We start from the raw sequence: 44,843 nt of genomic DNA, 5'->3' as shown, positions 1-44,843 counted from the left end.
AAGAAGCTCCTGTTAATCAGCCTTATCGAAAGCTTCAAATTGATGATTTACCTATCATTGAAAAGGTAGAAAAGCTCGATTATCAGCTTTTATTAGCGGAACACCTTCAATCAAAAGGAAAACCGTTAAAACCAGTACGCCGTCGAGCCAATTCTACGCCCGTACCTTCTGCATTGTGTTGTCCTAAGTGTGGTGCTCCTTCTGCGTATTTGTACGCAAACAACGGAGGAAAAGGACAATATCAATGTAAGGAGTGTGCGTGTGTTTTCAATAAAAAGAGTCGTTATCAGAAAGAGGCCATCCTTAAGTGTCCTCACTGTCTTAAAACGCTATAAAAATTTAAAGAACGTAAATATTTTCAAGTTTTTAATTGTAATAATGATCGTTGTTCTTATTATCAATAGAACTTGAATGCCATGACCAAAAAACAGAAAAAAAAGTTTAAAGAAGATCCTCAATCGATGAAAGTTCGCTTCATTTACCTGAATTTACACTTCTACTATCAAACGTTATCTAATCATTCAAAAAAGAAGCCAAAAGTCGATTTATCAAGATTGTATGTTTCACCGCATACACTTGGGCTCATCTTGACGTACCATGTCAATTACGGATTATCGGCCCGTAAAACGGCCGCGATCATGAAGGATATTCACGGCGTGTCTGTCTCCCATCAAAGTATCCTAAACTACGAAAACAGCGTCGCGTTATGGCTTAAGCCTTATATTGACTACTTTCCGTATGAGCTCTCGGATCAATTCTGTGGGGATGAAACGTACATCCGGGTCAACGGTCGTTGGCATTACCTGTTCTTCTTTTTTGATGCGGTCAAGAAAGTCATTCTTTCGTATCCAGTATCACCAAATCGCGACACCGCAACAGCGATACGAGCGATTGATGAAGTACTAGTGAAACTGAAAGAAATACCAGAAAACCTACAATTTGTAGTAGATGGTAACCCTATTTACTTGTTGGCACAGCATTTCTTCGCAGAGAACCACATATCGTTTGACGTAAAACAGGTCATCGGGCTAACAAAAGAAGACGATGTCTCTAGAGAGTATCGACCTCTCAAGCAAATCATCGAGAGACTAAATCGCACGTTTAAAGGGAATTATCGATCGACGCACGGCTTTGGTTCTGAACAAGGATCTGTTTCTTTTGTGACATTGTTTGTGGCTTACTTTAACTTCTTACGTCCACATTCTTCACTCGAAGGGAAAGTGCCAGTAACAATTCCAGAATTAGAAAAGCTACCAACCATGCCAGCGAGGTGGACAGCCCTTATTGGATTAGCTCACGACTGGATTCAACAACAGTCAGCCTAACTTTTGTTTAGCTGAGCCCTAGTCAGCTATCGGCGAAGCGAACTCTTGACAAACCGAACTTGACAATGGTTTAAAAAGGAAAAAGTCAAGGGTTATTGGGCATGCCTACGTTTGTTCCCTTCGCCCTGGATTGACCTCTGAATAAGCCATTGGCGTGTTTGTCAAGAGCGATAGCGCGGCCTTTCCACCTAATAAATGGTAGTAGTGTTAGATCCAAATAAGGTTTTCATAGAAGTTTTGACACTACCATAAGGGAAGAGACACTCATTTATGAATGCAAAAAAAGATGGCAGAGCTTTCTCCACCATCTTTAAATTAGTCGTTTGTGGGTAGATGTCTCTTCCTGGTATTTTTCCCTATTTAAGTGTGTGCAAAAGGGCATACGTATCCCGTTGATTAGACACGTGGGAAAAAATAGCACGACGGATCCATAAATAGTCTTGAATAAACGTCACGCCTTTACCAGTTCGATTCACCTAACCCACCTCCTTTTCATAAAGTATCTTCATTTTAGTTAAAAATCGTTCGCTCGTCAAATGTCTTCTTTTTTTACCCAATGGCACTTTACTTCTTTAAGAGGAGAACAGTGCTACCGGCTAAAAGGAGAAGCAAGCCGACAAGGATGTAGGCGAAATGATTCGTTGCTGTATTCGGTAAAAGTCCTCCTTCTTTCCCATCTGTAGGCGATTTCCCATCGGTATTTTTTTGATTTAATAGCTCCTTGTTCTTCAAAGGATTCCTGTTATCGTTCTTATTTTCGGGACTAGGAAGCTGCTGTTCCTTTTCTTCTGTCGAATTAAGATTGTCGTCATGATCCGTATTGTTTTTTGCTGGCTCTTTTCCACGGATAGGCTCCTTCGTTGGCGGCAACTTCTCTTCTTCCACGTCCCCTATCCGATATAAGGCAAAGTCATCTAACGTTCCCCACGCCCCGCCGTTCGCTTGAATTTTCGCACCGATCGTAATCGTACCATCTAGGATAAGAATTTCCGATATTTCAGGATTGTGCCAATTTACCCAGCCGTTCACAGATGTGGACGTTTTAAATTGTTCGCTGCTTGTCTCTGCAAATAGGAACATATCCGAATCATGGGCATCTCCGCCTTGGATAAACATCGACAGCGTATAATAGCCTGGCTCTAAATCAGTAATTGTTTGCTTTACCGTAAAGTCGACAGTCTCGGGCGAGTAAAAGTGCAACGAATAGTCTCCTGTTTTTGCATCGGATGGTTTGTTTTGATAGTTTGTATGTGGTGATGTTCCGTTCTCATAAGATATTTTCCACATGCTTCGATCATTCTCTTCAAAGCTTGGATTGCGAACGTAGTTTTGCTGGACGATTTGCAGGTGGGCTCTTACTGCTGAGCCTTCTTCGACAATCCCCTCGATTACATACGATCCCGCTCCACTCGCCAACGCCTCTGCCAATGCTTTGCCATCCCATGTGACGTTCATTGTCCCAGTTGCTCCGTTGTTATAGCGCACCTCTACTGTTTCAGGTAATGTCACGGCTTCGCCTACAAAAACGGTAAGATAGACATCTTTAATTTCATCGATTTTTACTGGAGAGATCGTTCCGGTTTCTACATAGTTGAACACATGTAAGGAAGGTAATGGATAACCTTGAAAATCAAACAGCGCTTGGTTGTCGACAGCACTTCCGCCGTACCACTGACCTGCATCCTCTGGATCGTATGCGGCCGCATAACTTGTCGCCCAGCCGGAGCCGTCTCTTTCCCATAACTGTTTGTTTTGTTCAATGTTTTCAGGTGGACCGACGGGAATCCACGCAGGTTCCCAGTAAAAGACGCCTATTCCCGATTTGCCTACGTTTACAACGGCTTCAATAACATCACGAACAGCTGTCGCTTGGCCTTGAACGGTGATCGGATAATTTAATGTTTGACCGGAGCTCGGCGCTGTGTTTGCATGTCCGTCGCCATCCTCGCGCGTATACGTATAAGAGGTTTCTGCAACCATGACGAGTTTGTCGTACGTGTCAGCTACATGGGATAAAACAGTCGATAAATTGTTTAATGTCCCGTGCCAAAACGGATAATAGGAGCTTGCAAACACATCATAGTCAACATTGTATTCGTTTAATCGTTGGGCAATCGTCTCATATCGACCTGGGGTCTCCGGATTTGTAAAATGAAGGGCCACTAAAATCGTCTCATCTACCTCTCTTACGGCGCGACTTCCTTCATTGAATAACTCGCTCATTCTTTCCCAGTTTGTCTCCCCGACAAAGGCGTTCGTCGTTTCGTTACCGACTTGAACCATCCCTATATCGATGCCTTCATCCAACATCGTCTCTACACTTTCTTTTGTAAATTCATAGAGCGCTTGTTTCTTGTCTCCGAAACTTAACGCCTCCCATGCTTTCGGGGGCTTTTGCTTGGCTGGATCGGCCCAAAAGTCGGAATAATGGAAGTTTGCAAGTACTCTCATTCCATTTTTCGTTGCTCGTTTACCCATTTCAATAGCTTTTTCAAGGTCATTATTTCCACCGCCATAACCATTTCCATTGGAATCGTATGGATCGTTCCAAATGCGGATGCGAATGTAATTGACTCCTGCCCCTTGTAACGTTTGAAAAATGTCTTGAACATTCCCGTGTTCATCATGAAAGGTCACACCACTTTGCTCTAAGGCGATGATGCTTGAAATGTCAACTCCTTTCATAAAATCGTCAGGGATTCCGTCTACTCTCTCAACGAAAATATCAGCCTCAACTGGATCTGGGATCACATCATTACCTCCTTGCTCCTCAACTAATGTTAAGGAGAATTGATCGAGATAGCCCCATGCACTAGGTGTTCCTGTTATAATGGCTCCAACTTCAATTGTTGATTGTTCATCTACTTCAAGTGGCAACGTAATCGTTTGCCACTCGTTGTAGCCTGTCGTCGTAACGGCTGAAGTCGTCTCATCTTCGGCAATCAATTGGATCGCTCCTGCCTCCTCATTAGAACCTCCCATCGCTCGGACCGTTAGCTCATACGTGCCTGCTCTTAATTCAGAAGTTGTTTGCTTTATGGTGAACGATTGAGATCCAGTCGCTGTGTCTCTTATCCAAAAGTTAAGGGCGTGTTCTCCTTCATCAGCTGTGATCCACGGATCATCTGCATAGGCAAAATGATGGATATCGATCTCATCAGGCAAATGCTCAATGGTCCACGAGCTATCTTCCCAAAAGTCTATTTCAAATCCACCATTCGTTACATGATTAGGGCTGCTGGATGCTTTGGCGATTGGCTTGAACATAAGGCCAGTGAATGTGCTACTAAGAATGACAACGATTGCGAACATAAGGGCGATCCATGTGATCGTCTGTTTGCTTAACATGTCCTCCTCACCTTTCATTTCAATCTTTCTCTAGTAAACGCTTACATTTTAAACAGGAAGAGCACGCCCAGTTTAAGGTGCTCTTCTAAGGGCTATTTGTTAGATTTAGAATGGACAAGGATCTTCACTTCATAGGGCTTTAACGTAAATTCAGCAGGTATGTTTTCTTTCGTTACTAGATCCTGTACTTCAGATTGAATAGTAACCGTTTGCTTTTCTTCGGTAAAATTCATGACGAACACATAGTCGGTTACGGTATCTCGCCTTGCTTGCACAGAAACACCTGGACCATGATTCACTGGTAGAACGGATGTTAGAGATAAATCAGTCATGAGACGACTATAAAAATCACGATGGAACTCATCGTCTAGCCGAGCGCCAATGTAGTATGCTTTTCCACCTTTGTAAGAGTGGCTCGTAACGGCTGGAAGCTTTGCATAAAAGTCTTCTTTATACAATCCTTCCGCTTGGGCTGATTCAAGCTCAATAATGGTGGCGTAATCTTTTATCGGGTACGTTTTATCTTGGTAGGTGACATAATTTCGATCACTCGGATACAACGTATCGGTTTCGAGTGGTTTCATCCCGAAAATGTCTTGTAAGTCCTTTGGCCAACCGCCTGTATAGGTCAAATCATGTTCGTTCACGATCCCGCTAATATAAGTCATCACAAGCGTACCCCCGTTTGCCACATACGTCTTTAAACGGGCGATCGTCTCTTCGCTGGCTAAATAGAGCATAGGAACAATGAGCAATCGATATGCGGAGAAATTCTGCTCCTTCGTAATGACATCGACTGGAATATCACGTTCCCAGAACGTACGGTAGTGTTGCTGCAGCGTTTGTGGGTACCTTTTTGATTTCATCCCAAACCCTTGGGCATCCCCGAGGGCCCAATGGTTTTCCCAATCAAACAAGATGGCTACTTCAGAGGTGCGGTTCGTACCGACGACTGGTGCTAAATTTTCTAATGTTTTCCCAACTTCAGTGACATCTTGCAACACCCGATTATTCAGACTGTTATCATGATCAACGACAGCTCCGTGGAATTTTTCCGAAGAACCTCGGGATTTCCGCCACTGGAAATACAAAATGCTGTCCGAGCCATGGGCAATCATTTGCATCGAAGAAAGCAAATGCATTCCAGGGCGTTTTGCCTTATTGACGTCATGCCAATTGACTTTACTTGGCGTTGATTCCATTAACAAAAACGGTTGTTGTTTTAGGCTGCGATATAAGTCGTTAATAAAGCCGACCTTCATCGCCAAATCAGCGGTGCTTTCCCAATCGTTATGCCATGCAGGATAAGCATCCCAGCTAATGACATCGAGGTGTTTGGCAAACTTGCTGTAATCAAGGGCTTGAAAAGGAATAAGATCAAATGTATCCGCCATAAAGTTAGTCGTAATTGGAATCTCTGGCGTAAGCTCCTTCAACGGGACAATTTCATTTTCAAAAAAGGAGATCGTTTGGTCTGTAACAAAGCGCCGCCAATCTAAGTTTAAACCGTGCACCCCCTTCTCTCCGATTGGAGAGGGGGATTCAATTTGTGACCAGTCGGTATAAGTGTGACTCCAAAACGAGGTCCACCAAGCCTTGTTTAACGAATTTAAATCGTTGTTATACGTTGATTTAAGCCAATCTCTAAACGCTTCTTGGCATTTTTCGCAGTGGCATTCGCCGCTATATTCGTTCGAAATGTGCCACATTAAGAGGGCTGGATGGTTTCCATACCTTTCTGCGAGCAAGCGATTGATCTGCTGTGTTTTTTTTCGATACACTTCAGAGGTAAAGCAATGGTTGTGGCGTCCGCCATGAAGCTGTTTGACACGATTTTCATCGACGCGAAGCACCTCAGGATATTTTTGCGATAGCCAAGCTGGTCGAGCCCCGCTTGGTGTCGCTAAAATAATGTTTCCACCGATTTTATGGATGTTTTCAAAGATGTCATCAAGCCATTCAAAATGATAAACTCCTTCTTCGGGTTCTAGTGTGCTCCATGCAAAAATACCGACTGAAAAGGTGTTTGTATGGGACAGCTTCATCAAGTGAAGATCGTCTGCTAAAATATCTGGCCTATCTAACCATTGATCGGGGTTGTAATCCCCGCCGTGAAGCATATGCTTAGCCTTTGTGACAAATGTTTTACCGTGTATGGACATAGCTCTCTCCTTCTTATCTCTCGTTCTTTTTTTACTGAAGTTTGACTTCGTATTAAGAAATCGGAGGCTTTCGTTGTAGGATTTGCGACAAGCCTAGTCTTTCTAGCTATCCTTTCGTTCCGCCCGCTGTTAAACCGGAAACAAAATGGCGTTGCAGTAAAACGAAGATGAATGCAACGGGAATGCTGATTAAAATCGCTCCTGCGGCAAATTTTGTGTAGCTCGCCCCCATAACATCATTTACTAGATTGAAGAGCCCGATTGGTAACGTATACGCATCTGGCGTTCTTAAAATCGTGGACGCTAAAATAAAGTCGCCGAGAGGACCTGTAAAGCCGTTCATCGCTACAACAGCAAGCATCGGCTTTGAAAGGGGCATGATGATTTGGAGAAAGATCCGCGTATGGCTCGCACCATCGATTCGCGCGCTTTCATCTAAATCGATTGGAATGGAATCCATGTACCCTTTCATTAAATAGGTGTTCATCGGAATGAGCCCACCGATATAAAGCATGATCAACAGCCAATGACTGTTCATTAATCCGAGCATTTGTGCTAGGACAAAGAGGGCAATTAACGCTGAAAACTGTGGAATCATTTGTAGCAGTAAGAAGAGCGTTAAGCCATGCTTTCTTCCTTTGAATCGAAAACGAGAAAAGGCGTAGGCAGTAAACGAAACGCTGATCATCGTCCCGACCATCGTGAAAAGACTAATTTTTAGCGAGTTTTTGTACCATTGGCCATATTGCAAGCTATCTTTTCCTGCAAACAATTCTTGGTAATGAACGAGCGATGGATTTTTGGGAATGATCGATGTACTAATTAAACTGTTCCCAGGGTTGAAGCTTGCTCCAACGGTCCAAAGCAGGGGATAAATGATGACACATACCATAAAGGCTAATAGTAAGTATGAAAGAAGAAGTCGAATGAACTTCTTTTGCTTCATGTTTGTTTTCACCGCTTATGCCCCCTCCTTGAAAGAGTTAGTCCGTCTAAATTGCCATAAAGCAATTGAGATAACGAAAATAGATAATAGAATCGTTAAAGCAGCCGCTAATGAATATTGACTGGATTGCATCGTTAATTTATAAATCCAGGATACAAGGATGTCCGTGCCTCCTGCTGTTGACCCAGGCATCGCAGGCCCCCCGCCATTAAACAAATAAATAATGTTGAAGTTATTAAAGTTAAAGGTGAACTGGGTAATGATCACCGGTGCAATGGCAATTAAAATCATTGGCAGCGTAATGTGACGAAATTTGGCAAACACTGATGCTCCATCAATGGTAGCTGCCTCATAAAGATCATCAGGAATCGATTGCAACACCCCTGTCGTCACAAGAAAAATATACGGAAAGCCAAGCCACCCTTGTATCGTAATTAACGCCACCTTTGTCCAAGTAGAGTTCGTCATCCACGGAATCGGATCAATCCCAAAAGCGGCGAGAATGTCGTTGTTAATCGCACCGAAGCTATCGTTAAACAGTCCGGCAAAAATTAAAATCGTAACAAAGCCTGGTACCGCCCAAGGCAAGATCAGAATGGTGCGGAAAAGCTTCTTAAATTGTAAATCCTTCTGGTTGACAACCACGGCTAGAAGAATCCCAAGGCTCACTTGAAATGTGGAGGCTACAAGAGTCCAAATTACGGTCCATGAGAGCACATCGAAAAAAGTGGCACGCCATATATCAACGGTGAAAATTTTTGCAAACGTTTCAAGTCCAACCCAATCAACTAAATTGGCTGGTGGTGAATGATACAAATTATAGTTTGTAAACGCTAAGGCGAAGCTAAATAAGATCGGAAAAATAACCGCGAAGATTAAAATAAACAAAGAAGGCCCACTAACCAAATAAGGGTATCCTTGTTCAACAAGGTTTCGGTATTGATCTTTCAAAGAGTAAAGTGGCCTGTTTTCATCGCGCAATTCTCCATTTTTATAAGCATCTCGTAAGTTTATATAATAAATGGCAAGACCAAAACATGTGACAATCACTGCGATAATCCCTTCCGCTAATAAGAAGATCGAATTATCACGAGGGACTTGTGTCCCCAATGTGAACAGGCCCCAAAATCCCATATTTAATAAATCGCCAAATACGAAAAAGAACGATATGGCGAGAAAAAAGAAAAGCAAACCCTTCACCCATTGTCTGTTATAAAATTGGCCTAGTCCCGGGACCACAGACAATAATAAAGCTATTTTTCGATGCTGCATGTTTTCACCTCTTTATATCCACAAATGACGAAACGGAAAAACGTTGAACAAATGGTGTCTAGCGCCTTCTGAGCACTGGACACCATTTGGTTCTAAATCCTTCTACTTGCCACTATGGTTCGCTTCAATTTGTCCTCTGATCGTTTCAACCGCTTGAGTTAAAGCATCTCGAGGGCTTGCATTCCCTGTGGCGATCGTTTGTAGTGCGGCATCAGCCGGGGTCCACACTTCATTCATTTCAGGAATGTTCGGAGTCAGCTCAGAGAATTGCGATTGTTCTGCGACCGCTTTTGCCGCATCGCTTTCAGTGACGACTGGATCCTCAGCTAATGCTTGGACTGCTGGAACCTCTTTTGTTATTTCATAACGCGTGCGTGAGTTTTCTTCGTTGGCGATAAATTTCACAAACTCCTCAGCTAACTCGGCGTTTTTAGAATACGAACTGACATTGTAGCTTTTTACACCCATAAATGAGCTCATATTCAAACCATTGTCTAGCTCTGGCAATTTTACAACGCCGTAGTTGATCCCTGCTCTTGCATATGGTTCAAGGTTCCACGGGCCAGAAATGACGGCGGCTGCTTTTCCTTCTGTAAACAATGAATCAAGCACATTGATCCCTTGCTCGCCGATGATTCCTGACGGGAATAAGCCTTCTCCATAAAAACGTTGAATTTGTTCGGCCCCTTCAATGGCGCCTTCTGTATCCAAGCCAATGTCTGTCGGATCATAGTTTCCTTGATCATCAAGTCCAAATACGTATCCACCATAGCCACCTAGTACACTTTGTGCATAATAAATTTGGTCAAATAAGGCTAACAAACCGTACATGTCATCTTCACGAAATTCCTTTGATAGGTCATACCATTCATCTAACGTTTCGGGTAGATCATCCTCGGAAATAAGCTCTTTGTTATAGTAAAGCATCGTTGTTTCCACTGCTTTCGGTAAGCCATAAACTTTACCATCAACGATTTGCGAGAGCATCGCTGCTTCTGTGTATAGGGATTGGATGTCCTCACCCACGTCTAATTCTTTTACTAACCCTTCGGTGACAGCTGTTCCAATTTGATCCCCAGGCATCGTAAACACGTCGGGGCCAGTCCCTGCTGGGCCGTCAAGTCGCAAATCTTCAAGCTGCTGAGCATAAGGCTTTTCCACTACTGTAACGGTGACGCCGTGCTCAGCTTCAAATTGAGCAACCGCTTCTTCGATACCTTCTGATTTTTCTTGGTCTTCCCAAATGAGTAACTCGTTGCTCGCAGGTGCCTCAGCCGAGCCTTCCCCACCTTCATCTTGCGGGCCGCAAGCCACTAAAGCGAGACTTAGTGCTATTCCACTTACGATCCCTATGAATCGTTGACGTTTTTTCATCATCAGAACTCCCCTTCTTTTTTATTTTTTGTGTGTCTATCTATGAAAGCGTTTTATAAGACTAATATAGCACCAACAAAGAAAATAATAAACAACTTTTTTACTTAAATGAGTAAAATATTTGCGGAAAATAAAAACCTAAGGGGAATTTCCCTTAGGTTTGCATCAATTCGTGCTTTTGCGAATGACGAGCTCGGCTCCAATGTAGAGTGTTTTCACGCTTTTTCGTTTATCCACCAGCCGTTCAAGCAACAATTTGATCGCGTTATTGCAAAGTTCTTCAATATCGATATGAAACGTCGTTAACGGTGGTGACACGTATTTTGCAATGCTAATATTATTTATACTTATAATGCTCACGCGATTTGGAATGGCTATTCCTTCCTCGTTAAGCGCTTGCAAGCAGCCAACTGCAATAGGGTCGCCAGCGACAAAAAAAGCAGTTGGTAAATCATCAGCGAGGGTTTCGATCGCTTGCTTCATTAAGTGGTAGCCGTTATCGACGGAAAACCCTCTACGACAAAAAATAAATCCTTCCTTCAGTCGTTGTTTTTCGTCTAAATATTGTCTAAAGGTACGTTCACGAATGTCCATCTCATCCATATCTGTATTAGGATTATGATACGTTCCACCGATAAGACCAATCTGCTGATGACCTTTCATAATCAAAAAATCGATCGCTTGTTTTGTCATTTGTGCTAAATCTGGGCGGACAGAATCAAAATGATTCGGATCTGGGGTTGAATCGATAAATACCCCGTTTGTCGTTTTTTTTCTTAAAAAAGCAAGCTCTTCATCTGAAAAAGTTCCTACGGCAATAAAACCTTCAATGCTGTCGGGGATTTTTTCAATCCCGTCAGAGATTTTATACGTTGCTAATTCTACATTAAATGCCTTAGCGAGTTTTTCGATCTCTAGCCGCATCGTTTTAAAATATACATCTTCTAACTCTTCTTTATCGGTAAGCCAATATAAAAAAGCGACATTTTTAACGAGCACTCTTACAGTTTTCTTGCGATAGTTTAATTTGTCAGCGACCTCGTAGATCTTTTCTCTTGTCTCTTCTGTAACAGAAAGATTTTGGTCATTGTTTAACACTCGGGAGACGGTGGAGATGGAGTATCCCGACATTTCTGCTACGTCTTTTATTGTTGCCAATTGTGTCCCCTCCTACAAATACTATCAGTAAAAACTTTTACTAATATTTTTACTTAATCATTTAATAAAGTCAAGAGTGCTTATGAGAATAAACGAATGGTTTGATTCCATGTCATTAACCATAAAACGATGTTTCCACTTTATTATAAACTTCTTTTGCCCATTCTAGCATTATCAAAAAACATTTAAAGAAATCGCTTACAATCATTTTTTAATTTATGGCATACTTAGGGGGAGTGGCTTCAAGCTCAAATTCTCTTTGGAAGGGAATGTGATTCCGATCTCGATTATTGGCACGTCGAATAGTCTGTTGTTTTTATCCCTCATTGTGATCGTTGGTGTCCTCTGGCTCATTTTTAGAAAGTTGAAGAAATCATAAAAACCAAAAGAGCGTCCATGTTCTCTTTTGGTCTTTTTTCGCGTTTTATCAATTCCAGAAGGTGCTCTCTCCCCTTGTCGGGCGCCCCGGACTTAATTTAGCTCTTCTAATTGAAACGATTCCTTCATCGGGTCAGTAACGACCTCTCCGTACGAATTCCATGATATCCTTTTCTTTTTGACCTCCCTTCCCTACATAATGGCAGAAACGCGATGAAAAGGAACACCTGAATAAAAAATTCTTAAGTTTTTCTAAAATCTAGCGAAAAACTCTGTTAGCATTTTATAACTTTTGATATGATGAGGAAGGGTTTCCAATGTTTACATTTTGGGGACAGGAAGAATGATAGAGATGAATGGGTAAGGATGAATTAGATGAAAGAAACTAAACATGTTTATATTCTACTAACAGACACTGGAACGTTGTTTACAAGAATGATAAACCATGCCTCCATCGCCTTTGATCGAGAACTTTCTGAGCTGTACAGCTTCGGCCGAAAAAGACCACACAATCCTTTTCTTGGGGGCTTTGTTAGGGAGAACGTCCATGCACCACTCTTTTATCGGGCGTCTTGTGCCGTCTACCGTTGCGAGGTCAGTCTAGCAGATTATAAAGCCATGAAGCAGAAGGTAGCGATGATTGAAAAACAACAGGACGATTATCGATATAATTTGCTAGGCTTAATAGGTCTCATGTGTAAGTGGGATATTCAACGAGAACGAGCGTTTTTTTGCTCACAGTTCGTCGCGACCATTTTAAATGGTGGATCGACAAAACTAGTGTCAACTCCGCCTCAATTTGTGCAACCTTATCATTTGACGGATTTAATCTGTACGGAGAAAATCTATGAAGGTAAACTAGCAGCCTATCCGTTTCTAATATGGGGAGAGACAAGTGAAGGAATGTCTGTTGCAAAATGTGAGCAATACGCAGGCTAAAGCAGGTGTCATAAATCGTCTCAATAAAAAAGGCCCTTTTCCCTTTGTGGGAAAGGACTTTTTATAACTATTGTAGTTGCTTTTTCCATTCGTTATACCAGTTTTCAATGCTATCACTCGTATGAATGCCATATTCTGCTTCTAATACGTGATTGAGCTTTTCATATTGCGATTTCACCGAGTGATTATCCCCCATTTTGGCGTATACTTGCATTAATAAAAAGTAGCTCGTTTCCATAAGTGGATGCAGCGTTTGTACACGCTGGCAAAGGGTGATAGCATCCGTATAGTCCCCGCACTCCAAGTAGTAAGTTGTAACTTTATTAAACGTGGAATGATAGAGTGTACGCAAGCGCTCTCGCTCATTTTCTGCCCATAGATACGCTTCCTCCGCTAAATAATCACCTTTATACGTTTCCAATAGTCTTCGATAGCTTGGCAATGTATCTTCCGTGATGTTCGGTAGTTGTCTAAGCTCTCTCTCCCATTCTTCTACATCAAGCTTCGTTCCATTAAGATGGAGCTTGTAGCTTTTATCAAAGCTGACGACTGTACTATTCATTTGCAAGGAGTCCAACATTTTACGAATTTGATAAATCGCTGAGTAAAGTTGAGCGTATCCTTTTTTTACATCTGACTCAGGCCAGAAAAATTCGAGCAGTACATCTTTTCGTACAGGTTGTTTTCGATGTTGCACAAGATAAGCGAATAATTCTCGAGCTTTTGCTGTCCGCCAATTTACATCAATTGGCTCAGCTTTTCCTATTTCAGACCCCTTTTGAAAATGCAAGGTTTGAAAGCAGCTGATGATCTTCGAGTCCGTCTGTGACCTAAGCGGTTCAACCGTTTTGCGATCGGTTATCCGGTTAATGGTACGGTTTAAGCGATCTCGCTGCACAGGCTTCATCACATAGTCAATTGCGTTAAGCTCAAAAGCTTTAACAGCATATTCATCATAGGCGGTAATAAAAACGATATGGACCTCGGGCAGGATAGATTGCACCTGTTCGGCGAAGTCAATACCGTTGATGTCAGGTAAGTTGATGTCAAGAAAAATGAGGTCAGGTTTGTGTTGGATCACCGATTGAATCGCTTGATTTGGGTTTGTATAGGATCCAATGATGGTGAGACCGCCAATTTCAACTAAAAGTTTTTCCAAGTATGCTAGAGCTAAGGGCTCATCATCTACTAGTATGATCCGCAAACTGGATACCTCCCGCTGTCATTTCCAACATCATACCTTTTTACCGACGCCTCCATTCATCGTAACAGCAAGCGGCTGAGCCCCACCCATGCCTCCAAGTCCTGCTGTTAACGTGAGCGTTCCTTTTAAACTTCCCCCGAAGTGTTGTCTCGCCAGTTCAGCAAACGTCTCATACGTCCCTTGTAATATCCCTTGCGACCCGATATAGATCCAGCTTCCTGCCGTCATTTGTCCGTACATCATAAGCCCTTGTTTCTCAAGCTCATTGAAATGCTCCCAATGGGCCCACTTTGGCACTAGAACAGAATTTGATAACAAGACGCGCGGCGCCTGCTCATGGGTTTTGAACCGCCCAACTGGTTTACCAGATTGAATCAAAAGGGTCTCATCCTTCTCTAACGTTCGTAGCTGCTCGACGATCGCTTCGAAGGCAGCCCAGTTGCGAGCGGCTTTTCCAATCCCACCATAAACAATTAACTCGTCAGGTTTTTCCGCTACTTCAGGGTCCAAATTGTTGTACAGCATCCGTAACACCGCTTCTTGTTCCCAGCCTTTGCATTCTAGCTCTATACCTTTCTTTGCTTGGATCATACGTTTTGTTTCCTTTACCATCATCAAAGCCTCCCTTTTAGTAGTGATTGGTCCTTTCCTTTTCACGCATTTTTGTGAAATCCCAACTGCCATCCTTCAGCCATTTAGCAGCGCGTTCAATATCTTTGGCAAACATTCGATCCTGATCAATATAAGGAACATGCTCTCTTCCTTTTTCTAGTATGTTTTTCGTGAAACTAGCCATCTTTTCCCGGCCGCGAATGTCAACCGCCTGCATGGCACAAATCAATTCAATCGCAAGAACGTTACGGACATTTTGGATGATTTGATAAGCGTGACGAGATCCGATCGTCCCCATGCTGACATGGTCTTCTTGATTAGCAGAGGATGGGATCGAATCGACGCTTGCTGGATGGGCTAACGTCTTGTTTTCAGAGACAAGTGAAGCCGCACAATATTGCAAGATCATGACCCCTGACTGAACGCCAGGTGCCGCACTTAAAAATGGCGGCAAGTCATTTAATTGAGGGTTCACTAAACGCTCGATACGGCGCTCGGAAATATTGGCAAGCTCAGCCATGGCGATTCCTAAAAAGTCCATGGCCAAGGCAATTGGCTGCCCATGAAAATTTCCGCCAGAGATCACTTTTTGACCATTATCAAAGATTAATGGATTGTCGGTCGCTGCATTCATCTCAATTTCTAGCTTTTCCTTCACATAGCGCAACGTTTGCCACGTGGCACCATGGACTTGGGGGATGCAACGCAGCGAGTACGCATCCTGGACTTGGAGCTCTCCTTGCCTAGTCGTTAATTGACTGTCTTGAAGATAGGACTCCATCCTTCGAGCGACGTCGACTTGCTCGATATAGCCGCGAGCGAAATGAATTTGTTCATCAAAGGCGTCGATGATGCCACGTAATCCTTCCATTGTTAAAGAGGCGATGATTTCCGATTGAAAGGCCAGCTTCTCCGCTTCCAAATAAGCAATCACCCCCATTGCTGTCATCGCTTGTGTCCCATTGATCAAGGCGAGCCCCTCTTTTGCAGTTAACGTAATCGGCTCAATCTCTTCTTCCTTTAAGGCGAAGCTTGCCTTCGTTTTCGTGCCTTTGTAAAACACTTCTCCTTCTCCTAGGAGTACGAGGGCTAAGTGAGACAACGGGGCTAAATCACCGCTCGCTCCAAGTGACCCTTGCTGGGGAATAACGGGATGAATATTTGCATTCACAAGGGCGAGAAGTCGTTCAATCACAAGGGGCCTTACGCCAGAAAATCCTTTTAGTAGGGCATTGGCCCGAAGAACGAGCATGGTTCGGCTTACTGTTTCTGGGAACGGGGGCCCTACACCGCAAGCATGAGAATAGATCAAGTTGTGCTGCAAATTCTCCACATCGTCTGGATCGATGAAAATATCGCTAAACTTCCCAAACCCGGTCGTAATCCCATAAATAATTTTTTCGTCTGCGACGATTTGTTCAACTGCTTTTCGACTCTGTTTTACCTTCTCCATACTTTCATCTGAAGCTCCTACCGTCTCACCTTCATAAATGATTCGATGCAAATCATGAAGGGATAAGGAGCGTCCATCTAACAACTTCAAGTTCGTCACCTTCCTCCACTTATGCCCTTGTTTAGACACAAAAAGGGGCTATACCAAAGAATCATCAAGATCCTTAGATATAGCCCCCTCATGTCTAATCACTCTGGGCAAATTAAATATGGTTGATGCCTAATCCAATTGTTTCATGCTCTTGACCTTTGATCGGAGCACCGATTGTTCCATAAAGGGCAACCGCGATCCACTCTCCTTCGGCTTCCTCCTTGTAAGGCTTGCCGCGGACAATGGCGAACCGTAATCCAACCGTTCGCTGAAATGAACCTAATTGGACTTGCCCCCTTGTGACTCCGTGCAATGCTTCGATAATTGCGTGGTACAAGGCATGGGCTTCTCGGTAAACCCCTTCACGGATGAATCCATTTTTCTTCGCTGCCGTCTCAATCGCAGCAACAATCTTATTTGACTCCATGGACCCAACTCGACCGATACAAGATTGATAGTCTGATGACAGAATGCTCGCTTCAACAATGCCAGGTTCTTCACTGACCGCTAGTAAAATCGCGAGCTGACCGATGCGATGACTTTTATGTTTGGACAAGAAGGTTCCACCTCTAATAACTAATAACTGCTTTTATTGTAAGCGCTTTAAGTTAGAGGTGTCAACAAAAATTTAGATGATTTACGTTTTTTTGTTAAATGTAAACACCCCTCGCAACTTAATGAAAGGGGCGTTCGTCTTACCGCTTAACCGGACAATTTGCCATCCTTAAATTCCCGCATCCAATGGCGGTGCTGGGCAATGGCATGGATCATTTCATCGCTAAATGGCTTAAAATCTTTATCTGTTTGAATCGTAATGATCCCTAGGTCGTTCACAACATGACCGTTCGAATCAGGACCTGCGAATGTAATTCCTTGAACTTGTGCAGCTATTAGTAGTTCAATGCCTTCATTTGTAGCTCCGATTGTTTTCGCATGTTTAAATGCTTCATCAACAAAGGTTTTCGATTCACTGTACAAATTGAGGCTACTAATGGATTGGGCACCACCGCCGATGTAAAGTGCGTCGTACATGATGGCACCGGTAGTGGCGAAGCTTTTGTTTGCTTCTAGTTGCTCCCCTTCATCGCTGGAAATCATCCCTAACTGCTTACTCACGAGATCTACTCCGAGACCAGCGGATTGTAGCGCAGTGACTACTTGTGACACCTCGTCGAAAGCAAAGCCATGATCAATTAGAACGGCCACTTTTCGCGTTCTTGCCAGTTTGATCGTATTTTCTTGACTGACGGCTGGAGATGACGCTGTTACTCCCGTTCCCCCAGGTGTGGTCGGAGGGTTGACACCGATTCCTTTCGCGATCTCTGCCGCTAACTTTCCATCGACTTGATTAAACATCTCAACAACACGTTGTTTGAGGTTTTTATCCTTTACACTTCCGACTTCAAAATGGAACGCCTTGATCAGGTGTTGTTTTTCCGCTGTCGACAAACTGTTCCAAAACAAAGTGGCTTGGCTGAAATGATCGTTAAAGCTCTCACTGCGCCTGCGAATTTTTTGTCCTTCGACCTTTTCCATATAATGAACGTATCCGTGTTCTTGATCCGATGCTGGTTCAGGCGAGTTATTGCGAAGCGTATTTGGCGAGTAGCTAACAGCCCCCTTGTCAATCGTCATCCGATGGAATCCATCTCGCTGGTTGTTGTTGACAGGGGCAATTGGTCGATTGATCGGGATTTCGTGAAAGTTCGGACCACTTAAGCGAAGCAGTTGGGTGTCAAGATAAGAGAAAAGCCGACCTTGTAAGAGCGGGTCATTGCTGAAATCAATCCCTGGGACGACATTCCCTGCATGAAATGCGACTTGTTCGGTTTCGGCGAAGAAATTGTCCTGATTTCGATTCAATGTCATTTTCCCGATAAGCTTTACCGGAACCATTTCCTCTGGCCAAAACTTCGTCGGATCAAGGATATCGAAATCAAACGAAAACTCATCTTCTTCCTCAATCATTTGCACGCCTAACTCGTATTCAGGGTATTCTCCCATGTTAATCGCTTCCCACAAATCGCGACGATGGAAGTCAGGATCTTTCCCGGCAAGCTTTTGCGCTTCATCCCAAACGAGCGAATGAACTCCGAGCTTCGGCTTCCAATGGAATTTTACGAATCGGGCCTTCCCTTGGTCGTTCACGAACCGGAACGTGTTGACGCCAAACCCTTCCATCATTCGAAAGCTGCGCGGGATTGCTCTGTCTGAAAGGAGCCACATAATCATATGAGCGGTTTCTGTGTTGCTAACGACAAAATCCCAGAACGTGTCGTGTGCTGCAGAAGCTTGCGGGATTTCATTGTGCGGTTCAGGTTTTAAGGCGTGAACCACATCTGGGAACTTAATAGCGTCCTGAATAAAAAAGATCGGGATGTTGTTTGCTACTAGGTCATAGTTTCCGTCCTCTGTGTAAAACTTCGTCGCAAATCCCCTTACGTCACGAACCGTATCGGCTGACCCGCGCGAACCGACCACTGTAGAAAAACGGACAAACACCGGTGTCTTTACATTAGGGTCCTGTAAAAATGATGCTTTCGTATATTCGGTCATTGGCTCATACACTTGAAAGTAGCCGTGGGCACCGAAACCTCGCGCATGAACGACACGCTCAGGAATCCGTTCATGATCAAAATGAGTCATTTTTTCCCTAAAATGGAAGTCTTCCATTAAGGTAGGGCCTCGATCCCCTGCTTTAAGGGAATCGTCCGTGTCAGATACCCTCACCCCTTGATTCGTTGTGAGCTTCGTGTTTTTGTGATCCACCTTGAATGGTTCTAGCTGTTCATTCTTCTTATTTTCAGATGATTCGGTTCCTTGTTGGTCTTTGTCCACTCCGCTTTCCTCCAATCTGTTTTTACGTACATGAAATGATGTACATATCGTACTGGAAATTTTTATGACAACCTTAGTTTGTCGCTGACTTAAGGTTCTATACGATAAAATTGTAAAAAAGAGGACGTCTTTCCTGATTAAGACCTGTTTGACCTGTATTGCAATAGCTTTTCAATCACTCTCGCAATGATCATTATTTCATTCTTGACTTACATCTCAAAGTAAAATTTCATTCAGTAAGAGGTCTCTTTTCCTTCCCACTGAACGTGGTGTATGTAGTCTGTGGGGAAAGAGGTTCTTTAGCCTAGTTAAACAGGTTAAAAAAAGAAAGGGCCAGTGAATGGTCCCTTTCTTGTCAAACAAACGTTATTGTTGGCTTTGTTGCTGTTGTTGCGCTTGGGTTAGCTGTTGTGTCGCCTGTTGTAACAGTTGCTGAACCTGCTGAAATTGTTGCTGTTGGGCAGGTTGTGCGCTTGTTTGCGCTTGCTGTACGAGCTGAGCGGCTTGGTTTAACTGTTGCTGTGCTTGCTGAATCGCTTGAGGATTTGCTTGTTGTGTTGCTTGCTGGATGGCTTGTTGCGCCTGTTGAATCGCTTGTTCTGCTTGTTGTGCCGCTTGTTGGGCTTGCTGGTTTTGTTGCATGTTTGATCGACCTCCTCATGATGATTGTTGCTGTTTCATCGTTAGTATGTAACCTTCCGTAGTCATGCATACCCTTTATTCTCGAGAGCCATTTTTTAATTGATCTTGGACCGCTTTTACTGCCTCCTCAATTTCTTGGTAACCTGTGCAACGACATATGTTCGATTCTAACCAATCCTTGATGACGGTATCGTCTGCCGTCGGGTATTTTTGCAAGAGTGTATGGCAATTGATAATAAACCCCGGTGTACAGTACCCGCATTGGAAGGCGAACTTCTCAATGAACGCTCCTTGCACTAGCGTACCTTTTAAGCCTTCAATCGTTGTGATTTTTTTCCGACAGCCTCTACGGCTAGCATTAAGCACGCTTTCATTGTTTCCCCATCCACCTCGATGGTACATGTGCCGCAATCTCCATTTAAGCAACCTGGCTTCGCTCCTGTTAACCCTAATGGCTCACGCAATACATCTAACAATAGATCGGCATTTCTCACATAAACCGTTCGCTGTTCGTTGTTTACGTCTAATGTGATTTCTGTTTTATACATGACCTTCGCCCTCCAACTCATTCAGTACATCAGTCAATGTGTTTTTTAGGACAAACGTTCGGTACTCGGATGATCCATGCACGTCATTTACAATCGGCGCCGGCACTTGCTCAATCGATTTTTCAATCCGTTGTTCTGTAGATAATTGATGATCATTTAACCATTGCTCCATGGTTTGATCTCGAAACGGAAAAGCGCAAAGCCCGCTAAACGCATGCGGAAATTCCTTTCAGATCAATGATGGCACCTGATTTTAGTTGGTTGACTCGCCCTAGCGTAATGAGTTCGGTAGCGCCCGAAACATACATCGGGTCTTTCCCCGCTTGATCCAACGATTGAAATAATGTTGTCGCTTCTATGACGGAGGCTGGTTTGTAATATTCAAATTCAAACGAAATCATGAGGAGGACCGCCTTTTCTCTTGCCAAATGAGCTCCGGAGTTAATGGCAGCTGATTGAGATCCACACCTGCAGCAAGTGACAGACTGTTGGCCAATGCTGCCGGCATGCCGATTAAGCCGTGTTCACCGATGCCACGCCCACCATAGGGTCCATCAATATGGGGAGTCTCGACAAAATCCACTATATATTCAGGGTGGTCACCATAACGAAACGGTGTATAGGTTCGCAGGCGAGGATTTAACACTTGACCATCCTCATTGAACACGAATGTCTCACTGCTACCAAAGTTTAACCCCATGCTCATCGCCCCCATTACTTGCCCTTTTGCCGCCTTTTCATTTAACACTCTTCCGATATCGATTACGGCGTAAGCCTTCAAAATTTTATACGTATAGTCTCGCAGGTCAAATTCCACTTCTACCCCTTGGGCACCAACAGCATATTCAGGTCCAGGCTTTCCGACCCCAGTATCATGCTCCAGGTGGGTGATGTGCCTTAATGTGTAGTGACCTCTTCCAACAATCGGTGCCCCGATGGCGTAACCACTCGGGTATTTATAGCCATGACAAATATCGGAGACTTTAATAAATGTGTCAGGTTCATCACGAACGTACACCCTCTCATTTCCAACTTCTAAATCCTCAGGGGAGCAGATGAGAACCCGTGAGGCCAAATCCTTTAATTGACGAATGACGTCGTCTGCAGCATGTAATAACGCCCTTCCCGCCATTAACGTCCCTCTACTTGCCACGGTTTTCCAATGCTCTGGCATCGATTGGGTGTCTACTTCCATTTTGGCGTGGATCTTATCCACATCCATGCTCAACTTTTCTGCAAGTAATTGAGCTAGGATTGTTTTTGTCCCTGTCCCGATTTCAACTAGACCCGATAGGACGTTGATGCTTCCGTCTGCATTAAAGATTAGGACAACACCGGAGCTTGCCTGTGAATCAATTGTTGATGTTTTCCAAAGACAGCTTACGCCTTTCACCCGTATTTTTTGGTCATTAATTGGAATAACTTGGCCTTCTGTCCAATTCATTAACGTTTTCAATTTATTGATACACTGCGGCAAGTCTCCGACAGTGCTTTGATTTAATCGCATTTGCGTCGGGGTTGTATGCCCTGGTAAGATGGCATTTTTCAGCCGTAATTCTAACGGGTCCATCTCTAGCCTTCGTGCGAGTTGATCCATCGCTCGCTCGAAAACAAATAGTAGCTCAGAGTGACTGAATCCTCTGTAAGCTGTCGCATACGGATGGTTTGTATAGACACAAAGGGAATCGCACCAAATGTTTTCGATGTGATATGGGCCTGTACAAGTGACAGCCGCCGCTCGGCTGATCGTCGCCCCTTTATCAGAATAGGCCCCTGTATCAAACTTGTACAAGATTTCGGCTGCTTTTAAAAATCCATCTTTTGATGCTCCTAGTTTGATATCTGCTTCGAGCCCGATGTGCACGGGCGATGTAATCATATCCTCCTCCCGTGTATTTAAAAGTTTCACCTTTCTTCCACCGACTGCGAGCGTTGCCATATAAGCAATGAGTTCAAGTTGGACCGCTACCTTCCCGCCATAGCCCCCTCCTACTAACGGAGTGTGCACAATCACGCTCCCTTCATCAATCTCAAAGTATTTTTTCATTAACTTTTTGATGATATAGGGTGATTGGGTCGATGAGGTAAAGACAACTTTCCCGTCTGGGCAGATTTCCGCTGTAACACAGCGAGTTTCCATCGCGATATGGTCCGATGGTGAAAACGAAAAGTGAGCATTGACCGTCACATCACTTTGCGCCCAGCCTTCTTCTATGTTTCCTTTGCGGATTTTTGTATGGTCTGCTATGTTGCTGTTTGCTTCAGGATATACATGTTCAATCCGTTCATAGGTTTCGACATGGTCATGAACCAACACCGCGTTGGGATGAAGCGCATCGGTGACCGAGTTCACAACGGGAAGGGGTTCATAGGTAACCTTAACCTGTTCCGCTGCTTTTTTTGCTTGCACAGGATCATCTGCAACAACCGCCGCGACAGGCTCCCCGTGGTAGCGTACTTTATGATAGGCGATCGGAGGGCGATCTTGTAGTTCTTCTCCAGTAAGAGGAAATGGCTGTCCGATGACAATTCGCCGAACACCCGGTACTTGATAGGCTTCGGTTAAGTCAATATCTTTTATGAGTGCATGGGCATAAGGGCTTGTGACAAGCTTGATATGTAGCATCTCGGATGTCGCCCAGTCTGCCGTATATTTTGCAGCCCCTGTCACTTTTGCCATTGCCTCTTTACGATAAATGCTTTTTCCAATACTTCGACTCATCATAAAGCACCTCTGAAAAACAAGTTTTTCCAAACAAAAAGGTTCATTTTGTTAGTATTGCTTATTAACGAAAACCCATTCGCATACTTTGGGGATGATTTGCTATTGAATAAAAATAGACGTTTTATTCATCCTAATAGCAAAATTGTTTGTAAGGAGCTCACCTTTTATGTCAAATAACAATGACATCATTTCACCAGAAATGTTAGTGTTGATTATTACAGCAACAGTGATTGGCACGATCGCTCGGCTTCTGACTATTAAATTAGACTATCGGCAATATCCGAATTATCCGAACGGATATCTTATTCATGTCGTCACAGGCGGACTTGCCTCCGCATTAGGGGCTATTGTCATTCCAACATTAATGGCAAAGGACTTTGCTGCTGTAACCTTTCTTGCGTTAGCCATTCAGCATTTCCGTGACGTGCGAAAAACCGAACGGGAAAGCTTGCTTGATCTTGAAGGCGATGAATTTGCAAAACGTGGAGATGCATACATCGATGGGATTGCAAAAATCTTCGAAGCGCGAAACTATATCGCCATGCTTGTTTCGTTTACAACAGCCTTGACAATCCAGCTACTTCAAGAGTTCTTAAACGTTTCTAGATGGGTTGAAATTTTCGTTGGGGCCGCGGTCGGTTTGGTTCTATTTTATTTGTTGAAACGCTTTACGGAGCGGCAAAAAATCGGGGACATCGCGTCAGTGACAGAAGGACTTATGGAAATTAAAGGATCAGACCTTTATGTGGATGGTATGTTCGTCTCTCATTTAATGGGGAGAGAGGAAGCGAAACAATGGTTTTTAGAGGATGGGCTTGCAGCTGTCATACATCCGAACCATGAGCACTATCAAATTCCTCTCCTTAACAGTGGACAACGGCAAGCGATTTTATTTGAAACGACGAGGAGGTTGGGGCAACGAAAGCTGTATAGTGTGCAAAATCCAGCAGACGGAAAAATTATTATTGCCCTCGTACCGATCATTAAAAATTTTCAACTGTTAAAAGAAACGATCCTACTGACACCTTTATTAGAAACCGTCAAGAAAAACCCTGAACTTTTTAATAAACATCAAGGGACCGTGAAATCTAACTAGGCAATCGAAAGGAATATGAAGATGGAGAAAAACGATAATCAAATTCAAGGAATCCTTGCGTTCATTACGACGAATAAAGACCGATATTTAGGTGGAGATCCCCTTTGTTTATTTGCAAAGGATGCTGAAGAATTAAAAGAAATCGCGAATGCAATCGCTGAAGTGTTTTTAGCGGATCTGTTCTATCTAAAAGATGGAGATTGCTTGATCATCAAAAAATAACGAAACCTATTCTCGTCTATGTTCTATCTAGCTTCACGTATCATACACATCATTACAGGTCACTGGAAATAAGGGATGTGTTGATGCGTGAGCGATATTGAGTTGTTAGAGACGCTAGCTGGAACTGATCAACCTAGTGTGATGGCAACGATTATTCATGTAGAAGGCTCCTCTTATCGAAAAGAGGGAGCGATGATGCTTTTTCAGGAAGATGGGACACAGGTCGGTTTATTGAGCGGCGGCTGCTTAGAAACGGATTTAACCATAAAAGCACAGAAAGTGTGGCAAGAATCATTGTCTCGTACCGTTGTTTACGATTTAAGCTCGGAGGACGATCTCTCATGGGGACAAGGAAGCGGATGTAACGGGACAATCTCCGTTCTCTTAGAGCCGGTGGATCTCAAGCTGAGACAACACTTAAAGCGAGTCTATGATTATTTATGTGCAGGAAAATCGGTTTTTCATGTGAAAAAGCTGTCAACGTCAGGTGCCGTTTTGGAATATGCGTTTATCCTTGACGAACGTGTTTATTTTGGGGAATGGCATAGCGGCCATCCCGTGGAGTGGATTCGTAAAATAGATGAAAATGAAGAATCATTAATGTTTACCCACATCTATTCTCCAAAAGAACGGCTAATTATTTTTGGGGCAGGACCTGACGTTCCACCTCTTGTTACATTTGCGGGCAACGTTGGATTTTATACGGTCGTCACCGATTGGCGTCCCAATCAATGTGAGAAGCATTTTTTTCCTGACGCAGATGAAATCATTGTCGATTTTCCCGCTCATTTTTTAAGTAAGTTCCCTATTCAGTCAGATGACTTCGTATTGATCATGACCCACCACTTTCAAAAGGATCAAGAGATTCTCCATTTTTTATTGGAAAAAGAGCTTCGCTACATCGGTATATTAGGATCAAAAGAACGAACTCGTCGTTTATTACAAAACCATCAGCCTCCTGACCATCTCTATTCACCCGTTGGCCTCTCGATTCACGCCGAGGGTCCGGAAGAAATTGCGATAAGCATTGTCGCACAATTAATTGAGATTGCCCATTCTAAAAAATACTCACGCTCATCATTCCCTCCCTTTATTACGTCCATTCGCCGGTAGCCAACCGTCGCACCTCTGTTTGGCTTTCTTCATTCAGCTGGTATGACTTGCAAAAAAACGATTTTCCCCTTTAAAAGCAGGAAAATCGTTTTTTTTAATCATTAGCAGTGGGCTATGCTCCTTTGCACTATCAAGGACCCGTTAACCTAGTAGCCACCATAGGTAAAGCAAGCGCAACCTACAATGATTAAAAGGATGAACAAGATTACGACTAAAGTGAATCCGTCTTTTCTATCGTGCATGTGGCCCCCTCCTTTACTATGAGTTTCCTACAGAAGCTCATTTGAGAACTTCTCTTACAATTTATGTTTGAAAACAAAAGTGGTATAGGGGAATTACCAGACTTGAACAAAAACGTGCACTTGCCTTTTTATTCAAGAAATAGTCATAAACACGAGCCATTATGGTCCACGATCATAAAGTATCTTAACGACAACTAACGCAAGCCTTACCATGGCTACATTATGGTGCACTCATGTAAGAAGGAAGCCCCCAAAGCTTCCTTCTTTTTAGTTTCAGTCCAACAATCTTTTTGTTACCGAAAGAACTTGATACACACCGTTTTTTTATTATGATTCGTAAAAATAGCTCAAACTTATCGAACGAGGATAATCACGATGCTAAATACTCAATTAACAAAAGAGATTTCACACAAATTTCCGCTATTATGACGAACCTCATATGATCAAACATTTTGTCATAATTCCCGGAGTTTCTTTTTACAATGAATCTGATAAATATTCAAGTATACTGAACATACAATGATTTTCTATGGTAGGTGATGGAGCATTTAAGAGCAGCTTGTAAGGCTAAATTAGGAGCGACAGAGACATATGTTGAAGATTGGAGTGCATTCAATTACAAGATCGGCGGTAAAATGTTTGCCATAATTGGAACAGACGGCAAGAAAAAGCCTTTAATTTCTTTAAAATGTGATGTTGGTGAGTCAGAGATTCTGCGCCAACAGTATGAGGATATTGTTGCGGGTTACTACCTTAACAAGCAGCACTGGAATTCAATTTATTACGATAATCATCGAGTGCCGATTGAACTCATTGAGGAGCTCATTGACCATTCCTATTCCCTTATCTGGCATTCGTTACCGAAGAAAAAACGAGCGGACATTTTAAAAAACAGGGGAGGCGTTAAACCTCGCCTTCCTTAATCGAGCTCGCCATTCGAGTCAATCCTTCATTGAAGGAAAGTCATATCCTTTCTTATTTCGCGCATACTACATATACATTTATCTTATGTTCGAGGTGAAACAGATGGAATGGGCTCAGGATATTCCTACGGTATTAGGTCGAGTCGCCATGATCTTGCCTTTGCTATTAGTCGTTACCCTATTTATGGGAAGGCGCTCAATTTCAGAACTTCCCGTCTTCGATTACATTGTGTTTTTAGTACTGGGATCGGTCGTTGGGGCAGATTTGGCAGACCCGGACGTCAAGCATCTTCCAACGGTGATTGCCATACTTGCGATTGCCCTTCTTCAAAAAGCTGTGGCGACATCACTGATTAGCTTTGATCGTTTCCGCAAATTAATCACTTTTCCTCCTACGATCGTCATCCAAAACGGGCAATTTCTTGAGCAGAACTTAAAAAATATACGCTATACAGTCGATAATATCCTGTCCATGCTGCGCCAGCAAAATGTTTTTGATGTATCCTTGGTCGAGCTTGGAATCATTGAGGCTAACGGTGATTTAAGCATACAGATGAAATCATCGCACGTCCCAGTCACAAGAAAGGATTTTCAGTTACCACCCGAAAAAGGGACGATTGCCTACCCCATTATTGTGGAAGGAACGGTTCAAAAGCAAGTGCTGGACAACTTAGGCTTAACGGAAGACTGGCTGCATCAAACGTTAAAGCAACTTGGCTATCACAATATTTCCGATATATTTTTTGGATCCATCAACGAAACTCATAACATGCACATCTCCCTTTACTCACATCATATTGCACCTAAACATCCTGTTCTTCGCTAGCAGAGATCGTATCTAATCATCATTTAACATTTGGAAAGAATGAAATCTTGACTTCCGCACAACCTTAGTATAAAAAGTAAGGAGTTTTTATATATAATGATGATTAGTTTGATTAAAAAAGTGCTTCGCCACAGCATCCGAATTGAACATTGGAAAATCATCTTGTTTGGAATTCTGTTTATTCTCATTAGCTCATTTGTGATTCATTGGATTGAACCTGAAGAGTTTAAAAGCCCTTATATCGGATTTTGGTTCGTTATGACAACGGTATCTCAAGTTGGCTTCGGAGATTATATTCCAGAGACCGTTGCAGGAAGATTGTTCACGACCGTGATTTACCTTTTCGGTATTAGTTTTTTTGCGGTGATGATTGCAAAATGGATCGATTTTATTCTAAAGTATGAGGAGTTAAAGGAGGACAACTCGATGGTCTATCAAGGCAAAAATCATGTCGTGATGATCACCTGGTCTGAGAAGGCAAAACTCTCCATTATGGAAATTCTAAATGAAAAGAAAACAACGAAGATCGTCGTAATCGATGAACGGACGGACGTTTCGATTGACGATGCAAACGTTTATTATGTACAAGGCGACCCAAGCAAGGTTGATATTCTTGAAAAAGCGAATGTACTGCAAGCGAAAACGGTTTGTCTTTTTGCCTCCGACTACCCGGTTGACGCAACAGCTGAAGATGGAAAGGTATTGTTAATCGCGTCAACCATTAAACAGATGGCCAAAATGAAAAATACTGATCCGTACATTGTGTGTGAGATTTTAGACGAAGATCACATAAACAATGGTCATGCTGTTTGGGTCGATGACTACATTTTATCCCACAAACCGTTCTCCAAATTGATGGCAACAACTGCTCTTTCTGAGAAATGAATGTTACGCAAAAAATCTATGACTAAGTGGAAGGTGTCTCTACCATGTGTGCTGATAGCTCATGAAAGAGTTGATCCATTTGCTTTGCATGCGCTTTAAATTGCTCCTTCGTTTTAGCATCTGTCACCTGCATGGAAATTTGGATGAGATCGGCCTGCAATTGTTTAATGTTTGCTGCCATTAACAATTTTTGTTTCACTTCAGGCATGTTTGATTGTTGATCATTGTATAAATCGACATAGACGTTCCCTTTTGAATCAATTTGGGCAAGAAAAACATCCTCAAATCGTTTTGCCCCTTGCTTTGTCACTTCTGCGAGCAACCATTCTTTCGTATATCCATAATCCTGCAAACTTTTTTCGAGCACATTCCCATCAATCATGACAATTTGCGGAGAATGGTCTAGCTCGATCACTAGTCCAGCATCCTTTGGGGTGAGCGGTTGAACATTGCTTTTTTTCATAACACTTATGAGTCCGCTCTTCTCCATTACAGCAGATTCAACGTCATCAAGTTTAAACGCATCCTTTTGTCTAAGGTGAATCATTAGCTCATCAACGGTTAAGTTTTCCTTTTTTAAGTTTTCCTCAAGAATCTTTCCATTTTCGATTAAAACCGTTGGTTCACCTTCCGCTAAGGAACGAAAACGAAAAGACTTTAATTCAAGCTTTGACAAAACCATCGGAAAGATCGCCCAGATGATCATTCCAAATAAAAAGTTCGACATTCTTACATGTGGACTAAACGTTAGTTCCGCAGCAATGCTACCAATTGCAAGGCCTACGATGTATTCATAATACGTCATATCGGTGATATGCTTTTTCCCCATGATTCGGGCTAATACTAACAATACTAAAAAGCCAACGGCACCTCGTATCAAGACATTCCCTAAATCAGTCATCTGTTTTCCTCCCTCTTTAAAAAAAGGCGATTTTTTGTTTATTATGGGGCAAACTAAAGGAAACCATACTTCTTCTATTGACCGAGGGAGGGATCAAAATGGGAAAACCTATATACGTCGTAACAGCAGCTCTTCTTTTGACATTATTGTCTAGCTGTAATGTGGGAGACTTATTTAAGACGAAAAATGATGAGCTTCTTTTTGATCAAGTAATGGAATTGCAGCAGCAAATTGTACATGAGAAATGGGAAGAAGCCCTAGCAAACATCGAAGATTTTGAAGCGCACTATGCCAATCAAAAATGGAAAATGCAACTTTTAGGAGAGCTCGAAGACTACCAAGATATTGAGTTAGAAATCGAACGATTAAAAGTGAGCGTGCAAGAACAGGATGAGTACGAGTGTATGCTTGGGTTGAAACAAATCCAGTATCGCTTGGCGGTTATTTATACGATTTAGAGCGATTGCTGACTTCGCTTTGAGGTATTTCAAAGACGAAGTCTAATCAACGCTCATGATACAAAAGCTTAAAAGTGCATTTTAAGTCCTTCGTGAGAAGCTTTAAAGCCTAGCTGCTCATAAAAACGCAAAGCGTCGGGACGCTGTTTATCTGTTGTCAGTTGAATGAGGTGGCAGCCTCGTTCCTTTGCTCGCTCGATGGCCCAACATACCAATTGGCTCCCGATTCCTTGGCCGCGTGCAGCTGAATGAGTTCTTACCCCTTCAATCGTTGCTCGCCAGCTCCCTTGATACGTAAGGTATGGGGTAAATGTTACTTGCAACATACCGACGATCTCTTCCCCATTACAAGCGACAATTAACTCATTATTCTTATCTTTTTTAATTTCTTTAAATGCGCGGACGTAGCTTACTGGTAGTGGCTTTTCATAACGCTCCCGTTTACGGCCTAACACGTCATCAGCGAGCATATGAACCATTTGCTCTAAGTCTCCCTCTGTCGCTTCACGAATAGTAACATGAATATTCAATTTCATTCCCCCTTTCTTTCATTGTATCGAATTTTATTTATAAGAAAAGTTAGGATTATTTATGAATTTTGATTATACTTTCTTATCATCCTAATGATAGTCGAAAAGAATTCCTTTCTGCCTTCGAATCGCATTCACGTGAAACACCTTGAATCCTCTATCCGGGGAAAGAACATTCAAGGTGTTTATCGGTTCATTTTAAAAAGTTTTTGCCACTTGCTTCGCTTTTTGGAGACCTTTCTGTATAATGGTCTCACTTCGATCGGGAAATTGATTGTGCCCTTCAATAATGACGGTAGTAATGTCCGTGATTCCAAATACGTTTAAGTGATTTTTCACGAATGAAACGGCCATCTCTGATCGATCATCCTCTGCATACACACCACCCCTTGCATTTAACAAGGCGACCTTTTTATTCGGTAATAAACCGACCAAGCCTTCTTCCGTATACGTAAAGGTTTTACGTGGGTGGTGCAAGTAATCAAGATACGTGTGCAAGACAGCGGGTACAGTTAAGTTCCAGAGCGGAAAGGCGAAGACGATTTTATCTGCTGCTAAAAATTGATTCAGGTGTCTTTTTACGATGTGATTAACTTCTTCTTCAGAAATTGATAATGGAATTCCTTGTGCTGCTTTATAGTTTACTTCAATCATTAGCGCATTTAAGTACGGCATGTGTTCCTGAAATAAGTCGAGTTCTACAATCGAATCATTAGGGTTTAATGCTTTGTAGGTACTAATAAAAGCCTCATAAAGTAGTCCTGTTACAGAATTTTCTCGATCATTCGCCTTTACAAATAAAGTTTCCATTAATTATCATTCCCCTTACATATTTTTTGCGTACATTTTCTTTTGTTTCACCTTAGCCAACCCCACATAAAGAGCGAGAACCAACAGGTGCAATATCGCTAAGACGAAAAAGATATTGCTGTAGGTGAGTACATTGGGCTCTACATTCATAGAAAGCCAATGGGATTGGGAGCCTAGATCGATAACCTTTCCATACACTCCTACCGCCATCGCTGTAGACAAAAAGTTCATTAATGCTAATAGCCCCATCCCAACACCTTCTTCCTTTTTCGCCAGTGTCATTGAAACCGAGTTCGAAATCGCAACCATCATAAACGTTTGCCCCACGTTGCCCAAAATCAAGAATGCAGCTATGAACACGGGTGAAGCCCAGGTAAAGAGTGCAAGCAAGAAGAAGCAACCAATGAGCAATCCAGAGGCAGTGAAAAACAAAAATGGATTCCCTTTCGTATCGGCGAGTTTCCCTCCTTTCCGCCCCATAAGTGCTGACGCTACCGCGGCAGGAACCATGAAAAAGCCACTCCAGTTAGCAGGCAGTTGTTGAACTTCAGCTAAGAGCAACGGACTGAGGAAATAGAGGGAAACCCCGATTCCACTTATGAGGAATGCCATAGCCAAACCTATCGTATAGGCTTTATTTTTAAATAGCTGAGACTCAATGAATGGCTCAGATGTTGAGCGAATACGAAAAATGAATAACCCCAGCGGGACTGCACTCCCTACTGCTAATAGCAACGTGCCATTTGTAATGCTGAGAAGGAGAAACGTAACTGTTATTGCAAGGAAACCACCTCCTATCCAATCAATGGTTCCTCCTGACTGATGTGCTTCATCTTCCTGTAAATACTTGTGGTAAAAAGGCAGGGTGAGCAAGATGAAGAGCGGTACACAGAACAACCAGCGCCAATGGGCAAAGCTGACAATCAATGCAGAAACGATCGGGCCTAGCGCGGTTCCGAGCGCTAACCCTACGAATGCCGTGGCTATTGCTGAACCTCTTTTTTCAGGAGGAAAATACCGTAATGGAATGAGCATGGCCGTCGCCGGTATCGCAGAAGCACCGGCCGCCTGCAAGCATCTGGCAAATAAAAGTACAGAGAACGTTTGCGACATCAATCCAATCAACGAGCCAGAAGCGAAAATGATGAGACCAAATGTCAACACATGCTTTAATCGATAGCGATCCGCGAGTTTTCCATAAATAACCGTACCGATGCCATAAATCAAGCCATAAACAGACGTGACCCAACTTACCTGTGCTGTCGAAATCTGAAACGTGTCTTGAATATCCGCGAGGACAAAGTTGAATATGAGCACACTCATCGCTGAAAGAGCAAGGGTGCACATAACGATCCGCATTAAGAGTTTCCCTCGTTTTTGATTCTCTTCTATCATTGTGATAACCACCTTTCCTATAGAGGAACGTCAGTACTGACTGACATTCTGTTGTTAGAAAAACTAGGGGGTCAATCCCCTAGTGAATACTCGGACACTGTTCGTAATAAATTCCTCAAGTGATACATTTGTAAACCTTTTCTTATCGGAGTCAAGTTCATTAATAAACGCGCCAAAATTCAAGAGCATAAAAGAAACAGCCGTATGTTCAGGATGAACGTCAATCATTTTCCTTTTCTTGATCATTTCCGAAAAATAGGTGGTTAAAAATTCTTTTAATTGTTGGGGATGACGATGAGTCCTTTCACGAAACCCCGGTAAATTCTTTCCTTCTTTTATGGCAATCTGTATCATCTTTCGGTTGCGGTTCATAATCGTGTGATACGTTTGGCTAATCATAAGTAAATCTTCATGCAAATCCCAAACGAGCTTTTCTTTAAATAATCCCTTCATTTCCTCTCCATAATGAAACCGATCGAAAGCTTGCTCGAGTAAATTTTGCTTGCTGCCAAAGTGGCGAAACAATGTTTTTTCGCTAAATCCAGCGGCGGCTGCTATCTCTAACGTGGTGACACCATTGTACCCTCTTTCTGATATGAGGTCGATTGCTGCTATCATCAACTTCTCACTTGTACCGAGATGGTTGTTTGTCATTTGATATGCCCACTCCCTGACTGTCAGTAGTGACTGTCATTCTTGTTGATCTTATCATATGAAAATGGAATAACAATGTCAAGAAAAAATTTTTTCTTACACAGCTTAATCACATTAAGATTAAAGGAGCCACTCTCGCTGTGCTATTTTTTCAACCTTTCCTCCAACCGAGACGTTGATTGATTTTTTTTTGAAAAGCTCGTAAAAACAACAAAGATGACCTGCCTATTTCATAACCTTGCTCTACACGAACATCGATGCGATCTGTACCTAAATAGCGATATTTTACTAAATAAGCGGCTAAACAGCCGTTTGAGCTCCTAGTCGCAGGATCTTCAGGAATTCCATAATAATCTGCAAAGTCTCGAACATTTAAATCATTTTCCTCATGGTATGTTTCTGGAGAAAACACAAGGATTCCTTTTGCGTTGGTTTGTTCAATCAATCGGTAATAATGCTCTTTTTCAATTCTTACTTTTTTTACGGCATGTAAAGAGATTAACGGCACAATGATCACGGGTAATCCCGTTTCCACTTCTTGAATCGGATAACGAGTATCCATATATTGTTCAGGAATGCCTAGAAGTTTACTAAGTTGAGCGTTTGAAAATGTTTGCCCGAACGTAGGCTCATTCTGCTGCATCCAAAAAACTTCTCTCGTTTAAATATACGACTGAGATAACTAGGATCTTCAAAACCAACAACATAGGCTATATCTTTAATTGTTAATCCTGGATTTTCTAACAACAACTCTTTTGTCGCCTCTAATCGAAGTTTCACAATATATTTTGCTGGATAATCAATGTTTTCCTCCTCATTTTCAACCGACGTCCTGAATCAAAAATCGACAGATACTTATTCGCTCAGCATTTCACATGTATCAAGAACTGGATTTTTCTGTAATAATAACACCATCCTTTAAAAGTCAAGAAGATTTATTTAATAGAAAAATCAGTCGCCCAGGTACTATCGGTTATTTCCTCAATCTATAGTAGTTTCAACGTATTTCTTTGTCAATTTCAACCGTTTTAGTATGTTTTTTTTGTCTTTTCGCGTCCACCCTTGATCTTCTTTACTTTTAAGGTCTTTTGCCTCATTTTAAAATCAGATCAAAAGAACTACACGAAAAAAGATCACACTCATTTGATTGGTGATCTTTTCTTAGCTAGCGGAAGGCGTGCTGCTGTTCCTTCACTAAAAGCAACATCTGCTCCACAATCTCATTGGCAGCATTTGGTTTTTTTAGTTTTCTCGCATTTTCGATCATCGGACCAAAGCACGCTTCTTCGTAAAGAACTCGCTTGATTGTTGTAGGAATTTCCTTGCTTCCCTTTACCCTTAGCGCTGCGCCAGCGTCAATTAAAAATTTTGCGTTGTGTTCCTCATGACCAGGCACTGGCTGGTGAATGATAATTGGCGTCTCACACACTAATGATTCAGCCATCGTTAAGCCCCCGGCCTTAGACAAAATCGCATCGCTTGCTTTGAGGTAGAGTAAAAATTTATCGGTAAATTCGATTACTTTTAGCTCGTGTTTGCTTTTGATTCGTGAAATTTTTTCTTTCACCTGGTAATTGTGACCAATCATACATAACAGTTGAATGGGCTCGGGTAAACATTCAAGGGCGCGGATCACTTGAGCGTAATTGGTTAAGCCAATGCCCCCTCCTGCAATAATCAATACTTTACGTTGAGGGTCTAATCCTAGATCGTTCCTCACTTTCCATTTCGGTTGATCGATTGATTCCAGATTAGGAATCGGGATACCCGTTGGAAAGAAGCGATCATCGGATACGTTGTTCAATTTCGCAAAGTCGGTAAAGTTCGGATCACTTGTAAAGTAGCCATCAATTTCAGGGCGGAGATAGGCTGGGTGAAGAACGAAATCGGTAATCACTGTATATAACGGCAGATTTAACTGCTTCTTGCTTTTTAAACGAACGAGAAAGGCGGTGACAAACGGATGGGTGGAAACTAAAAAGGAACACCGGTTGCTTTTCACAGTCGCATGGAGGCTTTCTACAAAGAAAGTAGCAAACTGATCTAAAAACAAAAATAACGGATATTTTTCCGCTTGAAAGTAAATCTTTTTCCAGATCCTTGGACCCACCTTGAGCAAGTTTACATAGCTCGTAAGCATAAATTTGTGTAAGGCCGGACTTAACGAATAAAACGTATCAATGATTTCTGGTTGATATCCTTTGTTTTGAAACTCCACTTGAAGGGCTTTGGCAGCCTGATTATGTCCATTGCCTATAGAAGCGGAAAATATCAATGGTCCTCGTTCCATTTTCATTTCCTCTCTTTCAAAGATGTCGAAGCCATGATCGTCCTTATATATTGTGACAAAGGGGCGTGTGAATCATTCAATGGATTGTTGCTCAATTCCTTCCATTCATCTTCAAATCATCTTCAAAGAAATCGCATCACGATAAGCAACAAAAGTATAAATTTGGCGGAGTTTATCATACTAAGTGACAACTTACATTTTTCGATCAAAGGAAGGTTGACATGTCTGAGAACAATCCACGTGAACATGTGATCATGATGATGCTTGATACATTAATGGACGAACCTCTACAACGGGCGTTAGAGGAAGAGTCATTGCCGGCATTACAGTTTTTCATGGAGAAAGCAAACCATTATTATCCTGATGTCGTTGCTCCTTTTCCAACGATGTCTGTCAATGTGGAAAGTACGTTTATCACTGGCCACTATTCAGATCAGCATCACATCCCCGCGTTAGCTTGGTTTAATCAAAAAGAACAGCGAATTATTAATTATGGAACCCATGTCATAGAACAGATGAAGCTCGGTTTATCAAGGTGTGTATATGACACGTTTTATCGTTTAAACAACGAGCATTTAAACCCTAATGTTACAACGATTTATGAAGACCTCTATCAAGAAGGGAAGACAGCCGCTTCGGTCAATGCGCTCGTTTATCGAGGGTCTGTTGAAAATGAGTTAAAGCTACCTCGCTTGCTCCGCTTGTTTGTTCCGTTAGATCGGACCATCCCAACCAAAGGCCCTTCGCACTTTGTGTACGGGAAGTTTTCAAAAATGAGCCCATGGACAAAATACAGTCATGTTTGGAATAAATACGGTTTTAACAACCACTTTTCCATACAGGAATTTACCTATTTTGTTGAACAGGACATGATCCCCCACTTCTCTATCGTCTATTTGCCCGATCATGATAAGCGCGTTCATAAGCATGGCCGAATGGACCTAAAAGGCATAAAGCAAATGGACGAACAACTACAGCAACTGTTAAACGCGTTTTCTTCTTGGGAAGAAGCCCTTGAGCGCAACATTTGGATTCTTATGGGTGATAACGGTCAAGCGACGGTTGGCGAAAACAAAGAGCAGGCACTAGTGGATCTCCGTCGCCTTCTGGAGCCTTGGAAAATCACAAAGTTAAGAAAAGGTGTGCAGCCTGATGACCAAATCGTACTCGGGATGAATTTACGTTCTTGCTTTGTCTACTCCTTGCATCCAGACGTTCTCCCATTAGACGAAATTGCGAAAAAACTACAATCTGACGCTCGAATTGAAGTCATCGCGTGGAAAGAGCAAGAGTGGATTCACGTTATTTCTGGAGATAAACAAGGCACGCTGCGATTTAAGGAAAATGGAAACGTAAAAGACGTATATGAGCAGATGTGGACGATTGAAGGCGACACCACCGTCCTTGATTTGAATGTAAATGGGTCGAACCTGTCGTTTGGCGAGTATCCTGACGCCTTAAAAAGGCTTCATAGCTGCCTTCACTCTCATGACGGTGATTTTGTTGTTTGCGCGACAAAGCCAGGCCATGAATTTATCGGAGAAAGTACCCCCCATCATGAAAACGGAGCAAGCCATGGTGGCTTTCATAACGATGACTCCCTTATTCCGTTACTCGTGGCGGGAACCGAGTCTCAGCCACCGTTTTTGCGAATTGTCGATTTGAAAACGTGGATTTTGCAATTGACGAGGGAACTAAAAGAAAGGAGTGAATAATGTGAATTTGTCCTTTGATCAAATGAAGGAAACGATGACAGAAGTAATTTACTCCCTTATCCAGCATGAGTACGGTCAGGTGTTTGAGGAAGAAAAGCCTCATCATGAACAGACTCAGGATGGCCAAGATTGAACATGACTACCTTTTCACTAAAAAAGATGCCCTCACACAACGGAGAGAGCACCTTTTTTAATTTGCAAACGAACAGGGCTTTCCATTATTGGTTCCCCATCGCCTTGGACAAGGACGGGGGTATCAGATTGAACGTAAACATCCTTACCGGTCAAAAGAGTCACATGTTGTTCCATCACTACATGTTTTCCTTTGTACGCTTTCGGAAACAATCGGAGCAGCTGCCACTTTGACATTCCGTGTACCACACAAATGTTTAAAAGGCCATCATCGTAACTAGCTTCTGGACAAATCCGAATCCCTCCCCCGTAGTTAGGTGAGTTCGCCACCGCCACAAGCCAAACACCAGAGAAAAATAATTCCTTTCCATCGACTGTGATTTGAATATTCGTTGGACGGTAATCCTTCAAGACTTCTAGCATGCTTAACACATAGGAAAGCCCACCAAAACCGAACTGGTTGAACCAATTTTTATAGATCGCCTCATTCACTGTTTTTGCTATCTTCCCATCAAATCCAATACCTGTAACCGTTAAACAATGTCGCTGTCCAAGGTGGAGCAAATCCACTTTTTTTTGCTTGTTTTCAAAAATACGGTGTAACGCCTTTTCATAATGCATCGGAATATTTAAACAGCGGGCAAAGTCGTTGCCAGAGCCGGCTGGAATAATTCCTAGTGGGACGCGATGGTTAACAAGACCATTGGCTACTTCATTAATCGTGCCATCCCCACCAACGGCAATGATTGTTTTCACTCCCTCTGTTAAAAGCTCTTTGACAATCGTTGTTGCATGACCAGATCCGCTTGTAAAACGGACAAGGTAGGGCGTGTTTCTTATTTGTAGCTCATACTCAACCTTTTTCCACGTACGTTGCCCTTTCCCGTTACCAGAAGCTTTATTGACTATAAAACCGTACATGACCTGTACCACCTTCTTTCTTCCTCTTTCCCGTTCGTCAAAAAAAACATCGTGTGTTTATATGTATAATTTTGGTTTTCGTTGAAGATATTATTCATAAGAAGAGAAATTTATATACATTCTAGAGGTTGAATATATGAAAACATTTACATTTCACGGTATACCGAATCAGCCGTTTTCCAGTTGGTTAACGGAAGGAATGAAAGAGATTTTTTCTACGCGAGGCTATACCTATTTGCCTGCTCCAGAAGATCACCCTAAGCTCGTGTTTCATTTAGCGGATATGGAGAATCCACGACCTTATCGCAGAAAATCTCAAGCGACATTTGTAGTAACTATCATTGAAACGTTTCAAAAACCAAAGGATATTCATAAAGAAGCGTATCCCTATTTAGTGCGGACACTTGCCAACCACCTAATGTATGTTGTACACCATAGCGACGGAACCGAGCTATATTTTCTAACGCCTGAGCAAGGGCGATATTCGATCATGGTTGATTCAAATCAAAGCGATGAGGAAATTTTCGAGAAAATCTTTGAACGGCTGGAACCCCTCGCATCCTCAAGGCTTGTGATCAACAATGATTTCTATGAAGATTTACCAGAGCCGCTCTGGGAAGGAGATGAAGTGACGGAATCCTTAAGTGTGTCAGGTAAGAAATTAGATACGATGAATTTACTCCCTGCTCCCTTCCCGTTAGAGGAAGTTCTTACCCCAAGGGACATTCGTCATTTGAATCGCCTTTATGGTATCGGTGGCCTGAGCTATGGAAACTTGAGTGCACGAAAAGATGAGAACAACTTCTGGATGAGCGCAAGCGGGATTGACAAATCAAATATGAGCGATGTAGGCAAAGACTTTCTATACATTTCTGGCTACGATGAAAAAAGCAATGCGATGAAGGTGAGCATCCCGCCAAAAATCAAGCCGAAGCGGGCGTCTGTAGATGCGATCGAGCATTGGATGATCTATCGTGAGCATCCTGAGGTCGGTGCGATCGTTCATATTCACGCATGGATGGACGGGATTCAAGCGACACAATTCAATTATCCATGCGGCACCCTTGAACTAGCCGAAACCGTTGCGCAAATGGTTAGTGAATCGGAGGATCCGTCTCGAACGGTAATCGGCTTGAAAAACCATGGGCTCACGATCACCGGTCGTGATTTAGATGACATTTTCGAACGGATTGATGGAAAAATCATTCCTCAAGTTCCGATGGATTAGGATCATTATAACGAAATTCACCATAAAAAAACAGAAGAAATAGGTGAAAACATGAAAGCGATCCAATTTGATCTAAGCATTCCTAAATATGCATTAAGCAAGGCGATGGGAAAAATGAATTCGTCTCTCTATGTGGAATCGCCGTTTTCATGCCTTCAACTAAGAGACGTAGAAAAACCGGCTCTCCCGAACGACCACTGGGTAGAAATTAAAGTGAAATATGGGGGAATCTGCGGGAGTGACCTAAACCTCATTTTTTTAAATGACAGTCCAGCTACCTCTCCTTTCGTTTCCTTCCCGTTTACCCTTGGGCATGAAATGGTTGGGACGATTTCTAAAGCAAGAAAAAGTGTGACAAATTTACAAGTGGGTCAGCGCGTTGTCATCGATCCGCTTCTTTCCTGCGAGGTTCGCGGCATTACCCCCGTCTGTCCTGAATGTGCAAACGGAAACTATAACCTATGTCACCATATGAACGACGGCGACATTGCCCCTGGTTTATTGACAGGAACATGCAAAGACACAGGTGGTAGTTGGGGCCGATACTTGGTCGCCCATCAAAGTCAGGTTATTTCGTTGCCTTCTAGTGTGGATGATGACAATGGTGTACTCGTGGAGCCATTTGCCTGTGCCCTTCATGCGGTCTTGCAAAATAGGCCGAAGCCTTCAGACACGATATTTGTCATTGGATCGGGGGTGATTGGCATTTGCGTGATCGCTGCCATTAGAGCGTTAGAGATTCCATGCAAAATCGTGACGTTAGCCAAACACCCCTTTCAAGCGGAACTTGCTAAGCAATTTGGGGCGGACGAAATCGTATTTCTTTCGCGGAAACGAGACTACGTTACAGCGGTTGCCGAGTCATTCAACGCCAATGTCCTTCATCCCGTTTTTGGTGAACCGATTGTACATGGAGGGGCGGACATCGTATACGAATGTGTCGGAAATCGCAAAAGCCTGCATGACTCTTTGCGATTTGCCCGTAAAGGGGGCAAAGTCGTCTTGATCGGACTCGCAAGCTTTATCGACAACCTTGATATGACGATGATTTGGCTAAATGAGCTAGAGGTTAAAGGTAGTTTCACTTACGGCATGGAAGATTGGCAGGGAGGAAAAAAACGAACGTTACAAATCGCAGTCGATTTAATAGCCGACGGGAAGGTAGATCTCTCCCCTTTAATTACCCATCGTTTTCCGTTGGAAGCATACCGTGAAGCACTGGCAACTGCGGCAAATAAGAAAAAAGGCCAAACCATGAAAGTCGTTTTTGAGCCTTAATAATAAAGAGAAGCGAGCTGACGTTTTCAAAGGATCAAGCAGCTCGCTTTTTTGATTAAATGTGTCTCCTGTATAGTGCTTCGCCTGATCTGACAGCAAACAACGACGGTATCAGCTACTTTTTCTGGCAACAAAGGCGAAGCAATCAAATGAAGCGTCTCATCTTCTAATCCATGGGGGCGAAGATCATCACACAGCTTTTCGTCAATCCAAGCAACGGCGCTTTTGGCTGCCCCCGTCACGATGATTGATTGTTCGTTTAATGTGATAACTACTCCCCCTTTTGCTATTCGAAAATTAAATACGAACTTCAAACTCCCTTATAAGCACGGCATTACCTGAGATTTCGATCATGACATCATCCGTTTGCTCAGTAACTGTGACGGCAATACGACCATCTTTACCGATTTCATGCCCTTGTTCGACGATTAACTGGAGCGAAGGTGATGACTCTATGTATTTATGATAATAGGCGCCCATCACGCCAGAAGCCGTTCCTGTAACTGGGTCCTCTACCGTACCGGAATACGGTGAAGAAAAATGGCGAGCGTGCATATCGGCCTCTTGGTCATACGTTTCTAAACAAAACGGATGGACAGAGGCGCGAGGCATTTCTTGCAAAATATCAGGGAAATGTTGATTGTTTGGCTGCATTCGCTTAAAAGCATCGAGCTTTTTAATCGGAATCAGTAAGGTCCACATACCAGTACTACCATAGACTACTGGTAGCTCCTCATGGAGATCCTTTTCTTCAAGGGCAAGCGAAGCGGCCAATTCCGATCGTGATCCACTAAATGCTCGAAGCTGAGGTGCGGCTTGCTTCATCGTAATCATCATCGAACGATCTACATCTATGCTCAGCCGAATGGGCAAAATGCCTGCTTTCGTTTCAATCGTGATCTCGTCTCGATCTGGAAGTAATCCTTTCGTCTTTAACGCATAGATCGTTGCCATTGTGGCATGTCCACAAAGATTTATTTCGTGACCTGGTGTAAAGAACCGAATGTTTACATCTGCTCGTTCGGATGGAAGCGGGAAGGCAGTTTCATTAAAACCTACTTGCTTCGCGATTTTTTGCCTATCCGAATCAGTCAAGCCCTCCCCGTCTAAAACGATTCCAGCAGGATTTCCTTTCGATGGTACTGTACTAAATGCTTCGTAATGTTCTACTTTGATTGATCTCATCTCATCCTCCTTTTATTTCATCGACTGTTCAATTGGTCAATACGTTTACGCATTTTTTAAAATCAAGAGTGTCTGCTTGCTTGTTTTTTATTAAATAGTTCATAAAGCTCATCGCATACAGCTTTTTGTAGGCTTGCAGCACTTCTATCTCCGTGTGATCAAATTCGTATGCTTTAAGAAACGTTGTTTCAGAATGAACGGATTGAATCAGATACCGAGCCAAATCCCACAACGGGTCCCCGATGATCGCCAGCTCAAAATCTAGGAAAAGAAAATGTCCATTACGTCCTTGCCCAACATTCGCAAGCCTAGCATCACGATGGATGAGACAAAGCGCTCTTTGCTTTTTATTGTAGGCTGCTCGGACAGAATTGATAGTCGAACAATACATAGACTCATACTTATCTGTTCCTATCGTCTGGAGCCAATTCGGTGCAAACGATTCAAGATAGTCAAGCCAAGTTTCTTTTGTAACACCATTTCCAGGGTCAAACACGCTTGTTTTTTGGGCGGTATGTTGATGGAGCTGACGTAATAAGCTCCCAATAATCTCATCTAAATCAGCCGCTTGGATGTCTTTCTGTAGCGGTTCATATGTCGTGTAGATCGTTTGCTGCTGCTCGTATGCATCCACGAGAGAAGGACAAATGGTTTGAGGAACGGTACGTAGCGCATGCACTTCTCGCAAGTAACCTTCTTTTTTTCGGTATTGCTTTTTAATCAATTGACTCCCGTCTACCGTGACTAAGTGAACCGTATTACCTGACCACGGACTCGACAAATCCTCGATGATTTGTTCGTTCATATCACCCTCTCCTTTTATCTTGCCTTTAACATTTTGAAGGTATTTGTCAGCTTTTTCGTAAAGCAATCGAATATCCAGATTCACGTTCGTGTCAATTGACCTTTCCTACGATCGACACACCCTCGCGGCAAGATTCTCTTAGCATACAAATGTACTCCCGCCTAGAACTGTTGTTTTTTACCAACTCCCTTTCTATTGTATGACAATTCATTATAAAAATCATCCGTTTTAAGCAATGCTGAGCTGAGGATTGTTAAAGTGGGAACCATACAACTTCTTGAAAAGGTCTAGAATCTCACACTTTTCATGTCATTCCTTATAAGAACGATCGGGCAATTTTTTTGTATGTTCTCTCGCGCGTTAATGGGAGTCGAACGAGAGACAGGCGGCGACTCCTTCGGGAAAAGCAAACAAGGAAGCTGGAGCGTTGCCCGCGGCAAAGAAAACACAACGAATGCAAACAAGATGTGCGTGAGTCGATGGTTGCACTTGTGCTTTTGGTGAAAGCGTCCGCCAAGTCGCGATTTTAAACGAATCAGAAAAGCTGCCTCTAAAGATAGACTTTTGAGGCAGCACCTTTTACGTTATTGCGGCAAATATTGAAGCAATGCGGTTGCGATCGAAAAATAGATGAAAAGGCCAAGAATGTCATTCAAGGTCGTAATGAACGGCCCTGATGCAACCGCTGGGTCAATTTTTAGTTTATTAATGATGAGAGGGATTGTGGCTCCTACCATTGTCGCGACACTTAATGTCAATAGTAACGAAACACCGACGATTCCCGCTAACACGAAGCTTCCATAAAGGAAAGGAATGACGATTAAAAGGGTTACGGCACACATGATTCCGAGCATAATGCCGGTTCCAAACTCTCGCTTCAGCATTTTACCAACGGTGGATCGGTCTACTGTTCCAACAGCTAATCCACGAACAACAACCGCCAAAGCCTGTGTTCCCGTATTTCCAGCTGAATCCATAATGAGCGGGATAAAGACAGATAAAAGAATGACAGCTTCCAACGTTTCTTCGAATTGACCGATCACTTCTGCGGTAATGAGGCCTAAAAACATCAGCATAATGATCCATGGTGCCCGTTTTCTTGCAGCTGTAAAGGCAGAAATGTTGGTATCCATCGAGCCTCTAGCAGCGGCCATTTCTCCAAAGTCTTCTTCTGTTTCCTCCTCTAGTACATCGATAATGTCATCAACCGTCACAATTCCAACTAATGTCCCTTGCTCTGTAACGACAGGTGCTGCGAGGAAATCGTATTTCTTAATTAATTTTGCCACGTCTTCTTGGTCCTCACCTACCAAAACAGAAACTACGCGAGTGCTCATAATCGTTTCAATGGTTTGATCCGATGGGGCGGTTATCAAATCCCGTAACGACACAACGCCAACGAGTTTTTTCTGTTCATCCACTACATATAAATAATAGATCGTTTCCGCATCAGGGCCTTCTTTTCGCAAATGGTCGATGACGTCAGCAGCCGTATCGGTCGAGCGAAGGACAATAAATTCTTTCGTCATAATCGCTCCAGCCGTCTCCGGTGGATAGGACATAAGCTCCTTGATCTCGCTTGCTTCCTTTTTATTCATCGCCACTAAAATTTCTTGTGCCTTCACTTGATCAATCTCTGCTAAAAAATTGGCCGCATCATCGGCGTACATATCATTAAGCATCGCAGTAGAGTATTCACGATCCAACTCTAAAATGAGCTCTTTTTGTTCGCTGACATCTAACTGCTTGAACACTTCCGCCATTTCTTCTGGCGTTAAAGCAGCGTAGACAAACTGACGATCCTCCGCATCAAGCAATAAGTATAGATCCGCTTGATCGGTCGGGTGTAGATCTAAAAACAGTTCACGAAATCTCTCGATCTTTTTCGATGTAATAACATCAACCACAGTTCGAATATAATCATCTCTTGTTTGTTTTGTTAATCTTACCATTTAAATTCCTCCTTTTTTATGAAAGGAAGAACATGCCTCTAAGAGAGTAAGGCACGCCTGCCTTCCTTAATTCAGTTGTCTTGATTGATGGCATCAGGCTGGGTTCAGGACTACTATCCATCGTGCCTCACCTCCTTGAAATTTAATAGACTCTCGGCATTCGCCGAGCTTTGTGGTTCAAGGATTTTCCTCAAACCAATTTATTTCATCCCTCCTATTTTAGGTGGGATTTTTTAATGTTCATTTTTTAAAACTGGAAATTAATTAT

The 44,843-nt window shown here is 42.7% G+C and carries 40 protein-coding genes and 3 pseudogenes; 13 read left to right on the top strand and 30 right to left on the bottom strand.

Going from position 1 to position 44,843, the window contains the following annotated elements; translation table 11 throughout:
- Positions 1–1,325 (top strand): annotated as a pseudogene (locus tag E2L07_RS11465) (IS6 family transposase); the annotation flags it as partial.
- Positions 1,326–1,889: 564 nt separating this feature from the next.
- Here the strand turns inward: E2L07_RS11465 and E2L07_RS11460 are convergent.
- The 6 genes from E2L07_RS11460 to E2L07_RS11435 form a co-directional block, all read right to left on the bottom strand.
- Positions 1,890–4,673, bottom strand: a complete 2,784-nt coding sequence (locus tag E2L07_RS11460; protein WP_134229624.1) for a glycosyl hydrolase 53 family protein — start codon at positions 4,671–4,673, stop codon at positions 1,890–1,892.
- A 92-nt stretch (positions 4,674–4,765) separates the two neighbouring features.
- Positions 4,766–6,835 carry a beta-galactosidase gene (locus E2L07_RS11455; protein WP_134229623.1) on the bottom strand — a complete coding sequence of 690 codons (2,070 nt, stop codon included), beginning with the start codon at positions 6,833–6,835 and terminating at the stop codon, positions 4,766–4,768.
- Between the two features lie 106 nt (positions 6,836–6,941).
- The gene (locus E2L07_RS11450) at positions 6,942–7,781 is read right to left on the bottom strand and encodes a galactooligosaccharide ABC transporter permease GanQ (protein WP_420897816.1); all 840 of its coding nucleotides are present in this window, start codon (positions 7,779–7,781) and stop codon (positions 6,942–6,944) included.
- Positions 7,782–7,796: 15 nt separating this feature from the next.
- Complete coding sequence (locus E2L07_RS11445) at positions 7,797–9,053, bottom strand: galactooligosaccharide ABC transporter permease GanP (protein WP_134229621.1); 1,257 nt, start codon at positions 9,051–9,053, stop codon at positions 7,797–7,799.
- 102 nt (positions 9,054–9,155) lie between these two features.
- Positions 9,156–10,427 carry a galactooligosaccharide ABC transporter substrate-binding protein GanS gene (locus E2L07_RS11440; protein ID WP_166740064.1) on the bottom strand — a complete coding sequence of 424 codons (1,272 nt, stop codon included), beginning with the start codon at positions 10,425–10,427 and terminating at the stop codon, positions 9,156–9,158.
- 165 nt (positions 10,428–10,592) lie between these two features.
- A complete protein-coding gene (locus E2L07_RS11435) occupies positions 10,593–11,585 on the bottom strand; it encodes a LacI family DNA-binding transcriptional regulator (protein ID WP_134229619.1) in 993 nt (330 codons plus the stop codon).
- Between the two features lie 753 nt (positions 11,586–12,338).
- Between E2L07_RS11435 and E2L07_RS11430 the strand changes: the two genes are divergently transcribed.
- Positions 12,339–12,902, top strand: a complete 564-nt coding sequence (locus tag E2L07_RS11430) for a hypothetical protein (RefSeq protein WP_134229618.1) — start codon at positions 12,339–12,341, stop codon at positions 12,900–12,902.
- 67 nt (positions 12,903–12,969) lie between these two features.
- Here the strand turns inward: E2L07_RS11430 and E2L07_RS11425 are convergent, their stop codons facing one another.
- From E2L07_RS11425 to E2L07_RS11385, 10 genes and pseudogenes are all read right to left on the bottom strand, one after another.
- Positions 12,970–14,106: a response regulator gene (locus tag E2L07_RS11425; RefSeq protein WP_053431165.1), complete on the bottom strand. Its 1,137-nt coding sequence runs from the start codon at positions 14,104–14,106 to the stop codon at positions 12,970–12,972.
- Positions 14,107–14,151: 45 nt separating this feature from the next.
- Positions 14,152–14,718: pseudogene (locus tag E2L07_RS11420) on the bottom strand (urocanate hydratase); the annotation flags it as partial.
- A 16-nt stretch (positions 14,719–14,734) separates the two neighbouring features.
- Entirely contained in the window at positions 14,735–16,261 is a 1,527-nt protein-coding gene (gene hutH, locus E2L07_RS11415; protein ID WP_134229617.1) for a histidine ammonia-lyase, read from the bottom strand.
- Positions 16,262–16,373: 112 nt separating this feature from the next.
- Positions 16,374–16,817 carry a hut operon transcriptional regulator HutP gene (hutP, locus tag E2L07_RS11410; RefSeq protein WP_010898139.1) on the bottom strand — a complete coding sequence of 148 codons (444 nt, stop codon included), beginning with the start codon at positions 16,815–16,817 and terminating at the stop codon, positions 16,374–16,376.
- A gap of 146 nt (positions 16,818–16,963) precedes the next feature.
- Positions 16,964–19,099, bottom strand: coding sequence for a catalase (locus tag E2L07_RS11405; RefSeq protein ID WP_134229616.1), 2,136 nt, complete (start codon positions 19,097–19,099; stop codon positions 16,964–16,966).
- 366 nt (positions 19,100–19,465) lie between these two features.
- Entirely contained in the window at positions 19,466–19,741 is a 276-nt protein-coding gene (locus E2L07_RS11400; RefSeq protein ID WP_010898137.1) for a hypothetical protein, read from the bottom strand.
- Between the two features lie 75 nt (positions 19,742–19,816).
- Positions 19,817–20,289 (bottom strand): annotated as a pseudogene (locus tag E2L07_RS11395) ((2Fe-2S)-binding protein).
- Positions 20,282–20,461 (bottom strand): hypothetical protein, encoded by a 180-nt coding sequence (locus E2L07_RS21750; protein ID WP_412733925.1) that lies wholly within the window; start codon positions 20,459–20,461, stop codon positions 20,282–20,284. The pseudogene E2L07_RS11395 and the gene E2L07_RS21750 overlap by 8 nt, the downstream one beginning before the upstream one ends.
- Before the next feature lie 34 nt (positions 20,462–20,495).
- Positions 20,496–20,690, bottom strand: coding sequence for an FAD binding domain-containing protein (locus E2L07_RS21745; RefSeq protein WP_412733926.1), 195 nt, complete (start codon positions 20,688–20,690; stop codon positions 20,496–20,498).
- Complete coding sequence (locus tag E2L07_RS11385) at positions 20,687–23,011, bottom strand: xanthine dehydrogenase family protein molybdopterin-binding subunit (protein WP_134229615.1); 2,325 nt, start codon at positions 23,009–23,011, stop codon at positions 20,687–20,689. The genes E2L07_RS21745 and E2L07_RS11385 overlap by 4 nt, the downstream gene beginning before the upstream one ends.
- Before the next feature lie 169 nt (positions 23,012–23,180).
- On the opposite strand from E2L07_RS11385, the gene E2L07_RS11380 reads away from it, so the two are divergent.
- From E2L07_RS11380 to E2L07_RS11370, 3 genes are all read left to right on the top strand, one after another.
- Entirely contained in the window at positions 23,181–24,110 is a 930-nt protein-coding gene (locus tag E2L07_RS11380) for a YIEGIA family protein (protein WP_134229614.1), read from the top strand.
- Between the two features lie 21 nt (positions 24,111–24,131).
- Complete coding sequence (locus tag E2L07_RS11375; RefSeq protein WP_134229613.1) at positions 24,132–24,332, top strand: capping complex subunit for YIEGIA; 201 nt, start codon at positions 24,132–24,134, stop codon at positions 24,330–24,332.
- 87 nt (positions 24,333–24,419) lie between these two features.
- Positions 24,420–25,445, top strand: a complete 1,026-nt coding sequence (locus E2L07_RS11370) for an XdhC family protein (protein WP_243854949.1) — start codon at positions 24,420–24,422, stop codon at positions 25,443–25,445.
- Between the two features lie 146 nt (positions 25,446–25,591).
- Here E2L07_RS11370 and E2L07_RS11365 read toward each other — a convergent pair whose 3' ends face one another.
- A complete protein-coding gene (locus E2L07_RS11365) occupies positions 25,592–25,687 on the bottom strand; it encodes a YjcZ family sporulation protein (RefSeq protein WP_134229612.1) in 96 nt (31 codons plus the stop codon).
- Positions 25,688–26,226: 539 nt separating this feature from the next.
- Between E2L07_RS11365 and E2L07_RS11360 the strand changes: the two genes are divergently transcribed.
- From E2L07_RS11360 to E2L07_RS11350, 3 genes are all read left to right on the top strand, one after another.
- Complete coding sequence (locus tag E2L07_RS11360; protein WP_134229611.1) at positions 26,227–26,610, top strand: MmcQ/YjbR family DNA-binding protein; 384 nt, start codon at positions 26,227–26,229, stop codon at positions 26,608–26,610.
- Between the two features lie 103 nt (positions 26,611–26,713).
- A complete protein-coding gene (locus E2L07_RS11355) occupies positions 26,714–27,436 on the top strand; it encodes a DUF421 domain-containing protein (protein ID WP_134229610.1) in 723 nt (240 codons plus the stop codon).
- 96 nt (positions 27,437–27,532) lie between these two features.
- Positions 27,533–28,321, top strand: a complete 789-nt coding sequence (locus E2L07_RS11350) for a potassium channel family protein (RefSeq protein WP_134229609.1) — start codon at positions 27,533–27,535, stop codon at positions 28,319–28,321.
- A 22-nt stretch (positions 28,322–28,343) separates the two neighbouring features.
- Here the strand turns inward: E2L07_RS11350 and E2L07_RS11345 are convergent, their stop codons facing one another.
- Positions 28,344–29,222 carry a DUF421 domain-containing protein gene (locus E2L07_RS11345; protein ID WP_134229608.1) on the bottom strand — a complete coding sequence of 293 codons (879 nt, stop codon included), beginning with the start codon at positions 29,220–29,222 and terminating at the stop codon, positions 28,344–28,346.
- A 98-nt stretch (positions 29,223–29,320) separates the two neighbouring features.
- On the opposite strand from E2L07_RS11345, the gene E2L07_RS11340 reads away from it, so the two are divergent.
- Entirely contained in the window at positions 29,321–29,680 is a 360-nt protein-coding gene (locus E2L07_RS11340; RefSeq protein ID WP_134229607.1) for a DUF4363 family protein, read from the top strand.
- A 68-nt stretch (positions 29,681–29,748) separates the two neighbouring features.
- Here E2L07_RS11340 and E2L07_RS11335 read toward each other — a convergent pair whose 3' ends face one another.
- From E2L07_RS11335 to E2L07_RS11305, 7 genes are all read right to left on the bottom strand, one after another.
- The gene (locus E2L07_RS11335) at positions 29,749–30,216 is read right to left on the bottom strand and encodes a GNAT family N-acetyltransferase (RefSeq protein ID WP_041820556.1); all 468 of its coding nucleotides are present in this window, start codon (positions 30,214–30,216) and stop codon (positions 29,749–29,751) included.
- Positions 30,217–30,408: 192 nt separating this feature from the next.
- Positions 30,409–31,020: an FMN-dependent NADH-azoreductase gene (locus E2L07_RS11330; protein ID WP_134229606.1), complete on the bottom strand. Its 612-nt coding sequence runs from the start codon at positions 31,018–31,020 to the stop codon at positions 30,409–30,411.
- A gap of 15 nt (positions 31,021–31,035) precedes the next feature.
- Positions 31,036–32,415 carry an MFS transporter gene (locus E2L07_RS11325; RefSeq protein WP_134229605.1) on the bottom strand — a complete coding sequence of 460 codons (1,380 nt, stop codon included), beginning with the start codon at positions 32,413–32,415 and terminating at the stop codon, positions 31,036–31,038.
- A gap of 63 nt (positions 32,416–32,478) precedes the next feature.
- Entirely contained in the window at positions 32,479–33,069 is a 591-nt protein-coding gene (locus tag E2L07_RS11320) for a TetR/AcrR family transcriptional regulator (RefSeq protein WP_134229604.1), read from the bottom strand.
- Positions 33,070–33,220: 151 nt separating this feature from the next.
- Complete coding sequence (locus E2L07_RS11315) at positions 33,221–33,712, bottom strand: PhzF family phenazine biosynthesis protein (protein WP_243854948.1); 492 nt, start codon at positions 33,710–33,712, stop codon at positions 33,221–33,223.
- Positions 33,649–33,849, bottom strand: coding sequence for a helix-turn-helix domain-containing protein (locus E2L07_RS21740; protein ID WP_166740063.1), 201 nt, complete (start codon positions 33,847–33,849; stop codon positions 33,649–33,651). Before E2L07_RS21740 ends, E2L07_RS11315 begins: the two co-directional genes overlap by 64 nt.
- A gap of 385 nt (positions 33,850–34,234) precedes the next feature.
- On the bottom strand, positions 34,235–35,359 hold the full coding sequence (locus E2L07_RS11305; RefSeq protein ID WP_166740062.1) for an MGDG synthase family glycosyltransferase: 1,125 nt from the start codon (positions 35,357–35,359) through the stop codon (positions 34,235–34,237).
- A 221-nt stretch (positions 35,360–35,580) separates the two neighbouring features.
- Between E2L07_RS11305 and E2L07_RS11300 the strand changes: the two genes are divergently transcribed.
- Positions 35,581–37,074, top strand: coding sequence for an alkaline phosphatase family protein (locus E2L07_RS11300; RefSeq protein WP_053431182.1), 1,494 nt, complete (start codon positions 35,581–35,583; stop codon positions 37,072–37,074).
- Between the two features lies 1 nt (position 37,075).
- Complete coding sequence (locus E2L07_RS21525) at positions 37,076–37,207, top strand: hypothetical protein (RefSeq protein ID WP_010898113.1); 132 nt, start codon at positions 37,076–37,078, stop codon at positions 37,205–37,207.
- A gap of 32 nt (positions 37,208–37,239) precedes the next feature.
- Here E2L07_RS21525 and E2L07_RS11295 read toward each other — a convergent pair whose 3' ends face one another.
- The gene (locus E2L07_RS11295; RefSeq protein ID WP_053431183.1) at positions 37,240–38,127 is read right to left on the bottom strand and encodes a diacylglycerol/lipid kinase family protein; all 888 of its coding nucleotides are present in this window, start codon (positions 38,125–38,127) and stop codon (positions 37,240–37,242) included.
- 136 nt (positions 38,128–38,263) lie between these two features.
- Here E2L07_RS11295 and E2L07_RS11290 point away from each other — a divergent pair, with 136 nt between their 5' ends.
- Together E2L07_RS11290 and E2L07_RS11285 are read left to right on the top strand one after the other, a co-directional pair.
- Positions 38,264–39,355, top strand: coding sequence for a class II aldolase/adducin family protein (locus tag E2L07_RS11290; protein ID WP_134229602.1), 1,092 nt, complete (start codon positions 38,264–38,266; stop codon positions 39,353–39,355).
- Between the two features lie 51 nt (positions 39,356–39,406).
- Positions 39,407–40,633, top strand: a complete 1,227-nt coding sequence (locus E2L07_RS11285; protein ID WP_134229601.1) for a zinc-dependent alcohol dehydrogenase — start codon at positions 39,407–39,409, stop codon at positions 40,631–40,633.
- 26 nt (positions 40,634–40,659) lie between these two features.
- Here E2L07_RS11285 and E2L07_RS11280 read toward each other — a convergent pair whose 3' ends face one another.
- The 4 genes from E2L07_RS11280 to mgtE all read right to left on the bottom strand — a co-directional run bounded on the left by E2L07_RS11280 (position 40,660) and on the right by mgtE (position 44,575).
- Positions 40,660–40,947, bottom strand: a complete 288-nt coding sequence (locus E2L07_RS11280) for a hypothetical protein (RefSeq protein ID WP_134229600.1) — start codon at positions 40,945–40,947, stop codon at positions 40,660–40,662.
- On the bottom strand, positions 40,931–41,818 hold the full coding sequence (locus tag E2L07_RS11275) for a PhzF family phenazine biosynthesis protein (protein ID WP_134229599.1): 888 nt from the start codon (positions 41,816–41,818) through the stop codon (positions 40,931–40,933). Before E2L07_RS11275 ends, E2L07_RS11280 begins: the two co-directional genes overlap by 17 nt.
- 28 nt (positions 41,819–41,846) lie before the next feature.
- Positions 41,847–42,623: an aminoglycoside phosphotransferase family protein gene (locus tag E2L07_RS11270; RefSeq protein WP_134229598.1), complete on the bottom strand. Its 777-nt coding sequence runs from the start codon at positions 42,621–42,623 to the stop codon at positions 41,847–41,849.
- A 584-nt stretch (positions 42,624–43,207) separates the two neighbouring features.
- Positions 43,208–44,575, bottom strand: coding sequence for a magnesium transporter (mgtE, locus tag E2L07_RS11265; protein ID WP_053431188.1), 1,368 nt, complete (start codon positions 44,573–44,575; stop codon positions 43,208–43,210).
- Between the last annotated feature and the right edge of the window lie 268 nt (positions 44,576–44,843).

It is taken from the genome of Halalkalibacterium halodurans, assembly GCF_004376175.1.
GTDB classification, from domain to species: domain Bacteria; phylum Bacillota; class Bacilli; order Bacillales; family Bacillaceae_D; genus Halalkalibacterium; species Halalkalibacterium halodurans.
Note: the sequence above shows the minus strand (reverse complement) of the source record. Positions and strands in the feature narration are given on the sequence as shown.

Bases quoted from the DNA above. Each gene is read 5' to 3' on its own strand.
- E2L07_RS11460 (WP_134229624.1), bottom strand. From the start codon at position 4,673: ATGTTAAGCAAACAGACGATCACATGGATCGCCCTTATGTTCGCAATC.
- E2L07_RS11455 (WP_134229623.1), bottom strand. From the start codon at position 6,835: ATGTCCATACACGGTAAAACATTTGTCACAAAGGCTAAGCATATGCTT.
- E2L07_RS11450 (WP_420897816.1), bottom strand. From the start codon at position 7,781: ATGAAGCAAAAGAAGTTCATTCGACTTCTTCTTTCATACTTACTATTA.
- E2L07_RS11445 (WP_134229621.1), bottom strand. From the start codon at position 9,053: ATGCAGCATCGAAAAATAGCTTTATTATTGTCTGTGGTCCCGGGACTA.
- E2L07_RS11440 (WP_166740064.1), bottom strand. From the start codon at position 10,427: ATGAAAAAACGTCAACGATTCATAGGGATCGTAAGTGGAATAGCACTA.
- E2L07_RS11430 (WP_134229618.1), top strand. From the start codon at position 12,339: ATGAAAGAAACTAAACATGTTTATATTCTACTAACAGACACTGGAACG.
- E2L07_RS11400 (WP_010898137.1), bottom strand. From the start codon at position 19,741: ATGCAACAAAACCAGCAAGCCCAACAAGCGGCACAACAAGCAGAACAA.
- E2L07_RS21750 (WP_412733925.1), bottom strand. From the start codon at position 20,461: ATGGAGCAATGGTTAAATGATCATCAATTATCTACAGAACAACGGATT.
- E2L07_RS21745 (WP_412733926.1), bottom strand. From the start codon at position 20,690: ATGATTTCGTTTGAATTTGAATATTACAAACCAGCCTCCGTCATAGAA.
- E2L07_RS11385 (WP_134229615.1), bottom strand. From the start codon at position 23,011: ATGAGTCGAAGTATTGGAAAAAGCATTTATCGTAAAGAGGCAATGGCA.
- E2L07_RS11380 (WP_134229614.1), top strand. From the start codon at position 23,181: ATGTCAAATAACAATGACATCATTTCACCAGAAATGTTAGTGTTGATT.
- E2L07_RS11375 (WP_134229613.1), top strand. From the start codon at position 24,132: ATGGAGAAAAACGATAATCAAATTCAAGGAATCCTTGCGTTCATTACG.
- E2L07_RS11365 (WP_134229612.1), bottom strand. From the start codon at position 25,687: ATGCACGATAGAAAAGACGGATTCACTTTAGTCGTAATCTTGTTCATC.
- E2L07_RS11360 (WP_134229611.1), top strand. From the start codon at position 26,227: ATGGAGCATTTAAGAGCAGCTTGTAAGGCTAAATTAGGAGCGACAGAG.
- E2L07_RS11355 (WP_134229610.1), top strand. From the start codon at position 26,714: ATGGAATGGGCTCAGGATATTCCTACGGTATTAGGTCGAGTCGCCATG.
- E2L07_RS11350 (WP_134229609.1), top strand. From the start codon at position 27,533: ATGATGATTAGTTTGATTAAAAAAGTGCTTCGCCACAGCATCCGAATT.
- E2L07_RS11345 (WP_134229608.1), bottom strand. From the start codon at position 29,222: ATGACTGATTTAGGGAATGTCTTGATACGAGGTGCCGTTGGCTTTTTA.
- E2L07_RS11340 (WP_134229607.1), top strand. From the start codon at position 29,321: ATGGGAAAACCTATATACGTCGTAACAGCAGCTCTTCTTTTGACATTA.
- E2L07_RS11335 (WP_041820556.1), bottom strand. From the start codon at position 30,216: ATGAAATTGAATATTCATGTTACTATTCGTGAAGCGACAGAGGGAGAC.
- E2L07_RS11330 (WP_134229606.1), bottom strand. From the start codon at position 31,020: ATGGAAACTTTATTTGTAAAGGCGAATGATCGAGAAAATTCTGTAACA.
- E2L07_RS11325 (WP_134229605.1), bottom strand. From the start codon at position 32,415: ATGATAGAAGAGAATCAAAAACGAGGGAAACTCTTAATGCGGATCGTT.
- E2L07_RS11320 (WP_134229604.1), bottom strand. From the start codon at position 33,069: ATGACAAACAACCATCTCGGTACAAGTGAGAAGTTGATGATAGCAGCA.
- E2L07_RS11315 (WP_243854948.1), bottom strand. From the start codon at position 33,712: ATGCAGCAGAATGAGCCTACGTTCGGGCAAACATTTTCAAACGCTCAA.
- E2L07_RS11305 (WP_166740062.1), bottom strand. From the start codon at position 35,359: ATGGAACGAGGACCATTGATATTTTCCGCTTCTATAGGCAATGGACAT.
- E2L07_RS11300 (WP_053431182.1), top strand. From the start codon at position 35,581: ATGTCTGAGAACAATCCACGTGAACATGTGATCATGATGATGCTTGAT.
- E2L07_RS11295 (WP_053431183.1), bottom strand. From the start codon at position 38,127: ATGTACGGTTTTATAGTCAATAAAGCTTCTGGTAACGGGAAAGGGCAA.
- E2L07_RS11290 (WP_134229602.1), top strand. From the start codon at position 38,264: ATGAAAACATTTACATTTCACGGTATACCGAATCAGCCGTTTTCCAGT.
- E2L07_RS11285 (WP_134229601.1), top strand. From the start codon at position 39,407: ATGAAAGCGATCCAATTTGATCTAAGCATTCCTAAATATGCATTAAGC.
- E2L07_RS11275 (WP_134229599.1), bottom strand. From the start codon at position 41,818: ATGAGATCAATCAAAGTAGAACATTACGAAGCATTTAGTACAGTACCA.
- E2L07_RS11270 (WP_134229598.1), bottom strand. From the start codon at position 42,623: ATGAACGAACAAATCATCGAGGATTTGTCGAGTCCGTGGTCAGGTAAT.
- mgtE (WP_053431188.1), bottom strand. From the start codon at position 44,575: ATGGTAAGATTAACAAAACAAACAAGAGATGATTATATTCGAACTGTG.